This window comes from Microbacterium sp. AG1240 (genome assembly GCF_003635115.1).
Lineage (GTDB): Bacteria > Actinomycetota > Actinomycetes > Actinomycetales > Microbacteriaceae > Microbacterium.
Genome location: NZ_RBXJ01000003.1, coordinates 468,008 through 525,678, shown reverse-complemented (window position 1 = coordinate 525,678; position 57,671 = coordinate 468,008). Strand labels below are relative to the sequence as shown.

Annotated in this window: 43 protein-coding genes (2 of these 43 running past the window's edge); 10 read left to right on the top strand and 33 right to left on the bottom strand. The window is 71.4% G+C overall.

Annotation, left to right across the window (positions count from 1 at the left end; all coding sequences use genetic code 11):
- A protein-coding gene (locus tag DEU34_RS14515; RefSeq protein WP_121151432.1) for a sodium:proton antiporter crosses the window boundary here: on the top strand, positions 1-712 show its final stretch. Its footprint begins 1,058 nt before the window's first position; only the last 712 of its 1,770 coding nucleotides appear in the window; its start codon lies off the left edge, out of view; its stop codon occupies positions 710-712.
- Positions 713-783: 71 nt separating this feature from the next.
- Entirely contained in the window at positions 784-1,257 is a 474-nt protein-coding gene (locus DEU34_RS14510; RefSeq protein WP_121151430.1) for a dehydrogenase, read from the top strand.
- A gap of 8 nt (positions 1,258-1,265) precedes the next feature.
- Here DEU34_RS14510 and DEU34_RS14505 read toward each other — a convergent pair whose 3' ends face one another.
- The 14 genes from DEU34_RS14505 to DEU34_RS14440 form a co-directional block, all read right to left on the bottom strand.
- A complete protein-coding gene (locus DEU34_RS14505; RefSeq protein WP_121151429.1) occupies positions 1,266-2,105 on the bottom strand; it encodes a hypothetical protein in 840 nt (279 codons plus the stop codon).
- Complete coding sequence (locus tag DEU34_RS14500) at positions 2,102-2,779, bottom strand: response regulator transcription factor (RefSeq protein ID WP_121151427.1); 678 nt, start codon at positions 2,777-2,779, stop codon at positions 2,102-2,104. The genes DEU34_RS14505 and DEU34_RS14500 overlap by 4 nt, the downstream gene beginning before the upstream one ends.
- A 49-nt stretch (positions 2,780-2,828) precedes the next feature.
- The gene (locus DEU34_RS14495) at positions 2,829-4,157 is read right to left on the bottom strand and encodes a histidine kinase (protein WP_121151425.1); all 1,329 of its coding nucleotides are present in this window, start codon (positions 4,155-4,157) and stop codon (positions 2,829-2,831) included.
- A 199-nt stretch (positions 4,158-4,356) separates the two neighbouring features.
- Entirely contained in the window at positions 4,357-6,780 is a 2,424-nt protein-coding gene (locus DEU34_RS14490) for an acyltransferase family protein (RefSeq protein WP_121151423.1), read from the bottom strand.
- A gap of 66 nt (positions 6,781-6,846) precedes the next feature.
- On the bottom strand, positions 6,847-8,493 hold the full coding sequence (locus tag DEU34_RS14485; RefSeq protein WP_121151421.1) for a serine/threonine-protein kinase: 1,647 nt from the start codon (positions 8,491-8,493) through the stop codon (positions 6,847-6,849).
- Positions 8,494-8,506: 13 nt separating this feature from the next.
- Positions 8,507-9,844 (bottom strand): FHA domain-containing protein, encoded by a 1,338-nt coding sequence (locus DEU34_RS14480; RefSeq protein ID WP_121151420.1) that lies wholly within the window; start codon positions 9,842-9,844, stop codon positions 8,507-8,509.
- Entirely contained in the window at positions 9,841-10,686 is an 846-nt protein-coding gene (locus DEU34_RS14475; RefSeq protein ID WP_121151418.1) for a PP2C family serine/threonine-protein phosphatase, read from the bottom strand. Before DEU34_RS14475 ends, DEU34_RS14480 begins: the two co-directional genes overlap by 4 nt.
- On the bottom strand, positions 10,683-13,076 hold the full coding sequence (locus DEU34_RS14470) for a transglutaminase family protein (RefSeq protein WP_121151415.1): 2,394 nt from the start codon (positions 13,074-13,076) through the stop codon (positions 10,683-10,685). The genes DEU34_RS14475 and DEU34_RS14470 overlap by 4 nt, the downstream gene beginning before the upstream one ends.
- Positions 13,073-14,332: a DUF58 domain-containing protein gene (locus tag DEU34_RS14465; protein ID WP_121151413.1), complete on the bottom strand. Its 1,260-nt coding sequence runs from the start codon at positions 14,330-14,332 to the stop codon at positions 13,073-13,075. The genes DEU34_RS14470 and DEU34_RS14465 overlap by 4 nt, the downstream gene beginning before the upstream one ends.
- Positions 14,329-15,303 (bottom strand): MoxR family ATPase, encoded by a 975-nt coding sequence (locus DEU34_RS14460; RefSeq protein WP_121151411.1) that lies wholly within the window; start codon positions 15,301-15,303, stop codon positions 14,329-14,331. The genes DEU34_RS14465 and DEU34_RS14460 overlap by 4 nt, the downstream gene beginning before the upstream one ends.
- A 42-nt stretch (positions 15,304-15,345) precedes the next feature.
- A complete protein-coding gene (locus DEU34_RS14455) occupies positions 15,346-21,408 on the bottom strand; it encodes an Ig-like domain-containing protein (protein ID WP_121151409.1) in 6,063 nt (2,020 codons plus the stop codon).
- A 149-nt stretch (positions 21,409-21,557) separates the two neighbouring features.
- The gene (locus DEU34_RS14450; protein WP_121151407.1) at positions 21,558-23,924 is read right to left on the bottom strand and encodes an excinuclease ABC subunit UvrA; all 2,367 of its coding nucleotides are present in this window, start codon (positions 23,922-23,924) and stop codon (positions 21,558-21,560) included.
- A gap of 191 nt (positions 23,925-24,115) precedes the next feature.
- Positions 24,116-25,696, bottom strand: a complete 1,581-nt coding sequence (locus tag DEU34_RS14445; RefSeq protein WP_121151620.1) for a DEAD/DEAH box helicase — start codon at positions 25,694-25,696, stop codon at positions 24,116-24,118.
- 185 nt (positions 25,697-25,881) lie between these two features.
- A complete protein-coding gene (locus DEU34_RS14440) occupies positions 25,882-26,475 on the bottom strand; it encodes a DNA-3-methyladenine glycosylase I (protein WP_121151405.1) in 594 nt (197 codons plus the stop codon).
- Positions 26,476-26,611: 136 nt separating this feature from the next.
- On the opposite strand from DEU34_RS14440, the gene DEU34_RS14435 reads away from it, so the two are divergent.
- The gene (locus tag DEU34_RS14435; protein ID WP_121151403.1) at positions 26,612-26,926 is read left to right on the top strand and encodes a hypothetical protein; all 315 of its coding nucleotides are present in this window, start codon (positions 26,612-26,614) and stop codon (positions 26,924-26,926) included.
- A 48-nt stretch (positions 26,927-26,974) separates the two neighbouring features.
- Here the strand turns inward: DEU34_RS14435 and DEU34_RS14430 are convergent, their stop codons facing one another.
- From DEU34_RS14430 to recQ, 7 genes are all read right to left on the bottom strand, one after another.
- Complete coding sequence (locus DEU34_RS14430) at positions 26,975-29,080, bottom strand: acyl-CoA dehydrogenase (RefSeq protein ID WP_121151402.1); 2,106 nt, start codon at positions 29,078-29,080, stop codon at positions 26,975-26,977.
- 81 nt (positions 29,081-29,161) lie between these two features.
- Positions 29,162-29,860, bottom strand: coding sequence for a hypothetical protein (locus DEU34_RS14425; protein WP_183042501.1), 699 nt, complete (start codon positions 29,858-29,860; stop codon positions 29,162-29,164).
- Entirely contained in the window at positions 29,857-30,312 is a 456-nt protein-coding gene (locus DEU34_RS14420) for a hypothetical protein (RefSeq protein WP_121151400.1), read from the bottom strand. Before DEU34_RS14420 ends, DEU34_RS14425 begins: the two co-directional genes overlap by 4 nt.
- Positions 30,309-30,761, bottom strand: coding sequence for a hypothetical protein (locus DEU34_RS14415; protein WP_121151398.1), 453 nt, complete (start codon positions 30,759-30,761; stop codon positions 30,309-30,311). Before DEU34_RS14415 ends, DEU34_RS14420 begins: the two co-directional genes overlap by 4 nt.
- 4 nt (positions 30,762-30,765) lie before the next feature.
- The gene (locus DEU34_RS14410) at positions 30,766-32,388 is read right to left on the bottom strand and encodes a hypothetical protein (protein WP_121151396.1); all 1,623 of its coding nucleotides are present in this window, start codon (positions 32,386-32,388) and stop codon (positions 30,766-30,768) included.
- Positions 32,385-32,678 carry a hypothetical protein gene (locus DEU34_RS14405; RefSeq protein WP_121151394.1) on the bottom strand — a complete coding sequence of 98 codons (294 nt, stop codon included), beginning with the start codon at positions 32,676-32,678 and terminating at the stop codon, positions 32,385-32,387. Before DEU34_RS14405 ends, DEU34_RS14410 begins: the two co-directional genes overlap by 4 nt.
- Before the next feature lie 80 nt (positions 32,679-32,758).
- Positions 32,759-34,846, bottom strand: a complete 2,088-nt coding sequence (gene recQ, locus DEU34_RS14400; protein ID WP_396652132.1) for a DNA helicase RecQ — start codon at positions 34,844-34,846, stop codon at positions 32,759-32,761.
- 207 nt (positions 34,847-35,053) lie between these two features.
- Between recQ and DEU34_RS14395 the strand changes: the two genes are divergently transcribed.
- The 6 genes from DEU34_RS14395 (at position 35,054) to DEU34_RS14370 (ending at position 41,066) form a co-directional block, all read left to right on the top strand.
- Positions 35,054-35,395 (top strand): GNAT family N-acetyltransferase, encoded by a 342-nt coding sequence (locus tag DEU34_RS14395; protein WP_121151392.1) that lies wholly within the window; start codon positions 35,054-35,056, stop codon positions 35,393-35,395.
- Complete coding sequence (locus tag DEU34_RS14390) at positions 35,392-36,405, top strand: pirin family protein (protein ID WP_121151390.1); 1,014 nt, start codon at positions 35,392-35,394, stop codon at positions 36,403-36,405. Before DEU34_RS14395 ends, DEU34_RS14390 begins: the two co-directional genes overlap by 4 nt.
- Before the next feature lie 158 nt (positions 36,406-36,563).
- Positions 36,564-37,118: an ECF transporter S component gene (locus DEU34_RS14385; protein ID WP_121151388.1), complete on the top strand. Its 555-nt coding sequence runs from the start codon at positions 36,564-36,566 to the stop codon at positions 37,116-37,118.
- Between the two features lie 39 nt (positions 37,119-37,157).
- Positions 37,158-38,933, top strand: coding sequence for an ABC transporter ATP-binding protein (locus DEU34_RS14380; protein WP_121151386.1), 1,776 nt, complete (start codon positions 37,158-37,160; stop codon positions 38,931-38,933).
- Positions 38,930-39,748: an energy-coupling factor transporter transmembrane component T gene (locus DEU34_RS14375; protein ID WP_121151384.1), complete on the top strand. Its 819-nt coding sequence runs from the start codon at positions 38,930-38,932 to the stop codon at positions 39,746-39,748. The genes DEU34_RS14380 and DEU34_RS14375 overlap by 4 nt, the downstream gene beginning before the upstream one ends.
- A gap of 55 nt (positions 39,749-39,803) precedes the next feature.
- Entirely contained in the window at positions 39,804-41,066 is a 1,263-nt protein-coding gene (locus tag DEU34_RS14370) for an LCP family protein (RefSeq protein WP_121151382.1), read from the top strand.
- Between the two features lie 20 nt (positions 41,067-41,086).
- Here DEU34_RS14370 and DEU34_RS14365 read toward each other — a convergent pair whose 3' ends face one another.
- The 11 genes from DEU34_RS14365 to DEU34_RS14315 all read right to left on the bottom strand — a co-directional run bounded on the left by DEU34_RS14365 (position 41,087) and on the right by DEU34_RS14315 (position 54,116).
- Positions 41,087-41,929 (bottom strand): CoA ester lyase, encoded by an 843-nt coding sequence (locus DEU34_RS14365; protein WP_121151380.1) that lies wholly within the window; start codon positions 41,927-41,929, stop codon positions 41,087-41,089.
- A complete protein-coding gene (locus DEU34_RS14360) occupies positions 41,926-43,113 on the bottom strand; it encodes a CaiB/BaiF CoA-transferase family protein (protein ID WP_121151378.1) in 1,188 nt (395 codons plus the stop codon). Before DEU34_RS14360 ends, DEU34_RS14365 begins: the two co-directional genes overlap by 4 nt.
- On the bottom strand, positions 43,110-45,125 hold the full coding sequence (locus tag DEU34_RS14355; RefSeq protein WP_121151376.1) for an SUMF1/EgtB/PvdO family nonheme iron enzyme: 2,016 nt from the start codon (positions 45,123-45,125) through the stop codon (positions 43,110-43,112). Before DEU34_RS14355 ends, DEU34_RS14360 begins: the two co-directional genes overlap by 4 nt.
- Entirely contained in the window at positions 45,122-46,063 is a 942-nt protein-coding gene (locus tag DEU34_RS14350; protein ID WP_121151374.1) for a ribokinase, read from the bottom strand. Before DEU34_RS14350 ends, DEU34_RS14355 begins: the two co-directional genes overlap by 4 nt.
- Entirely contained in the window at positions 46,060-47,430 is a 1,371-nt protein-coding gene (locus DEU34_RS14345) for an ADP-ribosylglycohydrolase family protein (RefSeq protein ID WP_121151372.1), read from the bottom strand. The genes DEU34_RS14350 and DEU34_RS14345 overlap by 4 nt, the downstream gene beginning before the upstream one ends.
- Positions 47,427-48,617, bottom strand: coding sequence for an ADP-ribosylglycohydrolase family protein (locus DEU34_RS14340; RefSeq protein WP_259460179.1), 1,191 nt, complete (start codon positions 48,615-48,617; stop codon positions 47,427-47,429). Before DEU34_RS14340 ends, DEU34_RS14345 begins: the two co-directional genes overlap by 4 nt.
- Positions 48,618-48,682: 65 nt before the next feature.
- Positions 48,683-49,978 carry an ABC transporter substrate-binding protein gene (locus DEU34_RS14335; RefSeq protein WP_259460178.1) on the bottom strand — a complete coding sequence of 432 codons (1,296 nt, stop codon included), beginning with the start codon at positions 49,976-49,978 and terminating at the stop codon, positions 48,683-48,685.
- Positions 49,979-50,007: 29 nt separating this feature from the next.
- On the bottom strand, positions 50,008-50,844 hold the full coding sequence (locus DEU34_RS14330; protein WP_259460177.1) for a carbohydrate ABC transporter permease: 837 nt from the start codon (positions 50,842-50,844) through the stop codon (positions 50,008-50,010).
- Entirely contained in the window at positions 50,841-51,779 is a 939-nt protein-coding gene (locus DEU34_RS14325; protein ID WP_121151368.1) for a carbohydrate ABC transporter permease, read from the bottom strand. The genes DEU34_RS14330 and DEU34_RS14325 overlap by 4 nt, the downstream gene beginning before the upstream one ends.
- Positions 51,776-52,816: a LacI family DNA-binding transcriptional regulator gene (locus DEU34_RS14320; RefSeq protein WP_121151365.1), complete on the bottom strand. Its 1,041-nt coding sequence runs from the start codon at positions 52,814-52,816 to the stop codon at positions 51,776-51,778. Before DEU34_RS14320 ends, DEU34_RS14325 begins: the two co-directional genes overlap by 4 nt.
- Positions 52,817-53,042: 226 nt before the next feature.
- Positions 53,043-54,116, bottom strand: a complete 1,074-nt coding sequence (locus DEU34_RS14315; protein WP_183042499.1) for a M15 family metallopeptidase — start codon at positions 54,114-54,116, stop codon at positions 53,043-53,045.
- A gap of 108 nt (positions 54,117-54,224) precedes the next feature.
- Between DEU34_RS14315 and DEU34_RS16525 the strand changes: the two genes are divergently transcribed.
- On the top strand, positions 54,225-56,324 hold the full coding sequence (locus tag DEU34_RS16525) for an intein-containing Rv2578c family radical SAM protein (RefSeq protein WP_183042498.1): 2,100 nt from the start codon (positions 54,225-54,227) through the stop codon (positions 56,322-56,324).
- Between the two features lie 95 nt (positions 56,325-56,419).
- On the opposite strand, the gene DEU34_RS14305 is transcribed toward DEU34_RS16525, so the two are convergent.
- Positions 56,420-57,671, bottom strand: partial view of a DEAD/DEAH box helicase gene (locus DEU34_RS14305; protein WP_121151362.1) — the 3' portion only. 896 nt of this gene lie beyond the right edge of the window; only the last 1,252 of its 2,148 coding nucleotides appear in the window; its start codon lies off the right edge, out of view; its stop codon occupies positions 56,420-56,422.

Sequence of the window (57,671 nt, the reverse complement as noted above, 5' to 3'; positions counted from 1 at the left end):
CAGGCTCGACGCCGGCCCGACCGACGTCGAGCCCCCGCGCCGCGGCGGCGGTCGACCGACACGTCGGTTCGACATGGCACACGCGCGTCGTCGCATCGAGATGGGGCGCTCGCGCCTGCGGCGGCTCGTCGCCGACCTCGACTACTACCGCGATACGCCGCTCAACTGGCGGCACGGTTCGGTCATCGTCTGGGCCGGAATGCGCGGCGTGGTCACGCTCGCCGCCGCCCAGACCCTCCCCCGCGACACGGTCGAACGACCGCTGCTGATCTTCGTGGCGTTCCTCGTCGCGGTGCTCAGCCTCCTGCTGCAGGGGCTCACGCTGCCGGGGCTCGTGCGCATGCTCGGCCTCACCGACGACAACGCCGAGGGCCCCACGCGCGAGGAGCAGCAGGCACTGAACGCCGAACTGCGCTCGGCCGCCGGCGAGGCGGTGGCCGCCGGCAAGCTGCAACGACGCGACGGCCACCCCTTCCCGGAGAACATCGTGCGGGTCGTCGGTGCGCGCATGACGCAGCCGCCCGACGAAGACGTCGACGCGCGCACGCAGGAGGTGCTCGAGCTGCGTCTCGCCATCATCGAGGTGATGCGCGCACGCCTCGGAGAGCTCTCGCACGACGGCCGACACGCGACGGCGGCGCTCCGGCACGCGCTGGCCGAGCTCGACGCCGACCAGCTCAGCCTCGAGCTGCGCCTCGACGACGCCGAATAGCACCGCTCCCCCCTGCTCGATAGTGCGATCGGGGGTGCCGTCCCGCACAATGGAGGGGGCGGGAGGGTGTCATGACGAAGACGACGGATGCTGCGCAGTCGCACGATCCGGTGACGGACGACGCACTGACGAGCCCCCTCCACCTGCCCCACATCGCAGCCGATTGCCCGAAGTGCTTCACCGAGCTGCAGCGCGATCGCGACTGGTGGCTCGCCCGCCCGGCCGGATCGCGGCTCGTCGGCCTCGTGGTCTCACGCCCCGGCATGCCCTCCGTGGTCGAGCAGCGCGACGACCTGACGCGGTTCGGGGTGCCGATCGAGGGGTTCCGGCACCCGGCGCCCGAGACGCTCGAGGTGTGGCCCGACCGGCTGACCCGCTTCTTCGACACCCTGTCGCGAGGCGACGTGCTGGTCGTCGCCAACGTGCATGCCCTCGGTGCGACGCTCGAGCAGGAGACCCGCGCGGTCGCCGATCTGCACGCCCGCGGTGTCATGGTCAAGGTGCTCGGCCACGGCGGCCGGCATCTGTTCGACACCGGCCGCTGAGACCGTCGTCAGTCGGCTGTCAGCAGCGCATTTCCCGCGTCGACCTGCACGTACACCGTGCGCGTCGAGCCCGGCTGTGTGCGCAGACGATTGTCGACGCCCCCGGCGGAGACACCGGTGGTCACGTCGTAGACCTCGTCGGGGAGGGTCAGTTCGACGGATCCGGCGCTGACCGACGCTGTCACCGCGTCGGGTGCGGTCCCTCCCAGCCGGGTGATCAGTTCGCCCGCCTCCGTCGACAGCGCAGCCGTCGACACGTTCGCCAGGTCGATCTCGCCGCGCCCGGCGTCGATGTCGGCGGTCAGCGTCTCCGCGGTGCCGCGCACAGCGACCCGGCCCGCGGCGAGAGTGAGGCCGAGATCTCCGAAGTCGCCGGACGCATCGACCGATCCTCCCGCGACCGTCACGGCGGTATCGACACCGGCCAGGTCATCGGGCAGGGTGAGCGTCGCGCGCCCGTTGCCGCCACCGAACCACGACAGCATCGAGCTGCGCGGCGTCGCTACGCGCAGCGCGGAGCCGTTGCGCTCGAACGTCCACGATCCGCGGGTGAACTCGCGCACGTCGAGTGATGCCTCCGTCACGTCGTCGAACACGACGGTGAGCATCACCGCGTCGACGTCGATCGTGACGTTCGAGACCCCGCCGACGGCGACGGAGCGTTCCTCGTCGCGCGCTGCTGCCGCGGCGACGGTCGGGACGGCCGCCGCCGCGACCGTGCCCACCACCACGGCGACGCCGAGCGCTGCCGTCAGAAGCGCGATGACGCGCGGTGCCGTGCGATGGCCCTGGCCGCTCGGATCCGTGGACGGGGGCGTCGCCTCCGGCGGGACGAAGTGCGTGGTCATCGTGCTGCTCCTGTCTGCGGCGTGCTGCCGCCGTGCTCGAGGTGGACGAGCGCTGCCTGCACCCGGCGGTTACCCGACTCGTCCTGCTCGAGTCCGAGTTTCTGGAAGATGGCGGTGATGTACTTCTCCACGCTCGCCTCCGAGACGAACAGCGCACCGGCGATCGCCTGATTCGAGCGCCCCTCGGCGATGAGCGCGAGAACCGCGCGTTCGCGATCGGTCAGCCGCTGCATCCGTGCGTCGCGGCTGCGCCGACCGAGCAGCTGGGCGACGACCTCGGGGTCGAGCACCGTCGCCCCCTCGGCGATGCGGCCGAGCGTGTCGAGGAAGTCGGCGACGTCGGCCACGCGGTCTTTCAGCAGATACCCGAACGCCCCTCCGCCGCCGGCGATCAGATCGCTGGCGTAGCGCTCCTCGACGTACTGCGAGAGCACGACGACCGGGAGGGTCGGATGCTGCGCACGTAGGCGTACCGCGGCGCGGATGCCCTCGTCGGTGAAGGAAGGCGGGAGCCGCACGTCGAGGATGCAGAGGTCGGGCACATCCCGGGCGACCGTCTCGTCGAGCCCGTCGGCGTCGGCGAGCGCCGCGATCACCTCGTGACCCGAGTCGTCGAGCAGACGGACGAGGCCCTCACGAAGGAGGACGGAGTCCTCGCAGATCAAAATACGCATCGCACGATCCTTGCGTCGGTCACGTCGGCTTCGGTCGGAGAGGGGTGGTTCAAGACGCGCACGGGACGCTCACCTCCAGGGCGGTCGGGCCGCCGTTCGGACTGTCGAGGCGGAAGGTTCCGCCGGCGGCGGCGATGCGGTTCGCGATACCGTCGAGGCCGCCGCCCGGAAGGATACGGGCGCCGCCGAGTCCGTCGTCCTCGACGCGGGCCCAGAGACTGCCGTCCTCGCGGCTGCGCACGACCACCCGCACACCCGTCGCCCTGGAATGCTTCGCCGCGTTCGTGAGCGACTCCGCGATCGCGAAGTAGGCGGCGGCCTCGGCGGTGCGTCCGCACCGCCCGTCGATGCGGACGTCGAGATGCACCGGCACGTGCGAGCGCGCAGCGAGCGCCGAGAGCGCAGCATCCAGCCCCCGGTCATCGAGCACCGAGGCGTGGATGCCCCGCGCGAGCTGGCGGAGTTCGGTGATGGCGGCCTTCGTCGAGGTGTGCGCCTCTTCGATGAGCGCCTTGGCCGCGGTCGGGTCGTCGTCGATCTTCTGCCGGGCGAGCCCCAGCGTCATTCCCACCGACACGAGCCGTGGCTGCACGCCGTCGTGGAGGTCGCGCTCGATGCGTGTGCGCTCGACCTCGGAGGCGCGGATCGCGCCGGCACGCTGCGCCCCGGCCTCTCGCGCCTCGGCGGCCAGCTGGGTCTCGCGAGAGGGAACCATGATCAGCCGCGACAGCACGCCGTGCAGCAGAGCGAGGCCGATGATCACCGCGATCGAGAACAACGCGATGATGGGTCCGACCAGCGGCGCCCAGGTGACGGGAACGTCGAGCCCGAACATCGAGACCGTGTCTGCGTAGAGGGGCGCGAAGGCGATGGTGACGCCCGTGGCCGCGACCGTCACCAGGGTGACGACCAACGCACCGAGGATCGTCGAGATGGAGAGGTTCGCGATCGCTCGCCAGACCGAAGGGTCGATCGCCTGGCGCCAGAACATACCGAGCACCCCGGCGAAGCCCGGCTGCGTCGGTCTGCGAGCCGAGAGCGGGGGAAGGCCGAAGCCGTAGAGGCCGTCGACCCGGGCGTTCTCGAGCCATGCGACGGCGAACAGCACATACGCCAGCGCGATGAGCACGATGATGCCGACACCCGCGGCGAAGACGAGACCCAGCCCGCTGGCCAGCGCGGCGAAGAGGCCGATGAAGACGAACGGTCCGACGAGTCCGAGGGCGGCGAGCTGCGCCGCGGCTCCCGCGACGCGCAGCGGTCGGGCGGTCGACGGCACGGCGGGGTCGTCGCGCCGGGTCGCCACGGGGGCGGATGCTGCGGGGGGAACCGCGGCGGGGGCCGGGAGCGGCGGCGGCGCGGTCGTCTGCGAACTCATACCCCCACGGTAGGACGCGCGCCTCACCGGGGCCGCCGAGTCACCCGGAGCGGTTCTTCGGGGTATCCCGAAGGCGCTCGGGCTGCGAGCAGTTTCGGAGGAGATGCGCACTGGGGAGGGCGCACGCGACGGAACGGCCCTCCGGAACGCACATCTCCTCCCGAACGCACGGTCGATCGAAGCGACGTGAGCGCCGCGGCTAGAACAGTCCGGTGGCGGCGAGGTCGGCGCGCAGCACCGGCACGATGTGCTCGGCGTACGCGACCGTGAGGTGCGATTCGTCGTAGCGGATCGGCATGCCGCCCGCGAAGGCCGGGCACACCCCATCGACGCAGCTGAAGTCGAGCGACGCGATGGCGTGATCGCCCGTCTCGGCGGCGACGGCCTCGGCGGCGGCCTGCATGGCGTTCCACGTCGGATCGACGGCCGTGGTGCAGTTCGCGGGAGCCGACAACGGCGAGTAGCAGCGCGACAGGTCACCGCCCTTGGGCGGCGGGGCGAGGTAGACGACGCGCCCGGCGGCGCCGTACGTGCCGGCCTCCGCCCGCGACGCGCGGAGGAGGTCGCCGGCCGTGAGGTTTCGCCCGTCGATCGTGTGGGCGAGGGTGTACGCGTTCGAGACGACCACGAGGTCGGCCGGGTCGGCCGCGATCATCCCGCGCACGTCGACCTTGCGCTGGGGGCACGCGGCCATCACGCCCGCGCCGTCGTTCTGCACGAGCACGTCGGTGAAGCGGCATCCGTACAGACCGACCGTCGTGACGCGCCACTGACCGGCGCTCTCCTCGGCCAGCTTCTTGAACGCGGGGGCGTAGGCCATCGCGCTCGAGTCGCCCACGAGGTACATGTGCCGCGGCGCACCGCCGTCGCCCCAGGTGCAGCGCCCGAGCTCGATACCGCTGTCGGGTGAGAAGCAGTCGCGCGCGGGGTTGGCGCTGGACGAGCGCTGCATCACCTCGTCGAGCGACGGCCGCAGTTCCGGCCACTGCGTCGCCGCCACCGCCGCGGCGAGCTCGGCCTGCGCCGTCGCGACAGGATCATCGGCCGGCGCGGCGACGGTGTCGCCCGGCGCAGGAGCGAGGGGTCCGATCGTGGGCGAGCCGAAGGCCACCATCGTCATCAGCACGACCGCGCCCGCGCCGATCGCGAGTCCCGCGGCGCCCAGGCCGAACTGCGGCCGGAAGCGCGCGCGCCACTGAGCCCACGCGGAGGGGGTGGGCGCAGCTTCCGGATCCGCCGCCGCGGATGCTGCGACGACGGCGCGCGCCACCGGCTCGGGCGCGCGCCGGGGCTCGGCGATCGGCGGCCGTTCGAGGTGGGCCTCCGCGGGCGCCCCCGCCTCGATCGCGAGCGGGGCGGCCGGCCGTGGGCGCGAGCCGGGGTAGTACCGCGTTCCCGGGGTCCATCCCTCGGGGCGCGTCGACGGGAGGCGCGCGGCGACGGGAGACGCCTCGGGCTCGACGGCCGCGGTCGCGACCTCGGGCTCGAGCGTGGGCGGCGTGGGCGCAGCATCCGTCGCCGTCCCGCGCAACCACGGCGAGCGGTGCAGGGGCTGTTCGATAAGGACATACCCGCTCACCGAGAGCACGATGATCGCCGCCGCGACGATGAGGGTCGATTCCGTACCGGCGGGCAGCAGCACCGCGGCGAAGACGATCACGGGGAAATGCCACAGGTACAGCGAGTAGGAGATGTCGCCGACGAACACGCTCACCGGGTTCGTCAGGGGGAAGAGGTGACGCTGGCGGGGATCGCCGCCGGCACCGCCCGCGACGACCAGCACGGCAGCGGCCACCGGGAGCACTGCCCAGGGGGCGGGGAAGGGCATCGTGTCGGGGTCGACGACCAGGAACGACCACACGACACCCGCCGCGCCGAGCCACCCCATCACCCAGCGGAGGGCGGCGGGGATGCGCGCCAGCGCGGGCACGGCGACGGCCAGGAGCGCGCCGATCGCCAGCTCCCAGGCTCGGGTCGCCGTCGAGAAGTAGGCGACGGTGGGGTTCTCCGTCGTCTGCACCATCGCCCATCCGCCCGACACGACCACGATCGCGGCCGCGGCGACCCCGACCACGGCACGCGCCGCCCCTGTCCGCCTCGCCGCGACCGGCAGGAGCAGCACGAGAACGACCAGCAGGGCCGGCCAGACGAGGTAGAACTGCTCCTCCACCGACAGCGTCCAGAAGTGCTGGAGCGGAGAGACGGCATCGGCCGCGTGGAAGTAGTCGGTGCCCTCGGCGGCGAACCGCCAGTTGGCCACGAGAGCGAGGGCGGCGAGCGCGTCGAAGAGCGTGCGGTCGGCCTGCGTGCGGTTGAAGACGACGAAGGCGACCGCCACGGTCACCGCCAGCACGACCGCGGCGGCAGGCAGGATGCGGCGGATCCGACGCGCGAAGAAGTCGCGCAGCGAGATCCGCCCCGTCGCCGCGAGCTCGCGGAGCAGGAGACCGGTGATCAGGAACCCCGAGATCACGAAGAAGACGTCGACACCGGCGAACCCGCCGCGCGGCCAACCGATCAGGTGGGCGAGCACCACGGCGACGACCGCGAGCGCCCGAAGACCCTGCAGGTCGCGTCGCACGGGCGTGCGGGGTGAGGAGGAGGTGCTGGTGTGGAAGGTCACTGTGTATCCGGAGAAGCCGAATGCCAGTGTAGTGACGCCGCGCGACCGCGTGGAACCGCTCCCGCGTCAGGTCGTGCAGGCCGTGCTGGGTGCGGAGGCCTGGCCGTTGGCCCGGCGCGTGAGCACCTGGACGCAGGTCGTCCCCGATGGATCGGCGGCAACCGTCACGCTCGTCTCCGCCGTGCGTTCGAGCACGGGATCGGATCCATCGCGCGGAACGACCCCCCAGAGGTACTCGTCGCCGTCCTCGGGGGCGGGGTTGGTCCACGTGAAGGTGACTCCGTCAGAGCCGACGGCACCGGCGAGCCCCTCGGGGGCACCCGGCGCGACGGGCACCACGTCGATCGGCCTGTCGGAGGCCGAGGCCTCGGGCGTGGGCGCGGCGGGACCGCCGAGCACGGCCGGCAGCGCGAGCGCGAGGATCACGCCGACGACGACCACGAACGCGGCAGCCCCGAGTGCGAACCAGAGTCCGCGCTTCGACCGGGCCGCCACGGGAGGCGCGGATGCCGAGGGAGGCGCGGATGCCGCGGCCGTCGCGCTCGTCGGAGGCAACGGCGGCGCCGCGGGCGCCGCGGTCTGCGCCGCGGTCGGCGCCGGCACCGTCTCGAACCGCGACGGACCGGCCGGCAGCGGGTCGATCGCCGCCACGCGCACGACGGTGGCGTCGCCGGAGCTCTGCGGTGCCGCGGTCTCACGACGCGAACGTCGCGTCGCGTCGTCGGGCGCCCACTGCTCGGGCGCGGACGGGGGTGACACAGGCGCGGGGGCGGGGTCGATGCTCACCACGCCGCGCACGCGCGTGAGTCCGTCGTCGGCGTCGTCCACGACACCGGCCGGGGTGCCGTCGTCGAGGATGTCGATCGGGGTCACCGAGTGCGCGAGTTCGATCTGCACCTTCTGCAGCGCCCGAGCGAACTCGAGAGCCGTCGAGTAGCGGTCGGCCGGCGATTTCGACATGGCGCGCTGCAGCACGCGCTGCAGCGACGGGGGCACGTCCGAGCGGCCGATCGGCGCGAGGGGCGCCGACTCGATGCGGGTGATGAGTTCGACACCGGTGTTGCGCTGCCCGGGGAGCTCGAACGGCGAGCGCCCGACGAGCAAACTGTAGAGGGTGGCGCCCAGCGACCAGACGTCGGAGCGCGCGTCGCTCGTGGGCTTCTCGCCGACGACCTCCGGCGGCGACCACGGGATCGACAGCCCTCCCGCGTCGCCCGCCCCGGCTGCCGAGGCGATGCCGAAGTCGGTGAGGGCGGGGCGGTTGTACTCGGTGACGAGGATGTTGGCGGGCTTGATGTCACGGTGGAGCACATCGGCGCGGTGCGCGGTCTCCACCGCCGCGCCGACCTGCACGCCGATGCGGAGCGCCTCGGCCACGGAGAACAGCTCGGCCCGGTACCGCACCTGCAGGTTCGGTTTCGGGCAGTACTCCATGACGAGGTAGGGGCGGCCGTCCTCGGCGACACCGGCCTGGTAGATCGTGACGATCGCCGGATGCGTCGAGAGCATCGCCATGACGTTCGCCTCGGCCGTGAACTCGTCGATCGAACCCGTCGCCATGCGATCGGGCAGCAGCACCTTGACCGCCACCCGGCGACGCGGGAGCTCCTGCTCGTAGAGGAAGACGTCGGCGAAGCCGCCGGAGCCCAGGAGCTCGACGGGGGTGAACCCGGCGAGCTCGGGGGGTGCCTGGGGTGCGCGGCGACCGCTCACGACCGGCCCCTCGTCACGACAGCGCCTCGACGAGCACCGTCACGCCGTCGCCGAGGTCGAGCACGTCGCCCGGAACGAGCATCGTCGCCTCGCCGGGGTGCAGGCGCGTCGGCGCCGACCCCTGCCGGCGCAGGGTCGTGCCGTTGGTCGTCTGCAGGTCGACGGCCAGGATGCTGTCGCCCTCCGCGCGCACCTCGACGTGGTTGCGCGAGATGTCCTGCTGCGGGCTGTCGACCCCGATGAGGTGCGGGAGATCCGCGCCGGAGGCACGCGCAGACTTCGGCCGCCGTCCGATGATGACGGTGCGGTCGAGCGGCACGACCTGCCCGGTCGACAGCCGCAGCCGGCCGATGGGTCCGGTCGGGGGCGGCGGCGGAACCGGAGGAACGGCGGGAGCGGGCGGAGGAACGGGCAGCCCACCGCCGGCTCGCAGTCGGCGGGCTTCTTCGAGCGAGAGCGTCTCACCGTCGTGGTCGCCGGGCGCCGGCGCCCCCGCGTCGGTGGGGAGTGCGGGGGCGGGATCGGCGACGCCGTCGCGATCCCCCCGGCCGATCACGGTCGTCGCCTCGACGTCGTCGAGAGGGGCCGCCGGCACCGCGGGAGCGCTCGCGGTCGGCTTCTTCGCCACTACGGGTGCGGTTCGCACCGGCAGCGCATCGCCGCGGATGAACGGCGGGATCGAGTCGATCAGCATGCCCTCCTCGCCGACCGGCAGCTCCGGCGCCGCGGGCGGGAGTTCGGGCTCCGAGGCCGACGGCTCGGGCTCGACGACCGGCATTTGGGGCTCGGGCGCGTCGTCGGCCGGCTCGTGCGCGACGTCGAGCACCTCGTCGACGCTGTGCGGCTGCACGGGTTCGACGGGCCGGTACGAGTCGACGGGCGCCGGGTGCGCGGGCACGGCGGCGGCCGGGCTCTCGCGGTCGCAGGCGCTCGCCGAGACGACCACGGCCGAGGCCAGCACGACGCCGTCGGTGATCGGAAGGATCGTCGAGCCGGCGTCGCCGATCTCGAGGCGCGAGACATCACGGATGCTGCGCTCCGACCAGGTCGAGGCGGTCGTGCCGTCGACGGTCTCGGTTCCCGATGACGTGGTGACGGAGGCCGAGAGATCGCCGCGCGCGCTCACGCGCCAGACGTCGTCCTCATCGACCACCACGACGAACGCGGGAAGCGCCGACAGCGACCCACCGGCCGCCAACACGTCGACCACGGCGCCGAAGCCCTCGCCCGCGGCGAGCCGGTCGCGGATCGCGAGGGTCGCCGCATCCGTCGTCCCCTCGCCGAGGACGGCGACACCGCGACCGGCGACGACGACGCGAAGCGTGCCTGGCGCGTAACGGACCTCGGTCATGAGCGTTCTCCCTCGTCGCGCGTTCGCACCCGGGGCAGGGTGTCTTCCTCCCCATCCTCGCCGAACTCCGCGACGGGGATGGTCGCCGTTCCGTCACGGCGTTCACGGGCCCGCACATCGAGCGCGTCGACGACGAGAACCGTCACGTTGTCGCGGCCCCCCGCGGCCACGGCCTCGCGCACGAGGCGGTCGGCGGCGGTCTGCGGATGCTGCTCGGAGCGGAGGATCTCGTCGATGCGGGCGTCGTCGAGCTCGGTGGGCAGGCCGTCGGAGCAGATGAGGAGGCGATCGCCCTCCTCTGCGGGCAGCAGCCAGTAGTCGGGCTCGCTGTCGCTGCCGGCCCCCAGCGCACGGGTGATGACGTTGCGTCGCGAATCGACCGCGGCCGCGGCCGCATCGAGCTCCCCGGCGTCGACGAGCTCCTGCACGACCGAGTGGTCGACGCTCACCTGCTCGAGCACCCCCTCGCTCAACCGGTAGGTGCGCGAATCGCCGAGGTTCACCGCCAGCCAGTACCCGTCGCCGTCGATGTCGGCCACGACCACCCCGGCGAGGGTGGTGCCGGCACCGGCGCCGCCGCCCTCCGGCAGCGCGTCGACGCGACGACGCGCCTCCGCGACGCTCGACTGCACGTCGTCGACGGTGAGGCTCGGGCGCCCGACGAGGCGCGCGAACTCCTCGATCACGGTGGCGCTGGCCACTTCGCCCGCCTGGTGCCCGCCCATGCCGTCGGCGACGAGGAAGAGGGGCGGCGCGGCGAGGTGGCTGTCCTCGTTGAGCGATCGACGGAGTCCGACGTCGGTCGCAGCACCCCAGGCCAGGGTCACCGGTCCCGCGGTCACGACCGCGCTCCGTCGGTCGCGGAGCCGTCGGCATCGGCATCGGGTGCATCAGCGTCGACCGGCTCGGGCGCCGCATCCGCGTCGCTCTCGGGCGCACGGCGTCGGCGTCGCTCCGGCAGCGCGAACCGGGTGCCCGCGAGGAGCGAGCGCACGTCGAGCAGCGCGCGGAGCCTGCGCCAGAATCCCGCCCGCTGGCGCATATCGCCGACGATGCCGTCGACCTCCCGCCAGAACTCCTCGACCTCTTCGGGCGACGGGTCGCGGGGGCCGAACACGTCGGCGTCGGCGCGGCGCGCGAGCGTGCCCACCTGCGGCGCGGCGAAGGCGGTGCCCACCACGACGGCGTCCTCCGTGCGGGTGCCGCCCGGGCGCACCGGAGTGCCGTAATCGGACGACCGGTCGAGCAGTTCGTCCCATCCGCCGCTGATGCGGTCGGCCGACCGCTCGGCCGTCAGCCGCTGGCGGCGGCGAGCCCTCTTCAGCCCCCCGATGACGACGAACGGAGCGAGCAGGAGAGCGACGACGAGGAGCACGATCAGGATGATCAGCAGGACGAACCCGATGATGCTCGCGATGTTGTTCTCTTCGTCTTCCGAGCCGCGCTCATCCGGCACCGTCGGCGGCAGGTCGACGGGCTGCTGCTCGGGCGGCGGGGGCTGCAGCACCTGCGGCTTCGGATCGGCGCGCGGCTTGGTCGTCTGGTCGTTGGGCACCTGGTCTTCGGGCGGGGTGGGGTCGAACGGCACCCATCCGAACCCGTCGAAGGCGATCTCGACCCACGCGTGGAGGGTGTCGCCGGTCGCGGTGAAGACCGGACCGGTCTGATCCTCGTCGGGGTAGAAGCCCATGACGACGCGAGCGGGCATGCCCAGCTGGCCGGCGAGGAGTGCCATCGCGACGGCGTACTGTTCGTCATCGCCGATCATCTGCTGCCCGCCCAGGAGCGTGGTGATGCGCTCGGCGCCGTGGCCCGCGCGCGAGAGCACCTGCCCCTCGAGGCCGTGGCTGAAGAATCCGTCCTGCGACAGGCTCTGCTGCAGGGCGCGGGCCTGTTCGATCGGCGTGTTCGCATCGGCGACCATGTCGGAGGCGATCTCGGCGAACTCGGTGGGGACGTCGTCTTGATCGGGCATGCGCACCGGCGCGAAACCGGCGTCGGCGAGCTGCTCGTCGCTCGGTGTCGCCGGCAGCAGCGCGTCGAACGTGTAGGCGACGCCGCGCTGCACCCCGGCCGTGACGACCGCGGTGCCGGTGGCGTCGTTGTAGTAGGCGCTGCGGCGCAGGTCTTCCGCGCGGTCGCCCTCGAAGGCCACCGACGTCATCTGCCCGGCATCGGGAAGCCAGACGGTGTCGAGGGCGTCGACCTCGACGTGGATCGTCACGGGCGTGCCCGTCGCCTCGGGCGACATGTTGCCGCGCACCGGCGAGAAGGCGCTCGACGAACCGGCGCCGCTGTCGTCGGCGACGTTCAGCACGGTGCCGTCGTAGGCGTCCATCGTCGCGAGTCGGATGCGGGCGTCTTCGGGGAGCCCGGTCGCGCTGAAGAGCGGTTCGTCGGGGAAGTCGCGCACGTACGCGCGGAACGACTGGAGCGGGCTCGGGTACTGGCGGATGTCGAACGGCGGGATGACCACGTCGCGCAGCACGTAGCGGGGTTCGTTCGCCGCGGCGAGCGCGCTCGTGGCGACACCGGCCGAGGCGGCCACGGCCAGCACGACGGCGCCCGCGACGAGCCGGCGAGTGGCCACGCCCGACGACGCGGGCTCGCCCTCCTCGCCGATCGAGATCGCGGCGCGCGCGGGCTGCCAGGCCTGACGCACCGCGAGCCAGGCGATCGCAACGATCGCGAAGACGAGTCCCTGCACGAGGGGCGCGGCGGGCTGCGCGGTGCCGAGGGCGATCTGCGCGGCGAGGAACGCGGCCGCGGGGATGAGGGCCCATGCCGGGGGGCGGGCGCGCAGCGCGAGGCTCGCCGTCAGCACACCGGCCACGAGTGACATGAGGTACGGCACGAGCAGGTGCCCGTCGGATGCGGCCACGGGCGCCACCGTCGTCAGCAGGGCCTTCCACGACGTGACGACCCCCGCACCCAGCTGGGCGAGCGTGTCGATCGAGGGGATGACCCCGAGGATCGCGGTATGCGGCAGAGCGAGGGCGGCGCCGAAGACGAAGTACACGCCGATCGTGAGCGCGGCCATCATCAGCACGCCGAAACGACGCCACGCACCGACCGCGGCGACGGCCAGTCCCAGCAGAGCACCGCCGACCGCGGCCAGGAGGTACACCGGGCTGTCGAAGGTCGGGGCGAATCCGATGATCGGCACCGCGAGCAGGGCGGCGGTCGCGGCGAGATCGAGCGCCCAGCGACGGGCGGGCAGCACGGCGCTCATCCGAGCACCTTCCGCAGGGCCACCGGAAGCTGGTCGAGGGCTCCGACCGACACGACGTCGGCCTCGGCGATCCGCCGGAGGGAGGGGGAGGCTCCGGTCTCGGCGACCACAGCGAGAACCCGCGCCCCGAAGGGGAGCCGGCTGCACGCGACGCGCAGGCGCGCCGCATCCACCGTGCTCCCGCACACCAGCACGACGATGCTCGCCAGCGGGAGGGCGGAGGCGATGAGCCCGGCAAGCCCGACGACGTCGCCCTCGCGCGGGCGCGAATAGACCAGGCCCGAGAGGGAGTCGAGGAAGCGCTTGCCGTTCTCGGCCGCGATCGCACCGCCCTGCGAGCGCACATCGACGCGCTGCGAATCGCGGAGGGCGCGCAGGCCGAGCGATCCGGCCGCCGAGACGGCGAGCTCGAACTCCTCGGGGTCGCGGTAATCGGACGGATGCCTCGACAGCCCGATGACGAAGTGCGAGCGGCGCGTCTCCTCGTACTGGCGCACCATGAGGTCGCCGGTGCGGGCGGTCGACTTCCAATGCACGTGACGGCGATCATCGCCCGGCTCGTACTGGCGGAGGGCGTGGAACGACACGTCGTCGCGCGACAGATCGGTCGCGGGCATGCCCTCGAGGTCGCGGAGGAAGCCGAGCGACTGGCCGTCGAAGAGCACGGTCTTCGGGTGCACGAAGAGGTCCACGGGCTCGTCGCGTCGCTGGACACGCTCGAACAGGCCCAGAGGGTCGCCGCGCACCACGCTGACGGGTCCGACCTTCAGCACGGCTCGACGCTGCGTGGGGATCGCGAAGAGCTCCTCCGCCTCGTCGCCGGGGGCGAGGCGCCGTACGGCGAACTCGCCGCGGCCGGCGCCGACGGGGAGCACGATGCGCGAGGGCAGGATCGCTCGCGTTCCGGTGTTCGCGAGCGACAGCGCGCCGACCGCGCGCTCGCCCACGACGACGCGCGTGCGATTCAGATCGAGTCCGACGTCGTAGTCGGTTCGACCGATGAGGAAGAACGTGCACAGGACGAGCACCGTCGCCACGACCACCGCGGCGATGACCAGCTCCTGCCACCCGAGGATGCGGCCGGCCACGAACAGCACGATCGCCGTCGCCAGCAGCACCCACGCGAGAGGCCGGGCGACGCGCAGGATGCCGCGGGCACGGCGCAGGGCGCGCGCGGCGAAGGGAGCTGCGACCTCCCGCAGGGCCGTGCGGGTCGTCCCGGCGGGAACGGTCGACCCGAGCGACTCCGTCGTCATGCGGCGGCAGACCTCGCCTGCGGAGCTGCGACAGCCTCGAGCACGCGCGAGATGACGGTACCGGCGGTCGTGCCGGCGAACTCGGCCTCGGGGTCGAGTACGAGGCGGTGGGTCCAGGCCGGCTCGACGAGCAGCTTCACGTCGTCGGGGATGACGTAGTGACGACCGGATGCGGCGGCCCACACCTTCGCGAGGCGGATCATCGCGATCGCTCCGCGCACCGAGACGCCGACCCGGGTGGCCGGGTCGGTGCGGGTGGCCTCGGCGAGCTGCGCGGTGTAGCGCAGCACCGCGGGCTCGACGTGGACGGAGGCGGCGAGGTCGGCCATGTCGCCCACGGCGTTGGTCGTGATGATCGGCGTCAACGCGGCGGACGGGTTGCGGTCGGCGGCTCCGGCGAGGATGCGCTCGGTGACATCGAGGTCGGGGTAGCCGATGGAGGTCTTGATGAGGAAGCGGTCGAGCTGCGCCTCGGGAAGCTTGTAGGTGCCCGCCTGCTCGATGGGGTTCTGCGTCGCGATGACGAGGAACGGCCGGCCCACCTCGTGGGTGACGCCGTCGACCGTCACGCGCGACTCCTCCATGACCTCGAGAAGAGCCGACTGCGTCTTGGGCGAGGCGCGGTTGATCTCGTCGGCGAGCACGATCGAGGCGAAGATCGGGCCCTTGTGGAACTCGAATTTATGCGTCCCCTGGTCGTAGATCGTGACGCCGGTCACATCGGAGGGCAGCAGGTCGGGGGTGAACTGGATGCGCTGGCTCGTGCCCTGCACGGTCGCCGCCAGCGCCTTGGCGAGGCTCGTCTTTCCCGTACCCGGAGCGTCTTCGAGCAGCACGTGCCCCTCGGCGAGCATCGAGGCAAGCACCAGACCGACGACGTCGCGCTTTCCCATCAGGGCGTGGTCGACGTTGTCGACGAGCCTCGTGAACGTGCTCTCGAACCACGCGGCCTGCTCGGGTGTCATGGTCATCGGTGTCGTGTCCTTCTCGTTGTCTCGCGCCGTCTCGTGGCGCTACCAGGTCTGGCGTTCGGATTCGCCGAATCCGTCGATCTGCACCCACGCCTGCTCGCCCGGGTAGCCGAAGTAGCAGGTGAGCTGCATGCTCGCGTTGGCCTCGATGCGGTAGGACTTGCCGCTGGTGAACCGGCCCTCCCGACTGTTGACGCACGAGACCGTGTACGTGCCGGCGGGGAAGTCCTTCGTGTTCAGCACCAGGTAGGCGCACGACGACGAGGTGCAGTTGGGCTGCCCCTGCGCCGACGACCCCTTCGTCACCCAGGCCCGCGGCTGGGGCTTGGGCTCGGTGGACGCGGACGCCGACTTCTCTGGGCTGATCTTGCCCTCGGAATCGATGGCGCGCACGGTGATCGAGTGCGTCTGGTCGTAGCCGTTGCCGACGTTGCGCGACCCGCCGCCCGGGCCGACGTTCTCCCAGTTGCCGCCGTCGATGCGGATCTCCAACCGGTTGATGGGGCGCCCGTTCTCCGCGGGCGGGCTCCACGACACGCGCACCGACTGGCCGGCACGTTCGGCGTTCGCGCCCGGTTGGTTCACGGGTCCGTACGGAGTCGCGGCGTTGGATGCCGCGGAAGCCGCACCCTCGTATGTCGCACCGTCCTGGGTCGTCACCGCGCGCACCTGCACCGTGTACCTATTGCCGTTGGAGATGCCGCTCGTGATGCGCGAGCCGTCCCAGTCCGCCCGCCATCCGCCGCCGACGTTGTACTGGTACTTCACCGACGAACTGTCGGCGCCGTTCGTCGAGCCCGGCGTGTACGAGACAACGATCGCGCTGTCGTTCGTCGGCGTCGCTGCGGAGACCCCGGTCGGCTGGCCCGGCGCGACGAACGCGCGTCGCGGGGCCGACGGAGAGCTGTCGGCGCCCCATCCGGCCTTGTTCTTCGCCGCGACGGTGAAGGTGTAGTCGGTCTGGTTCGGATCGACCACGACGGCCTGCGACGTCTGACCCGCGGGGACCGCGATCGTGTTGATGACCGAACCGCCGCGGATAACGTTCAGGCGATAGCCGCTGATCGCGTCACCGTTCGACGCGGGAGCGTTCCAGTTGACCTGCATCTGCGCCTGGTTGCCCACCGGCTGCAGGCGCTGGGTCGTCGGCGCCGAGGCGGCCGACGGGGGCCCGGCCGGAACCTCGCCCGCCGAGTAGCCGCTCCAGCTCGAGGGCTCGGGCGCACGGTTGTGGGCGCGCACGCGCACCTGGTAGTTCGTACCGTTCTCGAGACCGTCCCACACCACCGTGTTTCCGGTGAGGCCGGCGCGCTGCGTCAGGCCCGAGGGCGGAGCGGGAGAGATCTCGAGCGTGAACGACTCGACCGGCGAGCCGGGGGTCGAGGGGGTGACCCACGCCACCTCGAGCGACTTGTCACCGAACTTGAGAGTCGGGGGCTGCGGGGTGTCGGGGCGAGCATCGGGGCGTGCCACGGCCGACGGTGCCGACGGGTCGGATTCGCCGACGCGGTTCGTCGCGGTCACCACGAAGTTGTACTCGACGTTGTTGGTGAGGCCGTCGAGGGTGCAGGTCGTCGAGGCGCACTGCTTCGTGTACGCGCCGGAGGTGGACGTCACCGTGTAGCCGGTGATGTCAGCGCCGTTGTTGGCGGGAGGCGTCCACGACAGCACGACCGTGCGGTCCTGCACGCTCGAGACCGTCGGCGTACCGGGGGCGTTGGGCTTGCCCTGAACCGTGAGACGGATGCGGCCCTCCACCTCGCGGTCGGGGTCGCCCGTCGCATCCTGGACCCGGTAGCGCACCACCATGGTCCCGAAGAAGTCGGCCGCCGGGGTGACCGCGACCTGATCGCCGGCGAGATCAGCGGTCCCGCTGCCCGTCTCGGGTACCGCGGAGGTCAGCTTCAGCGCCGTCTCGGGGAACGGGTTGAAGTCGTTCGCCAGCACGGGCACGGTGATCGTCTTGCCCTGGTCGGACTGCGGCACGATGTCGTCGTTCGCCGTCGCCAGCGGACGCGTGGATGCGGTCACCCGCACCGTCACGGTGCCCTCGATCGGATCGGTCTCGCCGTCGTCGATGCGCAGGCGCACATCGACGGTGGTGCCCTTGGGCGTCCGGGAGTCCGTGCCGACGCGGAGGGTCTGGCCGTCGACCGACGCACTGAAGCCCGACGGCGCTCCGCCGACGACGGAGTACTGCATGCCGTCGAGGTCGCCCTCGTCGGGGTCGGTCGTGAGCGCGCGCAGGTCGAGGCCCGTGGGGTCCTCCCCCGGCGCGACATCCATCTGACCGTTCACGAAGGTCGGCTGCTGGTTGTCGGGCGGGAGCACGGTCACCGGCAGGGTCAGCGTGGCCTTGCGTCCCTCGGGGTCGTCGGGTCCGGTGCCGTCGGTGACCTCGAACGTGATGGCGTCCTGACCGAAGTAGCCGGTCGCCGATGTGTAGGTCAAGGTCGTCTGATCCTTGACGAGGTCGGAGCCGTTGGCATGGGATGCGGCGACCTTGGCCGCCTCGGTGATCACGACCGTGCGCCCGCCCGCGGCGCGCACATGGTCGGCGAGGGGAAGATCGATCGTCTCACCGCTTTGCACCTCGATGCCCTCGGTCGAGATGAGCGTCGGCGGCAGATCGCTGAGCGCGGGCACGAAGATGAAGGCCGAGGCCGTCAGGTCGTCCTGGTCGGTCAACGTGTAGGTGAGCAGCTGGGCCTCGTCGAGGATCGGGATGCGCACGATGCCGTCGGCGTTGACCGTCGCCGAGCCGTCGACGGTGATGCGGAGGGCGTCGGTCGTGCCGTCGGGATCTTCGTCGTTCGCGAGTACGTCGAGGTCGACGAATTCGTCCTCCTGCACGTCCTGCGCGCGCACCCGGTCGTCGCGGGCGATGGGCCGCTGCAACGGCACGTCGTCGGCGACCGTCACCTGCAGCACGGCGCGCGCCTCGGCACCGCGGGCGTCGCGGATCGTGTACTGGAGCGAGGTCTCCATCGGCTCGTTCGGCGACGTCACGACCACGCGGTCGCCCACGACTCGCGCCTGGATGCCGTCGACCTCGGGGAGGATCAGACCGTTGCTGATGAGCGAGATCGCATCGCCCTCGGGGTCGGAGTCGTTCGCGAGCACCGGCACGGCGACTTCGCGCCCGGGGCGCATGATGACGGAGTCCTTCACCGCGTATGGCGCCTGGTTCGTCGCCTCGGTGGGAGCGATCCCCACGCGGATCGACGCGGTCGCCTCCGCGCCGCCGCGGTCGCGCACCCGGTAGGTGAAGGCGTCGGCACCGGTCTCGTCGTCGAAGGCCTGGTAGACGAGGAAGTTCGCGCCCGTCTCGGAGATGCGGCCCTTCGTCGGCGCGGAGTCGAGGCCGACCAGCTCGACGGAGTCGCCGTCGGGGTCGAGACCGTCGAGCGGCACGGCGATGCGCACTTCGGAGCCACTGAGCACGCGCGAGGTGATGTCGCGCGGGCGCGGGGCCTGATTCGTCTCGGGGTTCGCCGGGAGCACCTGGATGGTGATGTACCCGGCGTCCTTCTGCCCCGTGGAGTCGACCGCCTCGTAGGTCGCGTAGACCGTGCCCGGCTGATCGCTCGCGCGGAAGCGCACGGTGTCCTGCGAGACGAAGATCTGTCCCTGCTCGGGCGTCGGGAGGGGCTCGACGAGATCGGGAGCCACGTGCATCGTGTCGCTGTTCGGGTGCGTGTCGTTGTCGAGCACGGGGATCGTGACGATGTCGCCGGCGCGGACGACCGCCTGGTCGTCGTTGGCGACGGGCGGCTCGAGCTGCTCGGGCGCAGGCACGGGGATGACGACCACCTCGCCCTCGGCCGTCTGCGACCCGTTCGAGATGCGGTAGCCGATGCGCGTCTGCTCGCCGAGCGCCGCCTGATCGGTGATGCGCAGCGTCTCATGGTTGAGCACGGCGACCGAGATGCCGCTGTTCGGGTCGACGGTCACCGATTGCACGACAAGGATGCCCCCGGACGGATCGATGTCGTTGGCGAGCACGTTCACGAGCACGTCGGCACCGCTCGTGAGGAGCGCGACGTCGCGGACGGCGATCGGGGGGAGGTCGGTGTCGGCGTCGGGCAGCACATCCACGCGAACCAGGCCGGGGACGGCGTTCGCGCCGGACGAGACGAGGTACTGCGCGTAGTAGGTGCCGGGGGCGTTGGAGCGGAACGTGAACGTCTTGTTCGCGAAGTCGGGGACGATCTCGGCGCCGGCGACCTCGTCGACGCGGGTGAGGCGCAACGGCTCGCGGCTGGAACTGGTGTCGTTCGTCAGCGGTGCGACCGTCGCCGTCTGGCCGACGCGCACGACGACATGGTCGGCGTTCGTCACGGGCACGGTCGACCCCGGCGGGCGGATATCGACCCGCAGCACGCCCTCGCCGACATCGGTGCCGTCGGAGACGACGATCGGCACGTCTTTTCGCCCCTGGGCGCCACCGATGGCGCGGTAGGAGATGCGCCCGTCCGAGGTGAAGTCGGCCTCGTCGCCGCCGTCGGGAGTGACGCTGCGGAGGAACACCTCGTCGCCGTCGGGATCGGTCCAGTCGGGTAGCACGTTGTACGACACCGCCGCGCCGGCCTCCACCACGACCGCGGTGACCCGCTTCTGCACGGGAGGCGAATTGATCTCCCAGCCGTGCACGTCGAGGCGCACCGTCGCGGTGTCTGTGCCGCCCCGGCCGTCGTCGATCTGATAGGTGAAGGAATCGCTTCCCGAGGCGTCTTCGGGAACGGTGATCTGGAGGGCGGCGCCGTTGTTGATGGGCTGCACGTTGCCGAGCCCGGGGCTGCCGTTGGGCAGGGTCACGGTGAGCACGTCGCCGTCGGCATCGGTGTCGTTGTCGAGCACGGGAAGCACCGTGGTGCGACCCGGGCGCACCCCGAAGTCGTCGTCCGTGGCGACGGGCGGGGTGTTGATCTCGGTGCGCTCGGGCAGCGTCGTCTCCACCGTCTGCTCGGTGGTCTGCTCGTCTTCCTCCGAGTCGCCCTCGGGGGGAGTGATGTCCTCCCAGTTGTCGACGCGCTGCATGCTGTCGCTGGCCATCCATGCCGCGCCGCCGATGATGTCGTTCAGCACGACGACGTCGCGGTTCTGGCGGAACGTCAGCTGAGCGGTCGGATCGATGTCTTCGATGTCGACCGAGAGGTCGTTGGACTCGTCGGAGCAGTCGCGGACGAACCGGGCCGACCCGCCCCAGGCACCGTAGGTGCAGCCGCCGAGCGAGACGGGAGCCGCAGGCGTGCCGTCGCCGCCCGCATCGGTCTCGACCGGTTCGGATCCGTCGAGCGGCACGCTCACGAGCTGCGTCGCGGTCGCCAGCGTCACCGACGTCGCCGCCGGCGACGGCTGCTGCAGCACGGCCGTGTCTGCGCGGGGCACCTCGGTGCGAGTGCCGCCGGAGGTGTAGACGGTGCCGGTCCTCTCGTCGAGGACGGCTGCGGTCGTGCCGACGGCCGTGACCGTGAGCTCGGCATCGTCTTCGATCCCGTCCAGACCGCGTCGCTGCGGGTCGCCGGGCTCACCGGCGTCATCGAGCGGCAGGGTGATGATCTCGCGCGACTCCGGCGATACGGCGTAGACCGTGCCGTCCTGTCCGACCGTGATGTCGGCGCCCTTGCCGAGCTCGATCGTGGGCTCGGTGCCCTCGACCGTGAAGCCGGACACCCCGGCCGACGGCAGAACCCACGCCGAGCCCGATGTGGGGTCGAGCACCGCGAGGGTCGGTCCGCCCAGCACGGCCTTGGCGCCGGCGGGGATGTCGGCGGAGTCGGTCAGCACGACCATCGCCGGGTCGACCGTTGTCACGCTCTGCTCGTCGGTGACGAGAACGGTCGAGCCGTTCTGGGCGACGTCGTAGTCATCGCTCCCGGCACGGAACCCGCCGTCGAGCACACGCGACTCGTGGTTGAAGTGTCCGACCATGAGGGAGGACTGCTTGGTGATCCACACGCCGCCGTCGTGCAGATCGACCTCGGTCGTCGGGTTGCCCTCGTAGACCACGGCCAGGGTCGCGATCGCGACCGCCGAAACCGTGACGATGCTCGCGGACGCGATCGTGCGGCGTCGACGGCGAAGCCATGCGAACGATCTCATGGCGGCGTCCTCCCCCGGGGGCCTGAAAAAGTCTGCGGCCCGCAGAGGCGCGCGGGCGGTTATGTGCCCCCGACAGCCTAACCTCAGGCGCCGACGCCGGAGAACCGGCGGTGGGTTCTTGTCATGCCTCCGGGCGACGTGGTAATCGGTCAGTCACCGACGTACTGACGGAGGTGTCGGCCCGTGAGCGTGGTGCCCGCGGCGACGAGATCGGCGGGCGTCCCCTCGAACACGACCTCTCCCCCGTCTCGGCCGGCCCCGGGGCCGATGTCGATGATCCAGTCGCCGTGAGCCATCACCGCCTGGTGGTGCTCGATGACGATCACACTGTTGCCGGCGTCGACCAGCCTGTCGAGCAGCGAGAGCAGATTGTCGACATCGGCCAGGTGCAGGCCCGTGGTCGGCTCGTCGAGCACGTACACCGCACCCTTCTTCGCCATGTTGATGGCGAGCTTGAGTCGCTGCCGTTCGCCCCCCGACAGCGAGTTGAGCGCCTGTCCGAGAGTGATGTAGCCGAGACCGACGTCGATGAGGCGCGCGAGCGTCACCTGGGCGGGGCCCTTCGGGAAGAAATCGGCGGCTTCGCCCACCGACATCTCCAGCACCTCCGCGATGTTCTTGCCCTCCAGGGTGTATCCCAGCACCTCATCGGAGAAGCCGCTGCCCTCGCACACCTCGCAGAGCGTCTCGACCGTGGACTGGAACCCCAGATCGGTGATGATGACCCCGAGACCCTTGCACGCGACGCAGGCGCCTTCCGAATTCGCCGAGAACAGGCCCGGCTTCACGCCGTTCGCCTTCGCGAAGGCGGCGCGGATCGTGTCGAGAAGACCGGTGTAGGTCGCCGGGCTGCTTCGCCGAGACCCCTTGATCGCCGATTGGTCGACGACCACCACGTCGTCGAAACGGGGCAGGTGCCCGTGGATGAGCGACGACTTGCCCGAGCCGGCCACTCCGGTCACGACCGTCAGCACCCCGAGCGGAACGTCGACGTCGACGTTCTTCAGGTTGTGCTGTGTGGCGCCGCGGATCTGAAGCGCCCCCTTCGGCGCCCGCGTCGACGGTTTCAGCCTGGCGCGATGGTCGAGGTGCCGCCCGGTCAGGGTGTCCGAGGCGCGCAGACCCGCGAGGTCGCCCGCGTAGCGGACCTCGCCGCCGGCCCGGCCGGCCCCCGGGCCGAGGTCGATCACGTGGTCGGCGATGGCGATGACCTCGGGCTTGTGCTCGACGACCAGAACGGTGTTGCCCTTGTCGCGCAGCTGCTGCAGCAGCGCGTTCATCCGCTCGATGTCGTGCGGGTGCAGCCCCGCGGTCGGCTCGTCGAAGACGTAGGTGACGTCGGTCAGGCTCGAGCCGAGGTGGCGGATCATCTTCGTGCGCTGGGCCTCGCCGCCCGACAGCGTGCCGCTCGGGCGGTCGAGCGAGAGATACCCGAGACCGATGTCGACGAACGAGTCGACCGTCTCGCGCAGACCCTGGATCAGCGGGGCGACCTCGGGCGCATCGACCGTGCGCAGCCAGGCCGCGAGATCGGTGATCTGCATGGCCGCAGCATCCGCGATGTTCACCCCGCCGATCTTCGACGAGCGCGCACCCTCGTTCAGCCGGGTGCCACCGCACTCGGGGCAGGCGCGGAAGGTCACGGCGCGCTCGACGAACGCCCGCACGTGCGGCTGGAGCGCGTCGCGGTCTTTCTGGAGCATGCTCTTCGTGATCTTCGGCACGAGACCCTCGTAGGTCATGTTCGTGTTCTGGATCTTGACCTTCACCGGCTCCTTGTAGAGGAAGTCGTGGAGCTGCTGCTCGGTGTAGTCCTGGATGGGCGTGTCGGCGTCGACGAAGCCCGACTCGCCAAAGACCCGCACCATCCACCCGTCGGCGGTGTAGCCCGGCACCTTGATCGCGCCGCCGCTGAGCGAGAGCGTCTTGTCGTAGAGCTCGTCGAGGTCGATCGCGCTCGCCTCGCCCAGGCCCTCGCAGTGCGGGCACATGCCGCCGGTGATCTCGAACGACCGGCGCTCCTTCTTGCCCTTGTTCGGGCCGGTGCCGATGGTGACCGCTCCCGCGCCTTTGACCGAGGGCACGTTGAACGAGAACGCCTGGGGCGACCCGACGTGCGGCGTGCCCAGTCGGCTGAAGAGCATGCGCAGCATCGCGTGGACGTCGGTCGCCGTGCCGACGGTCGAGCGCGCATTGGCCCCCATGCGCTCCTGGTCGACGCGGATGGTCGCGCTGAGGTTCTCGAGCGCGTCGACATCGGGACGCGACAGCTGCCCCATGAACTGCTGCACGAAAGTCGGGTAGGTCTCGTTGATGAGGCGCTGGGACTCCGCCGCGATCGTGCCGAACACGAGCGACGACTTGCCCGACCCGCTCACGCCCGTGAACACCGTCAGCCGTCGCTTGGGGATCTCGACGTCGATGTTCTTCAGGTTGTTCTCGCGCGCGCCGACCACGCGGATCACCTCGTGCGCGTCGGCGATGTGTGTCTCGGATGCTTCGGATGCGGCGGCCATCGGATCTCCCGGGTTCGACTACCCCACAGTGTGCCCCACCCCGCCGACGCCGTGCTTCTCGGTTTCTGACCGCTTTCGCCGCATCCGCTCCCGGCGTCTTCCCCGCTCAGATGCCACAACACCCGGACGCAGCGTGCTGCGCGTCCGGGTGTTGTGGCATCTCACCGCGTGAGCGGTGCGAGCGAGCGAGGTCAGCCCTGCGCGCGACGGTTCGTGCGGGGGCTGCGCGAGCCGACGACCATGCCGGTCGTGGGCGCGCCGCTGGCCGAGCGTCCGGCTGCCGGGCGCTGCGCGCCGGCGCCCTTCAGGCCCGCGCCGCCGCGACCGGAGCCGCCGGAGCGTCCGCGACCGGCGTTGCCGGCCGACGAGTCGGAGCGGCCGGATGCTGCGCCGCGGGGTGCATCGGAGGAGGTACGAGCGGCGTCGCCGCCCTGACCGCGGCCGCGACGGCTGCGGCCGCCGCCCTGGCCTGCGGGGGCCTCACCGGAGCGGACGGCGCGCTTGCGCTGCGCGTTCGCGCCCTGCGAGCGTCCGCCGCCGCCCTGCTGCTGGGGCTCCTGACGGGGCGCGGGGGTGACGTATTCGGCGACGTCTCCGACGAGCGCGGTCACCTGGGGCGACGTGTGCGTGACGGGCGTGGGGGTCACCTTGATGGCGGCCTTACGCAGGATGTCCTGCGTGTCGCGGCGCTGCTCGGGCAGCATCACCGTGACGACGTCGCCCGCGCTGCCGGCCCGAGCCGTGCGGCCCGAGCGGTGCAGGTACGCCTTGTGCTCGACGGGCGGGTCGACGTGCACCACGAGAGCGATGTCATCGACGTGCACACCGCGTGCGGCGACGTCGGTCGCCACGAGCACGCGAGCGGTTCCGGCGCTGAAGGCGGCGAGGTTGCGGTCGCGCTGCGGCTGGGACAGGTTGCCGTGCAGGTCGACCGACGGGATGCCCGCGTCGGTCAGGGTGCGGGCGAGCTTCTTGGCCTGGTGCTTCGTGCGCGTGAAGAGGATGCGGCGGCTCGAGCCCGAGGCGAGGGTCTTGACCAGGTGCTTCTTGGCCTCGGCGTCTGCGGCCTCGAAGACGTGGTGGGTCATCGCCGCGACGTGCGAGGTGGCCTCGTCGACCGAGTGCAGAACCTCGTTCTGCAGGAACCGGCGCACGAGCTTGTCCACGCCGTTGTCGAGCGTGGCCGAGAACAGCAGTCGCTGCCCGTTCTTCGGCGTCTTGTCGAGGATGCGGGTGACGACGGGGAGGAACCCGAGGTCGGCCATGTGGTCGGCCTCGTCGAGCACCGTGATCTCGACGTCTTCGAGCGAGACGAAGCGCTGGCCCATGAGGTCTTCCAGGCGACCGGGGCAGGCGACGAGGATGTCGACGCCGGCGTTCATCGCGTCGACCTGGCGCTTCTGGGTCACACCGCCGTAGATCGTGGTGGTGTTCATGCCGTAGGCGGCCGCGAGCGGCGCGATGACGGCGTCGATCTGGTTGGCCAGCTCACGGGTGGGTGCGAGAACGAGCGCGCGGGGCCGACGGGCCTTGCGCGCGGTCTTGTTCTCACCGAGGCGCGCGACCAGCGGAAGCGCGAAAGCGAGGGTCTTGCCCGAGCCGGTCTTGCCGCGGCCGAGCACGTCGCGGCCCGCGAGGGTGTCGACGAGCGTGTCGGACTGGATCGGGAACGGTTCGTTCTTGCCCTGCTCGGCGAGCACGCGCACGAGCGGGGCGGGGAGCCCGAGCTCTGCGAACGTCGCGGCGGAAAGGATGGGGGTATCGATGGACATGCGTCTCCATGGCTGCACGCGCGAACGCACGCAGTCCGGGATAGGTTCGCCGCGCACGGGAAGCGCGAGCGAGAGGATGGCGAAGGCGTCGGGTCGACGCATCCGTTCGCCGTAGAAAGTCAAGGGCTCGAGGCCGCTGCGTTCGACGACGCAGGGAGCAGGATTCGCTCCGCAGTGCGTCCAGTCTAGCGGTCGGCGGCGAGTGACGCGGCGCGCCAGCATCCTGCCACGTGGTCATCGACCATTCCGCCCGACTGCATGAGGGCGTACATCGTGGTCGGACCGACGAAACGGAACCCCCGTGCGCGCAGCGCCTTGCTCAGCGCGACCGACTCGGGCGTCGTCGCCGGTACGTCGGCGAAGGTGGCGGGAGGCGTGGACGGATGCTGCGGGGCGAACGGCCATACGAGGGCGTCGAGCTCTCCCGGCGACATGCCTTCGACGAGCCGCGCGTTCGCGATCGTCGCCAGGATCTTGGCGCGGTTGCGGATGATGCCGGCATCGTTCATGAGCCGCTCGACGTCGCCGTCGTCGAACGCGGCCACGGCGCGGGGATCGAACCCGGCGAAGACCTCGCGGAACCGCGGGCGCTTGCGCAAGATGGTGATCCAGCTGAGGCCGGCCTGGAACCCCTCGAGACTCATCTTCTCGAACAGAGCGCGGTCGCCGTGGAGCGGGGTGCCCCACTCCTCGTCGTGGTACCGCTGGTACTCGCCGTCGTCGCCCGCCCACGCGCAGCGCGCGACACCGTCGCTTCCGACCCGCACGTCCCCGTCCACGCCCGCCACCCTAGCCCCGGCCGCCGACACCGCCGAGAGTGCCCGTTCGCGCCAGAAGTGCCCGCATAGTCGCGCACCTTCGGCCCGGACGGGCACTCTCGGCGAGCATCGAGCCGGAGTCGGGCACAGTAGAGCGATGACCGACGCACCCGGCACCCGCGCCGAAGACGTCCTCGAGGCGCGCCTCGATCGCGCGAAGATGCCGACCGCTCTGCGGTGGGGGCGCAACGCCCTCGCCTTCGCCGTGTCGACGGTCAGCGGTGGGGCCGGAGACGACCTGCTGCCGGGCCTCGACCTCGTGGTGAGCAGGCGCGATACCGGCGCCGAGGTACTGCGGGTCAGGGCGGGTCAGTTCGAGGAGGCCGGCCACCTGCTCGAGCACACCTGGCGCGACCTCGCCACGATGACGGTGGAGCAGTTCGTGCGCTCCTGGAGGCTCATCGACGAATGACGGATGCTGCGAGCCCTCCCCGGCTCGCAGCATCCGTCGCCTTCGTGCCTACTTCGCCGTGGCCTTCTTCTCGGGGATCGGGGCCCGGCCCGACGCCTCGAGGTCGGCGTAGTACCGCTCCGCTTCGCGCTGACGCTCCCCCTCGGCGCCCGAGGCGATTGGCGCCCGCACGTGCTCGGGCTCGTATCCGAAGGCGTCGACGAGGTCTTGCGCGTGGGGGCGCAGACGCGTGCACAGCCGGTCGATGTAGCTCGATACGGCCCCTGCCCGCTGCGTCGACAGGCGCCCGTTGATGAGGTACCACGCGAGATGCTTCTCGACGAGGCTGAGCCCGAAGAGATCGCGCACCCAGGTGAGCACCTTCTTCGTGCCCGCGTCGTCGATGTTCTCGATCGCGTCGGTGAAGGCCTCCCACTGCAGCAGCTCGCCGTGCGCGCGTGCCGCCTCGATGAGCTCGGCCTGGTTCTGGTTGAACAGGGCCGCCGCCTCATCGCGGGGGAGCTTGGATGCTGCGCGCAGTCGTCCGGCGACGTCGGAGACCATCTGCTGCACCCGGTCGGTGAGCAGCTCGTGCTGCTGGTCGCCGCGGAGACCCCGCTCGACCGCGCGGGCGGTGGAGCCGAAGTCGGCGACGGCCTGCCCGAGCTGGCGCAGCCCGGCGCCGTGGAAGAGCTTTCCCGCGGTCTGGCCCACCGCGTACGCGGCGAGCGCGCGTGCGTCCTTGCCCTTGAACTGCCGGCCGTAGTCGGCGAGCAGACGCTTTCCGACCAGCTGCAGCAGCACGTTGTTGTCGCCCTCGAACGTGACGTAGATGTCGAGGTCGCTCCGCAGGCCCGTGAGGCGGTTCTCGGCGAGGAAGCCCGATCCGCCGCACGCCTCGCGCGCCTCCTGCAGCGTGTCGAGCGCGTGCCATGTCGAGAGGGGCTTGAGCACCGCGGCGAGGGTCTCGAGGTCTTCGCGGTCGGCGTCGCTGTCGGTGCGACCGCTGAAGACACCGTCGAACTTCTTCAGGAACTCGTCGTGCGCGAAGATCTCGGCGTAGGTGGTGGCCAGGCGCGGCAGCAACCGGCGCTGGTGCTTGCCGTAGTCCAGCAGCACGACCTCGGGCGTTCCGAGGCCGGAGTCGAACTGACGCCGCTGGTTGCCGTACGTCACGGCGATGTTCAGTCCGAGCGCGGATGCCCAGGCGGCGGAGCCGTCGAGCGAGATGCGGCCCTGCACGAGCGTGCCGAGCATCGTGAAGAAACGACGCCCCGGGCTCGAGATCGCGCTCGAGTACGTGCCGTCCGCGGCCACGTCGCCGTAGCGGTTGAGCAGGTTCGTGCGGGGGACGCGCACCTGGTCGAAGTGCAGCCGACCGTTGTCGATCCCGTTGAGGCCGCCCTTCACACCGTCGTCCTCCCCGCCGACACCCGGCAGGAACTGCCCGTTCTCGTCGCGGATGGGCACGTAGAAGCAGTGCACGCCGTGGTTGACGCCGTTGGTGATGAGCTGCGCGAACACGGTCGCGGCGATGCCGTGGAGGGCGGCGTTTCCGAGGTAGTCCTTCCACGCCCCGCGGAACGGGGTGTGGATGACGAATTCCTCGGTCTCGGGGTCGTAGGTCGCGGTGGTGCCGATGGCGGCGACGTCGGAACCGTGGCCGGTCTCCGTCATCGCGAATGCGCCCGGGATCTCGAGGTTCATCGCGCCCGGCAGCCACTTCTCGTGGTGCTCCTCGGTGCCGAGCTGGTAGATGGCCGCGCCGAACAGACCCCACTGCACGCCCGACTTGATCTGCAGGCTCGGGTCGGCGGCGACGAGCTCCTCGAAGCCGGCGATGTTGCCGCCCTGATCGTCGTCACCGCCGAAGCGCGTCGGGAAGGCGCGGTGCACGGCCTTGTTCTCCACGAGGAGGTGCAGCTGTCCGAGCACGCGCTCGCGGTGCTCGGCCACGGTCTGCCCGTCGATGCGCCAGAAGGCGGGGTCTTTGATCATCTCGCGCGCCTGGCGTCGCACATGGCCCCAGGTTCCGAGCAGCAGATCGGTCACTCGCTCGGTGTCGATGCGCGGCTCGGATGCTTCGGCCGCGGTGTGCGCGGCGGTCGGAGCGCCTCCGGCCGGGGTGCGCCTCGCGATGGACGGAGTTTCGGGACGGACTGCGGCGTCGGTCATATACAGCACCTTCTTCGGCGAAACGGGATGATCCCAACGGTAGGACTCCCACAACGCTCCACCAACACCCTTGGCTAGCCCCTACAACACCTCCGGACCCGTGCGAACGGCCCCGTTGTGCGGTCCCGACAGATGCGCCTTCGGCACCGCGTTCGCGAACGAGGCGGCGAGGGCCACCGAATCGAAGAGGTTGCGCATCGCGTGACGGATCTCGCCGAGCGGTGTGGTGAAGCTCGCGAGCACGACCTGCTTCGACCCGGGTACCGCGAACCAGTAGTCCGCCTCGAACCGGGTCGCCGTCGCCGTGACGTCTGCTTCGATGACGGTCTCGTCGTAGGTCCGCTCCAGGCGCAGCATGCTCGCGCGCGGGCCATCGAGCCTCGCCGCCGTCTTGATGCCGTCGACCTCGAGCGTCTCGAAGCTGCGCAGCAGCGCACCGAGTACGGCGTCGGGCGAGGTGCCGACGGCGGGGCTCATCCGCATGCCCGACGGAGCGTGCACCGTGAGCGCGGCCGGGGTGGCCAGGTCGGGAACGATCTCGAGGCACAGGAACAGGGCGTGGGCCTCAGCATCCCTCGCCGCATCCACGGCACGTCCGAGCGCGTCGCGGATGCGTCGACGGGCCAGCACGGCGTCATCGGCGACCCCGACGACCTCACGGGCCACCGCGTCGACCTCGGCCGCGGCCGCCGCGACGTCGCGCGGGTCGAGCGCCAGCCAGCGCCCCGGGAGCTGGAAGGTCAGCGCCGGCGGCCGCCGGGTCTCGGTCGCGCCGCTCATCCCTCCCCCGCCAACCGGGAGAGCCTGTCGGGCGAGAGCACGATGAACTCGTGGCCCGACCGCACGCCGAGCTCCGCGGCGGCCGTGTCGTCGAGACGGATGCGGGCGTCCGACCTCTGCTGATCGCTCGTGAAGTCGGACGGAGCCCCCTGGAGCAGACCGATGGAGACCCGGTGGCGCGAGACCTCGGGATCGGCGGCCAGCACCGATGCCGCCGCGCGCACCACGCCCACCACCGCGGCGTCGGTCACGTCGTCGATGTAGAGGGCGACGGCCACCTCCGTGTGCCCCGCGGCGGGGTGGCTGAGCGTCGCGGTCGCGTCATTGACGTTGCCGATGCCCGAGAGCTCGGCCTCGAGGTCTCCGAGTTCCACATCGGGAGCCGCGCAGGCCGACAGTGCCAGCATCCCGGCGACGAGCACGATGCCGATCAGCGCTCGGATCGACCTCATGAGCCCTCGGCCAGACGGGCGATGTCCTCGGGCGACAGGCGCATCGACTCGCCGAAGTCGAGCCCCAGCTCGTCGTAGACCTTCATGCCCGGTCGCACCTTGCCGCGCAGCTCCTGCCCGCTGTTGGCGTAGTCGCCCGGGACGCCGTCGATGAACATCACCGTCGCGCCGTGACGGGCCGTCGTGGGGTCGTCGGCGAGGGCCGGGATCGCTCCGCGGATGACCGAGGTGAATTCGGCGTCGCTCGGGTCGTCGACGAACAGCCGCACGACGACCTCGGTGTTCCACGGCGCCCCCGGATGCCCCACGTCGGCCGAGACCGCGTTCACCCCGTCGACCTCCTCGAGGTGGGCCGCGAGATCGCCCATGTCAGGCGATGCCGCGCATCCCGCCAGCGACAGGGCACCGAGCGTCAGCACGACGCCCAGGGCGACTCGGATCGATCTCATGCGTCTAGGAACCTCTCGTGTAGGACGCCGAATAGACGTCCTCATAGCTTCCCTCGCCGGGATCGGCGAAGAAGATCTCGTCGCCCCGACGCGGCTCGGGAAGATACCGCTCCGCCTCGGCGCCGTACATCGTCGAGTCGTGGATCGGCCACACGAGCGGGCGGTAGGTCTGCCAATCGTTGTCGAGGCGCACGTAGTCGACGGTCTCGAGGCCGAGGAACTCGAGCGTGTGCACGGGGTCGATGCCGTTGTTGATCTGCGTGACGCGCACGTCGGGCGGCATCGCGGAGTAGTGCTTGTCGATCGCCGAGCCCGCGGTGAACACCGAGTCGACCCGATCCGCGACGCGGGGGTCGGTGGCGAGATCGCCCGCCATCATGCCTCCCAGCGACCACCCCGTGAACATGATGGGCGCGTCGCTCTCGAAAACGCCCGCCTCCGTCATGGCATCCCACACCGCGTGCTCGTACTGGGTCGGCACCCCGGGGAACATCGAGAGCATGACGTCGGCGCGCAGGTCGTTCAGCGAACCGTCGCTGTTGAGGGGATTCCAGCACTGGGTGCTCGGCAGCTGGACCCGCCACGAGATGATCTCGCCATCGGCGTTGCGGACGGCCACGACGCGGATCTCGGTGCTGGTGCCGCCGGCGCTCGCGGAGTCCTGCTCGGCGAGCTGCGCCATGATCCCCTGATAGTCGCGCGCCTCGAGGAGATCGTTCTCGGCGTCGATCTCCGCGTCGTGCGTCGTCTTCCCGCTCTTCCATCCACCGGATGTCTGCTGGGGGCGCCCGACCGTCTCGGACACCACGGCGAGGAGGAGCGCCGCGGCCAACAGGCCTCCGAGGAGGAGGAGTCCGACCAGACCGAACGAGGCGACGACCAGCCCGACCACGAACGCCGCGACCAGCAGCAGGGCGATCACCACGAGCGCCGAGACGAGCGCGCTGAGGGCCTCCATGAGTGCGTCGACGACGACCGAGAGCACCTGCGACGCCCACTCGCCGACCATCTCGAAGAAATCGCCGACCGGTGACCAGAACTGGTTCCAGTTGTCGCCGAAGGAGTCGGCGTCGTCCTCGATCGCCGTCTCGATCGCGCCGATCGCGCGGTCGGCCGCGTCGTAGATCTGCTGACGCGCGTCGTTGAGCACCCGCCGCGCGGCGTCGACCGCACCGTGCGCGGCGGCGAGATCACCGGCCGCCGACAGCATCCGTTCGTCGAGCGCCGTGGTGGACTCGCCCACCGCCTCGGCCTGGACGAGCTCGTTGCGCAGGTCGCCGATCTCGGATTCGAGCCGGTACGAGCGGTCGGTCTCGGCGTCGGCATCGCTGACCGCGCTGCGTGCCGTCGCCTGGATCGTCTCGAGTTCGACGGCGAACGTCGTCAGCGCCGTCGCGGTTCCGTCGTACCGACCGTAGGCGCGTCGTAGACCGGCCGACGCGTCTTCCGCCGAACCCCGGACGGCGTCGATCGACTGGGCGGTCTGCCCGTCGACCAGGTCGAGCAGGGCCTCGGCGGCGCGCGAGATGGCGTCGGCGGTCAGCTGCAGGTTCCGGGCGCGCGTCTCGAGCTCGGCGGGACGCCCCGCGAAGACATCCTCGTAGTCGACGGCGAGTCCCGAACTCACGGGGCACCATCCGTGTCGCTCGCCTCGGCCATGCTCTGGTCGAGCTCGGTCATCGTCTCGTCGATGGCCTGCAGCCAGTCGCGGACGGTCGTGAGCTGGTCCTCGAGCTTGCCGCGGTTGTAGTCCCAGTTGCCGGCGAAGTCACGCACGGTGCGCTCCAGGCGATACTCGCCGGTGAGGGCTCCGAGGTCGTCGCCCACCCGGTCGGCGCTCTGGAACGTCGCCAGCGCACCGACGACCCGGCTCTTGGCCGCACGCAGCTCCGCGAGGTCCAGCTCGAGGTCGCTCACCGGTCCCCCTCAGCGGCTCGTCGGTCGGGTGGCTCGAGCCCGAGTCTAGCGAGCGCGCGGCGCCGCCGCCGAGGCGGTGCTCAGTGCGCCGCGACGACGGCGAGCACGCCCTCGCCGTAGGCCTCGCGCTTCTTCGCGCCGATGCCGGTGACGCCGTCGAGATCGGCGAGCGACCCCGGGCGCGCCGCCGCCAGAGCGCGCAGCGTGGCGTCGCCGAAGACGATGTAGGCGGGGACCCCCTGCTCGCGGGCCTGTTCGGCACGCCACGCCCGGAGCGCCTCGAAGAGGTCGCGGTCGCCCGCGTCGACGGCATCGGCCGACGACGATTTGCGCACCCGCGAACCGCCCGCCGCCGCACTGCGGCCGAGTACGTCACGGCGCAGCGGCACCGGCGCCTCGCCGCGGAGGACACCCCCGCTGGCCTCGCTCAGGGCCAGCGTGCCGTAGTCGCCCTGAGCGACGAGGATCTGACGCGCGAGCAGCTGCCGCACGACGCTGCGCCAGTCCTGGTCGGAGAGGTCGGCGCCGATGCCGTAGGTGGCGAGCTTGTCGTGCCCCTGCTGCGTGATGCGCTCGGTCTTCGCTCCGCGCAGGATGTCGATGAGGTGGCCCGCGCCGAACGCCTGACCCCGCTCGCGCTGCAGGCGCACGATGGTGGAGAGCAGCTTCTGCGCCGCGACCAGGCCGTCCCACGTCTCGGGAGGCTGCAGGCAGGTGTCGCAGTTGCCGCAGGGTTCGGATGCTTCGCCGAAGTAGTCGAGCAGGTTCTGGCGCCGGCAGGCCACCGTCTCGCACAGCGCCAGCATCGCGTCGAGGTGCTGGCCGAGGCGCATCTTGTAGGTGCGGTCGCCCGGCGACTGGTCGATCATGCGACGCTGCTGCACGACGTCGCCGAGGCCGTACGCCATCCACACGACCGACGGCTCGCCGTCTCGGCCGGCTCGACCGGTCTCCTGGTAGTAGCCCTCGACCGATTTCGGCAGATCGATGTGGGCGACGAAGCGCACGTCCGGCTTGTCGATGCCCATCCCGAACGCGATCGTGGCGACCATGACGACCCCGTCGTCACGGAGGAACCGCGACTGGTTCGCCGCGCGCACCTCGGTCGGAAGACCCGCGTGGTAGGGCAGCGCATCGATCCCCTGACCCCGGAGGTAGTCGGCGGTCTGCTCGACGCTCTTGCGGCTGAGGGCGTAGACGATGCCCACCGGTGCCGACGACGCATCCGCCCCCTCGGTCTGCTGCACCGACCGGATGAACGAGACGAGCTGCCGACGCTGGTCGACCTTCGGCTCGATGCGGTACTGGATGTTGGGCCGATCGAAGCTCGCCACGAAGCGACGGGCATTCGGCAACTGCAGCCGCTCGACGATCTCGCGCGCGGTGGCGGGAGTCGCCGTGGCGGTGAGCGCCATGCGCGGAACGCCCGGGAAGCGCTCGGCGAGGTCGCCCAGAGCGAGGTAGTCGGGTCGGAAGTCGTGGCCCCACTGCGAGACGCAGTGCGCCTCGTCGATCGCGATGACGCTGAGCTTCCCGCGCTGCAGCAGCGAGAGCGCCGACGCGGTGTTCAACCGCTCGGGTGCGACGTAGAGCAGGTCGAGCTCGCCGGCGAGGTAGGCCTGCTCGGTCGAGCGACGCTCGTCGGCGCCCTGCGTGGAGTTGAGGAAGGCGGCACGCACGCCGTTGGCGATGAGGGCCTCGACCTGGTCGTGCATGAGCGCGATGAGAGGGCTCACCACGAGCCCCGTGCCCGGGCGCACGAGCGCCGGCACCTGGTACGTGACGCTCTTTCCGCCACCGGTGGGCATGAGCACGACGGCGTCGCCCCCGCCGATGACCTGGGCGACGATGTCGGCCTGGTCGGCGCGGAACAGGTCGTAGCCGTAGACCTCGTGCAGCACCTCGCGCGGGTCGCGCCCCGTGAAGTCGCGACGGGCGGTGGCCCTTCGGGCGACGGATGCCGCGGACTCGGGCGCGTTCGACGCGCGGCGGCCGGCATCGCCGGGCCCGGCCCTGCGGGCGGGGCCACCGCCGAAGCCCTCGGGCTCGGGCGGCGGCGGCGCGTCGAAGTCGTCGGGCGGCGCGAGCTCGTCGGGGTTCCACTCGTAGCCGTCGTACGGGTCGATCGCCACGCCCGCCTGGGGGTCGCGATCGGGTCCGGGAGTCACCCGCCCACGATAACCCGCGCCCCCGACACCGACCTGCGCGCGGTCACGAGCGGAGGAGGTCTCACCGCCGGAGGACGGGCGGGAGCGCCTGCATCCTCCGGCCGTGAGATCCCCTCCCGCCATCACGAATCGCCCGAGCGCGCGAGGATCTGGCGCGATGTCGGATCGCGCGCCTACGGTGGAACCACGCCTGAGGAAGGAATCCGCATGACCCTCGAGACCCGCGTCACCCGCAACGACGAGACGTCGCGGTACGAGATCCACGTCGGAGACGCCGTCGGCGGTTTCGCCGAGTTCCTGACCTCGCGCAGCGGCCGCGTCATCATCACCCACACCGAGCTCGACCCGCAGTTCAAGGGTCAGGGGTTGGGGTCGATCCTCGCCGGCGAGGCGCTCGCCGACCTCGCCCGTCGCGGCGATGTCGTCGTGCCGCGATGCCCGTTCATCGCGCACTACCTCAAGGGCAACGACGTCGCGGGCCTCGTCGTCGACTGGCCCGACGACGACGACGCCGCGGAATCGGCGACCCCGGGCGAACAGTCGTCGTGACCCGGCTCGACACCGACGGCGCCGCCGGCCGGTCGCCCGAGACCGAGGGCCCCGTCGCCTGCGACGGACCCCGCAGTCTGCTGCTCGAGGCACGGGAAGTGCCGCTGGGCGGGGTGCGGGCGATGTCGGTGCATCGCAGCCTGCCGCAGCGCGCACTGCCGATGGTCGGCGCCTGGTGCTTCCTCGACCGCTTCGGTCCGCAGGAGGCGAAGATGCGCGTCGAGCCGCACCCGCACATCGGACTCCAGACGGTCACCTGGCCGTTCGTCGGCGACGTGCGGCACCGCGACGCGGTGGGCAGCGACGTGGTCGTCCGACGCGGCGCGCTGAACCTCATGACGAGCGGGGCGGGCATCTCCCACTCCGAATACTCGGTCGGCGACGACCCCGTGCCCCTCGACGCCCTCCAGCTCTGGGTCGCGCTCCCCGAATCGCGTCGCCACGGCGCCCCCGCGTTCGAGCAGCACGCCGAGCTGCCCGTCGTCGCGCTCGAAGCCGTCGGCGCCGGCGCCGAGGGCGAGGCCACCGTCGTGCTGGGCGAGCTCGCCGGCGTCTCGTCGCCGGCGACCGTCCACACCCCGATCGTCGGAGCAGAGGTGCGCATTCCGGCAGGCTCCACGGTGCGCATCCCGCTGCGCCCCGACTGGGAGCACGCGGTGGTCGGATGCTTCGGAGAGGCGCACGTCGCGTCAGACCCGACCGCACCCGTCGCGCTCGACAGCACGCACCTGCTCTACCTCGGAACGTCGCGCGAGTGGGTCGACGTCTCGAGCGGCGCCGACGCGACGGTCTTCCTCCTGGGAGGCGAGCCGTTCGAGGCCGACATCGTCATGTGGTGGAACTTCGTCGGCCGCACCCACGACGAGATCGTCGACGCCCGCGATGACTGGGAGGCAGCGGCCGCCCGGTTCGGTCACGTCGTCGACCACGCCGACGAGCGCATTCCCGCACCGCCCCTCCCCGGCGTGCGCCTCACCCCGCGCCGTCGCCCTGAGCGGCCTCGCGGCTGACCACGCCGCATCCGTCTCGGCATCGAAGGGCCGCGCACCGACGGTGCCCGATTCCGCCGATCGTGCGCGAAAATCCGGGCACCACCGGCCGATACGGGCACTCTCGAGCGACCCGGCCGCCCGGCCCGCGGCCAGACCGCGAGCGATACGCTGGAGCCGTGGCGGCAGCATCCCGACTCTCCACGCGCGTCCTGCTGGTGTGCGCGGCCATCGGCGTCGCCACGGGCCTGCTGGGTGCCGTCGCCGGCTGGGTCACCCCGGCGGTGATTGCCGGCATCCCGGTGATCTACGGCTTCGTGCTCGGCGTGCACGTGATCCCGGGGATCATCTCGCAGGAGGTGCTGCGGCTTCCTCTCGTCGCCCTCATCACCCACGTGCTGGCCGCTCTCGTCTCCAGCGCCGTCGCCCCGCAGTTCGCGCTGTCGTTCCTCGGCACGGCGCTGCTGTTCGGCGGCATCCAGGAGGGCGTCGCAGCCCTCACCCGCTACCGTGTCTGGCGATCGTGGCGCTTCTTCATCTCGGCGGTCATCATCGGCGCCGTCATCGCCGTCGCCGTCGGATTCATCGCGCACCTGTCGACGATGGCGCCCTGGGCGGGCGTCTCCTACCTCGTCCTGGCCGTGCTCGGACCGGTGGCGTGGACGGCCGCCGCCCTCGCCGTCGGCGCCGCCCTCCGCCGCACCGGAGTCGGCCGGGTCCCCGGCCACCGCTGAGCCCCGGCCCGCCAACTTAGGGTGGGCTAAGTTGGACGGATGACGTCCGTCCCCCTCCTTCGCGTCCGCGGGGTCGGGATCACCCACGACGAGGCATCCACGGCGACCCCCGCCGACGTCACCTTCGACGTCTCGCCGGGCGAGGTGGTGCTCCTGCTCGGACCGAGCGGCTCGGGCAAATCCACCCTCGCCCTGGCTCTGAACGGACTGATCCCCCATGCCGTTCCCGCGACCGTGGTCGGCACGGTGCGGGTCGGAGAGGCGGATGCGGCGACCACCCCGGTGGCGGAGCTCAGCACGCGGGTGGGAATGGTGTTCCAAGACCCCGACGCTCAGCTCGTCACGGGCACCGTGCTCGACGAGGTGGCGTTCGGACCGGAGAACCTGCGACTGCCGGTCGACGACGTGCTCGCGCGCGCCGAGACAGCGCTCCGACGCGTCGGACTCTGGCACCGCCGGGCCGACAACCCCGACCTCCTGTCGGGCGGCGGCCGTCAGCGTCTCGCGATCGCCTGCGCGCTGGCGATGGGGTCGCCCCTGCTCGTGCTCGACGAGCCCACGGCGAACCTCGACCCCCGCGGCATCGAGGAGGTCTACGCGGCGCTCGCGGATCTCGTCGCCGAGGGCGACCGCGCGATCGTGCTCGTCGAGCACAACCTCGACGCCGCCGTCGGGCTCGTCGACCGCGTCGTCGTGATCGACGCCCGCGGCCACCTCGTCATGGACGACACCGTCGACGCCGTGATGCGACGGCGCGCCGACGAGCTGCTCGACCTCGGTGTGTGGCTGCCGACCTCCGCGCTGGCCGCGATGCGCCTGCGCCGCGCGGGGATGACGCTCGATCCGCTCCCCCTCACCCCCGCCGAGCTGCACGCCGCGCTCGAGGCCGAACCGGCCATCGAGATCGGTGCGATCGGCGGGAACAGGCAAGCCGCGGCCGCTCGCGCACCGATCGCGGCCGATTCCACCGGTTCGGGTGGAGCTCGACAGGCTCCGTCGACCGCAGCATCCGCGCCCCTCGTGCGGGTGCGCGGGCTCACGCTGACACGCGGGCGCACCCCCGTGCTGCACGACGTCGACCTCGACATCGCCGCGGGCGAGTTCATCGCGATCGTCGGCGCGAACGGCGCCGGCAAGACGAGCCTCGCGCAGGCGCTCGCGGGGGTCATGCGACCGCCCCGCGGCACGGTCGAGGTCGCCGGGCGCGACGTGCACCGCACCGACGCGCGCACCCTCGCCGCGTCGGTCGGCTTCGTCTTCCAGAACCCCGAGCACCAGTTCGTGGCCAACTCGGTGTTCGACGAGCTCGCCCACGCACTCCGGATGCAGCGGCTGCCCGACGACGAGGTGCACCGTCGTGTCGACGACATGCTCGCGCGCTTCGGGCTCGAGCACCGCGCGCAGGCGCATCCGTTCCTGCTGTCGGGAGGACAGAAGCGGCGGTTGTCGGTCGGTACGGCACTGATCGGCGGCGCGCGCCTGCTGGTGCTCGACGAGCCGACCTTCGGCCAGGACCGCGCCCGCGCCGACGAGCTGCTGTCGCTGTTGGAGGGGCTCCACACCGAGGGCGCCACCGTCGTCGTCGTGACGCACGACATGCAGCTCGTGACCGACTACGCCGAGCGCACGGTGGTCGTCTCCGACGGACGCATCCTCGCGGCCGCGCCGACCACGGCCGTGTTCGCCGACGACGCCCTCATCGAACGCGCGGGCCTGCGCCCGCCGCCGCTGCGGCAGGCGCTCCGGGGGCTGACGCATCATCCGTCGCTGTCGTCCGTCGCGCGCATCGCCGATCTCCCCGGGGCGAGAGGATGACCGCCGTCGTCGACCCGTACGCCGAGGCCGCGCCCTCCCGCGGGCTGCGCTTCCTCCCGGCGCTGAACCCGCTCGCGAAGATCGCCGCGCCCCTGCCCGCGATGATCGCGCTGGTGTTCGCGCGCGATCTCGCGGCGCCGCTGGCGTTCCTCGTGCTCGCGTACGCCGTGCTGCTGGTGGGCGCCCGGCCGAGCGGTCGGATGCGGGGGCTGCTCGCCTTCGCCATCCCCGCCTCGGTGCTCGTGATCGGCCTCGGATTCTCGGTCTGGGCCGACGCCGCGCGCGTCGACCAGTCGGTGACGGTGCTGCAGCTCGGCGGGTGGACGCTGTACGGCGGAGCCCTCGCGACAGGGTTCGCGACGGCGCTGCGCCTCGGGGCGATCGTCGCGCTCGCGCTCGTCGGCGGGCTCACCACGACCGGCCCCGACCTGGTGCGCTCTCTCGTGCAGCAGCTGCGCGTGCCCTACCGGATCGGATACACGGCGCTGGCCGCATTCCGCTTCGTGCCGAGGTTCGGACACGAGCTGGAGATCATCCGTCAGGCGCATCGGGTGCGCGGGGCGCACGGCGGCCGTGGGCCCGTCGCCGCGGCCGCGCGCTGGGGAGGTTACATCGTGCCGCTCCTGGCCGGGGCGATCCGTCATGCCGAGCGGGTCGCGCTCGCCATGGACGCGAGGGCCTTCGGCGCCCACCCGACCCGCACCGAGCGCCATCTCGTGCCGTTCCGCGCGCGGGACGTGGTGTTCGTCGTCGCGTTCTGGGCAGCATCCGCGGCGCTGTTCGCGTGGGCCGGCGCCACGCCCCTCGCCGGCTGAGCGGGTAGGCCTACGGGCCCCTGCATAGACTCGTCCGAGACCGACGAGGGGAACCATGACCCGACGACGCAAGACCGTGGCGCAGCACGCGCGCCTCGGATCGCCGAGCCTGGTGGCCCAGCTGCTCACGCTGGTCGGCGTGATCGTCGCGGTGGTGCTGGTCGCCGGCGCGGGCACGATCGGTTACACCGCGTACAGCCTGGCGGCCTCCATCGAGGAGAACTCCGTCGACCTCGACACCGAGGTGGCTCAGCCTCCCAGCGTCGGGGCGTACGAGGGACCGTTCGACGTGCTCATCGTCGGCACCGACGAGTGCGAGCCCGATCTGATCGCCATGTTCCCGGGCCGGTGCACAGGACCCGACGCAGACGGTCGCCTGAACGACGTGAACATGCTCGTGCACGTGTCAGACGCCCCCCGCCGCGTGACCGTCGTGTCGTTCCCCCGCGATCTGCAGGTCGCGATCCCCGAATGCACCGACGACGACGGAGTCGTGCATGCCTCGGTGAGCAAGCAGTCGCTCAACGCCGCCTACGGAAAGGGCGGTCTGAACTGCGTCGTCAACACGGTGTCGGCACTGAGCGGGCTCAGCATCCCGTTCGCCGCGAAGGCCAGTTTCGGCAACGTCATCGCCATCACCGACGCCATCGGCGGGGTCGAGGTCTGCATCGGTGAGGGCGGACTGCGCGACCCGAAGAACACGGGCATCGACTGGTCGGCCGGTCCCCGCACCGTTCAGGGCGCGGAGGCGCTGCAGTTCCTGCGCGTGCGGTCCGGCGTCGGCGACGGCAGCGACCTCGCCCGTATCGGCAACCAGCAGCAGTACCTGTCGAGCCTTTCCCGCAAGCTCACGGGCGGCGTACTCTCCGATCCTGCCGCGGTGCTGCGCCTGGCGACCGCCGCATCCGAGAACATCACGCCCAGTTCGAGCCTGGCCAACCCGATCCGCATCATGCAGCTCGCGCTCGCGGCGAAGGACGTTCCGACCTCCGACATCACCTTCGTGCAGTTCCCGGTGTTCGACGACCCCAGCAACACCAACCACGTCATCCCCGATCAGCAGGCGGCCGCCGAGCTGTGGGATGCCCTCGCGCAGAACCGACCGCTCGAGCTCACGGGGCAGCTCGGCGCGAACGGGGGCGTCGTCGAGGCAGCCCCGACCGAGACGACACCCCCGTCCGACGCGCCCGAGCCGACACCCCCGTCCAACGCACCCGAGCCGACAGATGCGGTGACCTCGGCGCCGTCCGACGAGTCGGTCGCGCTGCCGGGGAACGTCAGCGGCTCGAAGGCCGACCAGGCCACCTGCACCGCCTGAGCGGCGGGAAAGACGGCGGATCAGCGGCGTGCAGCGGCGAGGGTGCGGTGTGCCGCGCGCACCATCGCGACGTCGAGGAACGTGCCGTCCTCGAGAACGACCGTTCCCGAGCCGTCGCCCGCGGCGGAGCCGACCCTCGCGATGATCTCCTCCGCCCGTCTCACCGCGGCATCGGTGGGCGTGAACACCGAGCGGATCACCGCGAGCTGCCGCGGATGTATCGCCGTGCGCCCGCCGAACCCGAGACGTGCCCCCTCCCGGCAGCTGCGCTCCAGCCCATCGAGGTCGCGGACATCGGCGTAGACGCTGAGGAGAGGGGCGGGCAGACCCGCCGCGGCCGCGGCGTTGACGACGCGGCTGCGCGACCAGCGCAGCCCCGCCTCCCCCTCCTCGCCCTCGGGGACGGCGAGCTCGGCGCGCAGATCCGCCTCGCCCGTGGAGATGGACGCCGCTCCCGACGTGGCGATCTCGAACGCCCGCTCCACGGCGAGCGCCGTCTCGAGGAGGGCGTGCACATCACGGCCCGGGAGCGCCTGCAACACCTGGTCGACGTCGGCGGCGGACTGCGTCTTCGACAGACGCACGCCGATCGAGACCGGGAGGATTCGAAGCGCCGCGAGATCATCGTCGTGCCAGGCGGAGCCGCGGGCGTTGATCCGTACCTGCACCGCCACGACCGATCCCTCGCGCGCCGCGGCGTCGATCTCGCCGGCGAGGGAGGCCAGCACCTCTCGTGCGACGGCCTTGCGCGCCGGCGCGACGGCGTCTTCGAGGTCGACGATGACGCCGTCCGCCCCGGAGCGGAGCGCTTTCACGACCCGCTCGGGACGATCGCCCGGAACGTAGAGCGCCGCGATGGTCATGAGATCGTCCCTTCGTCGCGCAACGCAGCGATCTGCGCGGCGGTGTACCCGAGTTCCTCGAGCACGCGGTCGGTGTCGGCGCCGTGGCCGCGACCGGTGAAGTCCACACGCGACTCGCTCTGCGACATGCGGAACAGCGGCCCCTGCATCGCCATCTCGCCGAGGTCGGGATCGTGGATGCGGCGGATCGTGCCGATGGCTTCGAACTGGGGGTCGTCGACGATGTCGCTCGCGTCGTAGATGGGCGCGACGGCTGCCTCGGCCGCGTCGAAGGCGGCGATCACCTCCGCGCGGTCGTGACGGGCGATCCACCCGCCCACCGCCTCGTCGAGCACGTCGGCGTGCGCGGCGCGCTCGGCGCCCGACGCGAACCAGGGCTCGTCGACGAGTTCCGGTCTGCCCACGAGGGCCATGACGCGCTCGGCGATCGACTGCGCACTGGTCGACACGGCCACCCACGAGCCGTCGGCGGTGCGGTAGGCGTTGCGCGGCGCGTTGTTGCCGGAGCGATTGCCCGTCCGCGGCTGCACGGTGCCCAGCTGATCCCACCGGGTGATCTGCGGACCGAGCATGGCCAGGATGGGCTCGATGATCGCCACGTCCACCTCCTGCCCGCGCCCCGAGGCATCGCGGGCGTGCAGCGCCACCATCACCGCGTACGCGGTGGCCAGCGATGCGACCCCGTCGGCGAGGCCGAAGGGAGGCAGGGTGGGCGGCCCGTCGGGCTCGCCCGTGGCGGCGGCGAATCCGCTCATGGCCTCGGCGAGGGTGCCGAACCCGGGCCGCGAGCGGTACGGACCGATCTGGCCGAACCCGGTCACCCGGGCCAGCACGAGACCCGGGTTGTCCGCGGAGAGCTCCGTGTAGCCGAGGCCCCAGCGCTCCAGCGTTCCGGGTCGGAAGTTCTCGATCACGACGTCGGCGGTGGCCGCGAGACGCAGGAACGCCTCCCGGCCGCCCTCGGTGTGCAGGTCGATCGTGACGGTGCGCTTGTTGCGCCCGAGCGTCTTCCACCAGAGGTTGTGGCCGTCCTTGCTGGGGCCGTGGCCACGGGAGGGGTCGGGACGCGTCGGATGCTCCACCTTGATCACCTCTGCGCCCATGTCGCCGAGGTGCATGGCGGCCATGGGCCCGGCGAACAGCGTCGAGACATCGATGACGCGGAGGCCGTGCAGGGGGGTCATCGCTCGCCGTCCCAGCACACGCGGAAGCCGATCGAGGGGGATGCGTCGATCCCCAGCCCGGGGAGGAGGTATTTCGCCGCGAACTGCGGATGCTGCGGCCCCCCGTCGAAGTACCAGTCCGACCCCTCCGAGCGGTGGTCGCTTCCGCCCTTCAGCATCACGAACCGCGTGCGTCCGTCGCTGTGCTCCGACTCGGTCCAATTCCACACCAGAGGACGCCGGCGCGTGAAACCCGTCTGCTCGGCGGCGAGCTGCCACTCGTCCTCGCTGGGCAGTCGTCCCCCGACCCAGGCCGCGTAATCGCGGGCACGGGCGAACGTCACCCGCGAGACGGGACGTTCGGAGCGGGGGTGCTCGGACGCGTCGGCCGCACCGATCGCGTCGAGGTACCGCGCGAACTCGGCCTCGGTCACCTCCTTAGCGGCCACGCGCACGGGAGCGTCGAGGACGGCGACCCGCTCGAGCGTGCGCAGGTCGTGCAGACGCGGCGGGAGCGGCTTCCACTCGTCCACGTAGGGAGCACCCTCGTACATGCCGGTCTCCCTCATGCGGTACCGCACGGTCAGAACGTGCTCGCCCTGCGGGACGACGAGAGCCCCCGCCGAGGCGCGCGCGATCTCGGCGGCACCCGCTGAAGCCCCCTCACGCGGGACGGGCGCGAGCCGATGTGCCCGCCGGTGGGGGAACGTCGCATCGGCGACGTGGGGCCTCCCGGCGAGCGCCACGGCCACATCGCGAAGCTCCGGCGGTGGCGAGGCGTCGCCCTCGACCCGCGCCACGGCGGCGACGCCCCGCGCCGGCACCGTCACCGCGGGCGGCTGCGTCATCAGGACGGCGTCCGGCTCGTGAAGCGCGATCCACCGGATCGGGGCCCGCCCGCCCGGCATCGGCTCGTCCGCCACCCGCGACGCGTCGGGCGACAGTCGGTGGACCACGTCGGCATCGCCCGCGTTGGCCAGCACCGTCACGGTGACACCCTCCAGGGCGAAGTCCGACCCGGTCACCGGTCCGTCGACGACCGTCAGCGGCGTCCACTCCCCCTCGACGAACCACCGGTGAAGCAGTCGCTGCACCGGCAGCATCCGTCTCAGCGTGCCCGCGTCGCGACGGTTCCACCCGACCCACGCGCCGAAGACGACCTCCCAGACCATGACCCCGACTCCGTTCAGCCACGCCGAGCGCAGCTCGTCGGCGTGGTCGCGATGCCAGCGCCGGATGTGGTGCTGCATGTGTCGTCGCTCGAACCACCTCGCCCGCAGGACGCCGGGGGCAGCGGAGTCGGCGAACCACTGCGCCCACGAGAGGGTGTGGTCGGCGATGCGCGCCGTGGCGAGCTTGGACTCCCCCTCGAGACCGATGCCGGGCCGCGCCTCGTCGAGCGCGGCCACGAGATCGGGTTCGGCCTTCTTCAACGTGTCGAGGAACACCCCGTCCGCGCCGAGACGAACGACCACGTCCGCGAGCTCGGCGGCGTCCTCGCCGCCCCGACGCGTGCCGGTGTCCCACGGGTTGTAGTCGACGAAGACCGCGACCCCCGCATCCCGCAGAGACGCCGCGGCCGCCTCGAGCCCCGGCACACGGTAGTAGTCCCACTGGTTGCGGTCGTCGATGCCGATGACCGGGTACGCGTGCCAGAGCACCACCCCGTCGAGCCCTCCGAAGCGCTCGCGGGCGTCGTGGAGGAAGCGCTCCGGGGTGAAGCGCTGCGCAGCGAAATCGAAGAACAGCTCGTCCCACAGCCACACCTGCGCGACGGTGAAGCACCGACTCGCCCAGGCCGAGGCCGGATCGTCGTAGCGGGCGGTCTGCGCGTACCGGCGACGCGCACCGTCGCGCCAGGCCGTCAGCTGCGCGCGCCAGCGAGACAGATCGGCCGGATCGTCGGGAGCGGCGAAGATCTTGGCGTCGTCGAGGCGCTCGGCCATTTCGCCTTCGGAGAGGTCGCCGTCCAGCGGCACGGCGGTGGGAAGGTCGATCTCCCGCGGGTGCAGCGGGTCGAATCCAGCGCTCATCGGCTCTCCCCCGAACGTGCGATCAGATCGGCGACCTCGGCGGCCGTGGGCACGGCGTCCTGGGCGCCGGGGCGTTCCACCGCGAGCGCAGCGGCGGCGCCGGCGACCCGCGCCGCCTCCGCGAAGACCTCGAGGACGGCGCCGTCGCCGGGCAGGGCGCCGGAACGGGCGAGGGATGCGGCGAAGACGCCGCAGAAGGTGTCCCCCGCACCCGTCGTGTCGACCGCTCTGACCGGGTGGGCGGGAAGCATCCGTCGGTCACCGGAGACCACGACGAGGCATCCCCGCGAACCCAGGGTGACCACGAGCGCCGGCAGTCGCGCGGCCAGGGCGCCCACGGCATCGTCGAAGCCCTCGACGTCGGCGATGTCGCGCAGCTCGTGCTCGTTGACCACCAGCACGTCGACGTCGGCGAGGAGTGTCGCTCCGTCGCCCGTCAGCGGGGAGGACGGGGCGGCGTTGAGGACGTGCCACGCCCGGTCCGCGCGGGCGGCAGCCGCCGCTCGGACGAGGGGCACAGGAACCTCCAGCTGCGTCACGAGCACTCGCGCGCCGGCGACGATCGCGCTCTGGCTCTCGCTCAGCTGCGTGGGTGCTCCGTTCGCCCCGGCGACCACGACGATGGCGTTCTCGCCGTCGTCGTCGACGGAGATGAGCGCCGTACCGGTCGGCGCATCGGCCGTCTCGAGCCCGGCGACATCGATACCGTCGGCGCGCATGCCCTCCCGCAGCTCGGCGCCGCCGGCGTCATCGCCGACCGCGCCGACGAAAGCGACCTCGGCGCCTCCCGCGCGGGCGGCAGCCACCGCCTGATTCGCGCCCTTCCCCCCGCCACTGCGGCGGAGACCGGAGGCCAACACCGTCTCGCCGGGTGCGGGGATGCGGGCGACGCGCGCGACGACGTCGAGGTTGGCGCTTCCCACGACGACGACGCTCATGCGCTCATCCTCTCCGGCAGCGCCGCCGTCCGTTCGGCGAGCGCGCGGATGGAGCGTTCCGATCCACCCGGGAGCGAGGTGGAGATGCTGTCGCGCAGCGGTGAGGTCCATCGCTCATCGATCCCCTCGGATCCGAGGAGTCCGCCCAGCACGGACCCGACCGTGGCCCCGGCGGAGTCGGTGTCCCATCCGCCGGCCACCGCGAGCGCCACACCGGTGCCGAAGCGGCCGTCGGCGCCCTCGATCGCGCACGCGATGAGCGCGGCGTTGTTGAGGGTGTGCACCCAGTGCATGCCGCGGAACTCCTCGTGCAGCACGTCGAGCGCCCCGTGCGTCGTGCGACGGCCCGCGACGATGTCGGCGCCCAGCTCACGGCCCAGCCGCACGGCGCCCGCGAGGCGCGACCGCGGCGGCACCACCCCGCTCGCCGCATCGAGCGCTTGGCCGGCGGAGCCCGCGACGATCGACTCCGCGCAAAGGGCCGCAGCCCACATCGCGCCGTACAGGCCGTTGCGCGTGTGACTGAGTCGCGCGTCGGTCCACGCCGAAGAGGCCGCCGCGAGCGGATCCCCCGGGTTCGCCCATCCGTGCACGTCGGCGCGGATCAACGCCCCGATCCACTCGCGGAAGGGGTTGCGGTACGTGGCGGTCTCGGGGACGGGTCGGGCGTCGAGCAGGTTGCGGTACGCCGCGCGTTCCGCCGTGAAGACGCGACCGGCCGGCAGCGACGCCAGCCAGGCCTGCGCGACGTCGTCGGTCGTCAGCGCGGGCCCGTGCTGCTCGAGCAGATCGAGTGCGAGCAGCGGGAAGTTCAGGTCGTCGTCCTCCGGCATGCCGTCGATGTTCTCCACGAGCGACGTCGGAGCAGAGCGGCGGTTCCAGGGCCACCGCTCGGCGACGTCCTGCGGCAGCCCCACGGCGGTGAAGTAGCCCCTGATGGGCCAGTTCCCGGTGCTCCGCGCGATCTCCTCCACCCCGGCACGAGGAATCTTCTCGACCGGCTTCCCCAGCAGACAGCCCGCCGCGCGCCCCAACCACGCGCCGTGCACCCGGTCGAACGAGGCCCGCCGCACAGCATCCGGTCGTCGCGCGGTGATGATCTCTGCGATCGCGGCCCAGTCGTCGGGCTCGTCTGCGCTGGGCGCCCGGTGACCATCGAGCTCGTCGAGGATGCGCCGCGCGAGCGAACGCACCTCCGGCGCCGCCGGAACGGCGCTCGCCCCGCTGGGTGCCAGCACCGTGGACCCGCCGGCGCCCTCCCACCGCCGCGCGACATCGGCCAGGGCGTCGGCCGGTACGCCCTGCTCGCGCAGAGCCACCAGTTCCGCAGCCACGAGGTCTTCGGGCTGAGCCCAGGTCAGCCTCATACGGGAACACCATCCCACTGCCCGGCCAGCAACGCCTCGAGGGCCCCGCCGCGGGCGCGGGCTCGCTCCGCGTCGGCAGCGGCGACGTCTCGGACGACGGAGGTCATCGTCTGAATCACACCGTCGAGATCGAGGCGGCTCGCCTCGGTCACGCCCGACACCCATTCGTCGGGCACTGCGGCGCGACCGCCCAGACCGCCGCAGATCGCGCCGGCCATGACGGCGATCGAGTCGGAGTCGCGGCCGTAGTTGACCGCATCGAGAACGGATGCGGCGAGGTCGCCGCCGTGCGCGACGACGAAGGCGAGCGCCACCGGCAGTTCCTCGATCGACTTCGTGCGCGAGGGCAGGCGGGCATCCATCGCGGGCGCGCGGTAGGCGTCTCCGACGGTGTCGAAGGGCGACACCGCAGCGCGCACCACCCGGCCGAGTTCGCGCGGATCGTCCGACCCGCCCCCCGCGAGGAACCGGTCCACGGCCTCGAGCACCGCGCGGAGGGCCGCTGCCGTGCCGTCGTGCGCGACGGAGAGCGCCGCCTCTCGGACCGAGGCCACGGTCGCGGCGGGCGCTGCCGCGGCGGCGACCGCGGCAGCGAAGACGCCCGCGGCCTCGCGGCCGTACGAGGCCTGGTGCGCGCCGGTGATGTCGATCGCCTCCGCGTACGCCGCCTGGGGGTCGCCGATGTTCACGAGCCCGACCGGCGCCATGTACATCGTGGCGCCGCAGTTGATGATGTTGCCCACACCCGCCTCCCGGGGGTCGGCGTGACCGTAGTGGAGCTTGGCGACGATCCATTTCTCGGCGAGGAACACGCGCTGCAGGATCAGCACGTCATCCTCCAGCTCGGGCACCCAGCGGCGCTCACCGATCATCAGCGGCACCAGGTCGCTGGCCACGTTGTAGGCGTCGAGGTGCGCGCGCCGGGCGTCGTACACCTGCACCAGGGCATGGGTCATGAGGGTGTCGTCGGTGACGTGCCCGTCGCCCTTGTGGTACGGCGCGATGGGTCGCGCGGTGCGCCAGTCGGCCAGGAACGGACCGACGATCCCGGTGACCCGTCCCTCGTACCGCTCCTCGATCTGCTCCGGCGTCCACCCCTCGGTCGCACCGCCGAGGGCATCTCCCACCGCCGCGCCCGCGAGCACGCCCGCGACCCGATCCTGCAACGCATCCATTGAATCCCTCATCCGTTCGTCTCCTGCCGGCTTGCTCGGGAGACGGGCCGTGCGCCCGTCCCCCGTATCGTGCGCGTCTATCCCCTGATCTCCGACCAGCCCTCGCTCAGCTGGGTGCCGAGTTGATCCGAAGAGATCTGGTCGGCGAGGTACTGCTGGAACGCGGGGGTGGCGATGGTGTCCTTCCACTCCGTGTAGCCGTCGACCTTGAGGAAGGGCGGACCGACCAGGCCGTCTCCCGAGGCGAGGATCTGCTCCCAGCCCACGGCGTCGCCGGCGAGCGCTGCCACCCGGTCGCGGGCACCCTGCGAGGAGGGGATGAGTGCGTCGGCGTACGCAATCTCAGCGAGGTTGTCGGCACCCATGAAGAAGTTCAGGAACTGGGCGGACTCCTCGACGTGCTCCGAGTCCACGTTCACCGAGTAGGTCTGCGGGTTGGCGGCCTGGAGTGCGCCGGCGCTCCCCTCCAGCGGCGGCAGGACCGTCCACTCGAAGCCCTCGGGCGCGTCGCTGGCGATGTTCGTCGCCTGGAAGGAGCCCTGCACCGTGAGGGCCACCTTGCCGCCGTAGAAGGACGCGAGCACCTCCGAGCCCGACTGCGTGAGCGAGGTCGGGTCGAGCGAGCGATCGTCGTAGGCCATCTCGTGGATACGCTCGGGCACGGCGAGTTCGTCGGCCCCGACGTCGATCGAGGCGTCGGCGCCCTGCCCGTCGAAGTAGCCTCCGTCGAAGCCCAGCGACAGGCTCATCATGGTCGCGGTGGGTGAGGCGAGCCCCCACCCGAGGCCGAACTGGCCGTCGGTCGTGGTCGCCCGCGCGATCTCCTGCAGCTGCTCCCATGTCATCGAGTCGCCCGTGGGGATCTCGACGCCGGCCTGCTCGAGCAGCGCGGTGTTCGCGAACACCATGTACGACTGCAGGGTGGAGGGGTAGGCGATGATCTGGTCGTCGACCGTCACCGAGTCCCAAATGCCCTCGGAGATGTCGTCGCGCAGCTCGGGGTCGATCAGATCGGTCAGGTCGGCGAGATACCCGTCGAGCGCGAACGACGTGATCGACGACGCCTCGTAGTGGATGATGTCGGGCGCCGTGCCGCCGGTGAACTGCGTGATGAGCTTGTCGTAGGTGCCGTCCCAGCCTGCCTGCACGATCTGCACCTGGATGTCGGGATTCTCGCCGTTCCACGTGTCGACGATGTCGGCGATGGCCGCCTGCGTGGCCGGCTGATCCGAGAGCGACTGGAACTGGAGGGTGACGACGCCGTCCTCGCTGGTGGATCCGCCGCTCGCGCTGCCCTGCTGGCACGCGCTGAGGGCGAGGGCGGCGATGCCCGCGAGCGCCAAGGCGCCGATGCCTCGGGTGGTTCTCAACATGATGACCTTTCTTTCTCCCAATGGGGGGACTAGCCCTTGACGGCACCGGCGAGCATTCCGCCGGTGAGTTTCTTCTGAAGGATGCTGAAGATGATCAGCGACGGGATCGTGGCGAGGATCGCCCCGGCCGCGAGCGGGCCGAGCTGCGTCTGGCCCTCCGCGCCCAGGAACGAGCGCAGCGCGATCGGCAGGGTGTACAGCTCGGGACTCTGGATGAGCACGAGAGCGAGGAAGAACTCGTTCCACGCCGACACGAAGGTGAACATCGCCGTCGCGACCAGGCCGGGAGCCAGCAGCGGCAGGACCACGCGGCGCAGGATGGTCAACCGACCGGCGCCGTCCATCTCGGCCGCCTCCTCCAGCTCGCGCGGGATCGCCGCGACGTACCCCTGCAGCATCCACAGGGTGAACGGCATCGTGAAGGTGACGTAGACGAGGATCAGCCCGAGCAGGGTGTCGTTGAGCTGGATCGTCCGCAGCACGAGGAACAGCGGAATGATGATGAGGATCGACGGGAACACCTGGCTGGTGAGGATCCACACCGTGCCCGCCGCTCGCAGCTTGCCCTTGAGCCGGGCGAGCGCGTAGGCCATCGGCATCGACAGCAGCACCGTGATGACCATCGTGCTGACCGAGACCAGCACCGAGTTGCCCGCGGCCGTGATGAGGCTCTGCCGCTCGAGGGCGGTGACGTAGTTGCCGAATTCCCACACCGCGGGCAGCAGGTTGACCGCCAGCGAGTTCAGCTCGGACGACGTCTTGAACGACGCCGAGAGCAGCCAGAGGAGCGGGAACCCCAGGAAGATCAGGTACCCGGCCAGGGCGGCGTACATCAGACCGGTGGTGTACCAGGGACGCCGGGTCACGATCGACCGCCCTTCGCCTGACGGAACTGATGCACGAGGTAGATCGACAGGAAGAGCATGATCGCGATGACCAGCACATCTCCCATCGCCGAGGCGTAGCCGATCTCGCGATTGCGGAACGCCTCGAGGTAGGTGAACAGCGGCGGGATCATCGTGCGCCCGCCCGGCCCGCCCTCGGTGAGCACGTAGATGAGCCCGAAGGAGTTGAACTGCCAGATGAAGTCGAGGATCGTCACCGCGATGATGATGGGGCGCAACGCCGGCAGGGTCACGTGCCAGAAGCGGCGCAGCGCCCCGGCCCCGTCGACGGCCGCTGCCTCGTGCAGTTCGGGGGCGATGGACTGCATGCCCGCCAGGAGCAGCACGGTGGTCTGCGGGATGCCCGACCACACGCCGACGACGATGACCGCGGGCAGCGCCGTGGAGAAGTCGCCCAGCCAGTTCACCCCCGGCAGACCGAACCACCCGAGCGTCGCGTTGAGAGGACCGGAGTTCGGGTTGTAGATCATGCGCCACACGATCGCGATGACGACCGGCGGCATCGCCCACGGGATGAGCGCGAGCACGCGGGTGAGGGTCTTGAGGCGGAGGTTGCTGTTGAGCAGCAGTGCGAGGCCCATCGCCGAGACGAGGGTGAGCAGCGCGACCGATCCCGCCCAGACGAGCCCGATGCCGAAGGAACCCCAGAAGCGCTGATCGCCGGCGAGCTCGATGAAGTTGCCGAGCCCGATGAAGTCGATCTCCGCATCGCGGCGCAGCGTGGCGTTGGTGAACCCGAGCGCGACCCCGCTGACGAGCGGGACGACCGAGAAGATGATGATCGGGAGGAGAGCCGGTACGACGAGGGCGATGGCCTCCCGACGCTCGGCACGCGCCCGTGGGCCGATCCTGCGCACCGTGGCCTTCGCCGGGCGCTCCCGGGTGAGCGTGCTCATACCGCGTCCTCCCGTGCGACCGCCCGCAGCGAGGGCTGCGCCCGCCGGCTCGACCCGCGTACGACCAGCGAGGGCGCGACCGTGACGGTGTGCGCGGCACGCCCGGGGTCGGCGATGCGGGCCAGGAGCAGGTCGGCGGCCACTCGGCCGCGCTCCTCGGCGCCGAGGTCGACGCTGGTCAGCCCGAGACGGGCGACGCGGGACAGCTCGGTGTTGTCCATTCCGGTGACGGCGAGGTCGTCCGGCACCGTCCTCCCCAGATCGTCCGCGGCATGCAGCACACCGATGCCGATGAGGTCGTTGGCGGCGACGACGGCGTCGGGACGGAACCCCTCGGCGGTCTCCAGAACCTCCAGGGCCGCGCGGTGGCCCGCGGCGATGGTGAAGTCGGCGGCGATCACCGTACGGCTGTCGATCCCGGGGTGGTCACGCATCGCCTCTTCGAATCCCTGGAGCCGCAGGCGCCCGGGCGTCGTGTCCACGGGGCCGTTGATGAACGCGATGCTGCGCCGGCCCTCTGCGACGAGGTGGTCGACGGCGAGACGCATGCCGGTCACCGAGTCCGCCTGCACGGTGTCGAGACCCGAGCCCTGCGAGGCCACACCGAGCATGACCACGGGCACCGGGACGTCGACGAGCGCCTGGAGAAGCTCGGTGGTGACGCGCAACGGCGACAGGATCATGCCGTCGACGTAGCCGCGGCCGAGGTCTCGGACGACGTCGAGCGACGAGGACGCGGTGCCGGTGGAGGAGATGACCAGGCGATACCCCGAGTCGGAGACGACCCGCTCGACCGCGCTCATCATCTCGACGTAGACCGGGTTGCCGATGTCGGCCACGGCATACGCCAGCTGCTGGGTGCGACCGAGTTTGAGCGAACGCGCGGCGGCGTCGGCCACGTACCCCAGCTCCTCGGCTGCACGCCTGACCTTCTCCACGGTTTCAGCGCTGGCGATCTGTCCGTTCAGCGCGCGGGACGCGGAGGCGATGGAGACGCCGGCCAGCGCGGCGACCTGCGTGATGGTGGCTCGAGGCACATTCTCTCCCTTGAGATGCGCGGATGGAAACGTTTACACCCGCGGCGTAAACGTTTCCACTAACCGGTGCGTATGTCAACCCGAAGGTCGATCGCACCGCCTGCTTCGCGAGCCCGCGTGCTTTCGCCGAGCCCGCACGACGTCAACGCCGGCAGCGTGCGGGCTCGGCGAGTGGATGTGGTCTCGGCGGCGGTGGGACGGATGCTGCCGGGTGCGCGGGCGGGGGTCAGCTCGCGTAGCCGGGGGCGGCGGGGAGGCCGAAGAACTCCTCGAGCGTCGTCCAGCCGCCGTCGTGGTACGCCCGGGCGAGCTCGGGGCCGACGTACCGGAGGTGCCACGGCTCGGGGAGGTAGCCCGTGACGTCGGTGCGCCCGTCGAGGTAACGGACGATCCAGCCGTGCTCCCAGGCGTGCTCCGCGACCCACGCGCCCTGCGGGGTCGCGGCGAGGTCGTCGAGCGAGCCGCATCCCGACGCGCCGCACGCGACGACGTCGGCGCCGAGGCCCGACTGGTGCTCGCTGAAACCGGGCCGCGCGCTGACGAGATCGGCGCCGGCGACACCGCGGTCGCCGACGTGACCGCGGTAGGTGGACTGCTGCGTGGAGTACGAGCGGTACCCGCTCTCCATCGCCAGATCGCCCGCGCCCGCCTCACGAGCGGCGCCGATCATCGCCGACAGGGCGGCCGCCGCATCCGCCCGCAACTCTCCGCCCGAGAGGCTCTTCACTCCCCCGGGAAGCGCCAGGGGCGACGGACCGAAGTCGATCGGCGAGAACGGTCGCTGCTTGTTCACGACGACCCAGGTGCGGTTCGGGTCGCCGAGGGAGATGCACGGCGCCGCACCCGCGGCCACCGCCGAGCGGAAGGCCTCGGCGCCGCCCGCGGCGGCGATGGTCGCGCCGTCGTCTCCGGAGGCGAGCACCTGGGTGAACGTCGGGTCGTCGCAAAGAGCGCGTCCGGCGGTGGTGGCGTCCATCGTCGGCGACGGGAGCCCTTCGACGGGCATCGCCTGGATCATCGCGTCGATGCTCGGCGACGGTTCGCTGGAGGTGGCCACGCGGTCGGGCGCGGAAACGGGCGTGCCCTCGGTGAGCACCCCTCCCGCGACCGCGGCCGTGACCGCCCCCGCACCGCCGAACAGCAGCGCGGCGGAGGCCGCCACGGCGAAGATCGCGCGCAGTCGAGCGGCCCGGCGGCCCCGCGCGTGACGAGCAAGAGTCCGCGGCGCCATCGACGCGCGCTCGGCCGCCACCCGCGCCTCGCGGCGCGTGCGGGGGGAGAACGGGCCGGGTTCCGTCACGTCCCCATTGTCGCCGATCGGTCGGGACGAAACGAGGGAGCGGCGCGCCCTTCGAGACTGCATCGCCGCGAGGTTGCTTAACATTCGTATTTCTGTTCCCATGGAGTCATGAGATGGCAGGGACAGCAACTGGGCGTGACGGATGCTGCGGCCCTGCCCGGCCTCGAGCGCATGGACGGCCTGGTGCGATCGGTCACCACCCCGGAGTTCGCCGGCATGACCTTCCACGAGGTGCTCGCGAAGACGGCGCTCAACCGCGTTCCGGGTGCGTCGGCCATGCCGTTCGACTGGACGGTGAACCCGTATCGGGGCTGCAGCCACGCGTGCACGTACTGCCTTTCCCCTGACACCCTGATCCTCATGGCCGACGGACGGCAACGCCCGATGTCCGGCCTGCGTCCGGGCGACGAGATCATCGGAACCGAGCGATCGGGCTCGTACCGTCGGTATGTCCGCACGACCGTGCGGGCGACCTGGACGACGCGCAAGCGCGCCCATCGGGTGACGCTGGCAGACGGCACCGAGATCGTCGCGAGCGGCGACCACCGCTTCCTCAGCGAGAGGGGCTGGAAGTATGTCACCGGCACGATGGCAGGAGCCGCCCGGCGCCCCTACCTGACACCGCAGAACCGGCTGCAGGGATTCGGCATCGGCGGGCCCCCGATGATCGATCCGCATCTCGGAGAAGACTTCCGCCGTGGATACCTGGCGGGGATGATCCGCGGCGACGGGATGATCTTCCACCGCACCTACGACGACGGACGCCGCGTGCGGACGGTGCATCGCTTCCGCCTCGCTCTCGCCGATACCGAAGCACTCGACCGCACCCGCACGTTGCTCGCCGCCGAGGGGATCGCGACGAATACCCGCCCGTTCAGCCAGGCGTCCTCGGCTCGACAAGAGATGACCGCCATTCACACGGCGAAAGGCGCCGACGTGCGGCGGGTGGAAGAGCTCACCGCCGAGCCCGCCGTACGTTCGCGTGACTGGCACGCGGGATACCTGAGCGGCATCTTCGACGCAGAAGGGTCGTGCTCCCGCGGCATCGTGCGCATCTCCAACGGGGACCCCGACATCCTGCGGATGGTGCGCGAGGCCCTGACCTCACTCGACCTCCCCTACGTGCAGGAGCCTCCGCGGGCGAACGGAGTATCGACGGTTCGCCTGCTCGGAGGGCTCCCCGTGCGCCAGCGTTTCTTCTCGCTGACCACTCCCTCGATCACCCGCAAGCTCGACATCGTCGGAACGGCGGTGAAGACGTTCGCCGATCTCCGCGTGACCGGCGTGGACGACCTCGGAACTGAGATCGAGATGATCGACATCACGACGGGAACGGGCGACTTCATCGCCAACGGCGTCATCAGCCACAATTGCTTCGCCCGCGGCACCCACGAGTACCTCGATCTCGACGCGGGCAACGACTTCGACAACCAGATCATCGTGAAGGTGAACGTCGCCGAGGTGCTGCGCACAGAGCTGCGCCGCGGCTCGTGGGCCCGGGAGCCCGTGATGCTCGGCACCAACACCGACCCTTATCAGCGCGCCGAGGGCCGTTATCGGCTGATGCCGCAGATCGCGTCGGCGCTCACCGAGACGGGAACACCGTTCTCCATCCTCACGAAGGGATCGCTCCTGCGGCGCGACCTTCCGCTGCTGGCGGATGCCGCAGCATCCGTGCGCGTCTCGCTGGCGATGTCGATCGGCGTGTTCGACGACGCGCTGCAGCACTCGATCGAGCCGGGCACCCCGAGCGCGCAGGCGCGACTGGACACCGTGCGGGCCGCGACCGAGCTGGGGTTCCGGGTGACGGTGTTCCTCATGCCGGTGATCCCGCACCTGACCGACTCGATCGCGGCGCTCGACGACGCGCTGCGGCGCATCCGCGAGGCCGGAGCCGTGCGGGTCGTCTACGGTGCTCTTCACCTGCGCCCGGGCGTGAAGCCGTGGTTCTTCGAGTGGCTCGAACGGGAGCACCCCGAGCTCGTCTCGTCGTACCGCGGGCTGTACCCGGGCGTCTCGACGTCGGCACCGAAGGCCTATCGCACGTGGTTGTCGAAGCGGGTGCGGCCGCTGCTCAAGATGCACCGCCTCGACGGGCACGACGAAGACGACCACCCGCGCGGCCGACCGCAGCCCGGGCTCGCCGCCCGTACGCCGTTGGCGACACCGACCGTGCGGCCCGCCGTCGCTCCGGCGACCCTGTTCTGAGCCGCTCACCGGCCGGTTCGGGGCGCAAAAATCGGGTCGGGGCGCAGAATTCCACGCCCCAACCCGAAGATCGCGCCCCGAACCGGGGCAGGGGGTCAGCCGGTGACGTTCGCGATCTGGCGGCCGGCGATCTCCTCGAGGAGGTCGTCGCCGGGGCGGGCGTCTTCGAACGGCGCGTCGATCTCGGCGCGCTCGAGCATCTCGACCATGCGGCGGCGGCGCTGACGCGGGATGAGCGTCACGACCCGACCCGTCCGGCCCGCGCGACCGGTGCGGCCCGAGCGGTGCAGATAGGTCTTGTACTCGTCGGGTGCGTCGGCCTGGACGACCAGGTCGATGTCGTCGACGTGGATGCCGCGCGCCGCGACGTCGGTCGCGACGAGAACCGCCACGCGACCCGACGTCATCTTCTCGAGGTTTCTCGTGCGCTTGGCCTGGTTCAGATCGCCGTGGAGCGCGACGGCCGAGATCCCGGCGTCGTCGAACTGCTCGGCGAGCATCTCGGCGTACGCGCGGGTGCGGGCGAAGACGAGCGTCTTCCCGGCGCGGTCGACCAGCGAGACGAGGATCTCGGCCTTGTCGCGGTGATCGATCACGAGCACGCGGTGCTCGATCGTGCCCGATTCCTGGTCTTCGCCGGCGACCTCGTAGACGGCCGGTTCGACGAGGAACTCGTCGACGAGCGCGGCGACCTCGCGGTCGAGGGTGGCCGAGAAGAGCAGCTTCTGGCTGCCGGCCGCGGTGTGTCGCAGAATCCGCTGCACGGGCTCGAGGAACCCGAGCTCGCACATGTGGTCGGCCTCGTCGAGAACGAGGATCTTGACCTCGGAGAGGTCGAGCTTGCCCTGCTCGACGAGGTCTTCGATGCGCCCGGGGGTGCCGATGACGATGTCGACGCCCTTACGGAGCGCACCGACCTGGCGCCCCTGGGGGACACCGCCGTAGATCTGCGTGGTGAAGAGGCCGACGCTGCGCGCGATCGGCTGCACCGTGCTGTCGATCTGCAACGCGAGCTCACGGGTCGGCGCGAGGATCAGCGCACGAGGCGAACGGGCGAAGGCCCGCTTCGTTCCCGCGCCGGCACGCAGCACGCTCTCCACGAGCGGGGCGCCGAAGGCGATCGTCTTGCCCGAACCGGTGCGCCCGCGGGCCAGGACGTCGCGGCCCTGGAGGATCGGAGCCACGGTCGCGGCCTGGATCGGGAAGGGGCTCGAGGCGCCGAGATCGGCGAGCACCCGCACGATGTTCTCGCCCAGGCCGAGCTCGGCGAAGCCCAGTTCGGTGACGCTCGCCGCGTCGACGGCGTCGGCCTGGAGCCGCTCGTGCACGACGTCGACGTGCTGCTCC

Bases quoted from the DNA above. Each gene is read 5' to 3' on its own strand.
- DEU34_RS14455 (WP_121151409.1), bottom strand. From the start codon at position 21,408: ATGAGATCGTTCGCATGGCTTCGCCGTCGACGCCGCACGATCGCGTCC.
- DEU34_RS14425 (WP_183042501.1), bottom strand. From the start codon at position 29,860: ATGAGCGGCGCGACCGAGACCCGGCGGCCGCCGGCGCTGACCTTCCAG.
- DEU34_RS14480 (WP_121151420.1), bottom strand. From the start codon at position 9,844: ATGACCGAGGTCCGTTACGCGCCAGGCACGCTTCGCGTCGTCGTCGCC.
- DEU34_RS14365 (WP_121151380.1), bottom strand. From the start codon at position 41,929: ATGACCATCGCGGCGCTCTACGTTCCGGGCGATCGTCCCGAGCGGGTC.
- DEU34_RS14340 (WP_259460179.1), bottom strand. From the start codon at position 48,617: ATGAGGGATTCAATGGATGCGTTGCAGGATCGGGTCGCGGGCGTGCTC.
- DEU34_RS14500 (WP_121151427.1), bottom strand. From the start codon at position 2,779: ATGCGTATTTTGATCTGCGAGGACTCCGTCCTCCTTCGTGAGGGCCTC.
- DEU34_RS14415 (WP_121151398.1), bottom strand. From the start codon at position 30,761: ATGAGATCGATCCGAGTCGCCCTGGGCGTCGTGCTGACGCTCGGTGCC.
- DEU34_RS14395 (WP_121151392.1), top strand. From the start codon at position 35,054: ATGACCCTCGAGACCCGCGTCACCCGCAACGACGAGACGTCGCGGTAC.
- DEU34_RS14495 (WP_121151425.1), bottom strand. From the start codon at position 4,157: ATGAGTTCGCAGACGACCGCGCCGCCGCCGCTCCCGGCCCCCGCCGCG.
- DEU34_RS14445 (WP_121151620.1), bottom strand. From the start codon at position 25,696: ATGTCCATCGATACCCCCATCCTTTCCGCCGCGACGTTCGCAGAGCTC.
- DEU34_RS14420 (WP_121151400.1), bottom strand. From the start codon at position 30,312: ATGAGGTCGATCCGAGCGCTGATCGGCATCGTGCTCGTCGCCGGGATG.
- DEU34_RS14345 (WP_121151372.1), bottom strand. From the start codon at position 47,430: ATGAGGCTGACCTGGGCTCAGCCCGAAGACCTCGTGGCTGCGGAACTG.
- DEU34_RS14360 (WP_121151378.1), bottom strand. From the start codon at position 43,113: ATGACCCCCCTGCACGGCCTCCGCGTCATCGATGTCTCGACGCTGTTC.
- DEU34_RS14335 (WP_259460178.1), bottom strand. From the start codon at position 49,978: ATGTTGAGAACCACCCGAGGCATCGGCGCCTTGGCGCTCGCGGGCATC.
- DEU34_RS14460 (WP_121151411.1), bottom strand. From the start codon at position 15,303: ATGACCATGACACCCGAGCAGGCCGCGTGGTTCGAGAGCACGTTCACG.
- DEU34_RS14355 (WP_121151376.1), bottom strand. From the start codon at position 45,125: ATGAGCGCTGGATTCGACCCGCTGCACCCGCGGGAGATCGACCTTCCC.
- DEU34_RS14375 (WP_121151384.1), top strand. From the start codon at position 38,930: ATGACCGCCGTCGTCGACCCGTACGCCGAGGCCGCGCCCTCCCGCGGG.
- DEU34_RS14470 (WP_121151415.1), bottom strand. From the start codon at position 13,076: ATGAGCGCCGTGCTGCCCGCCCGTCGCTGGGCGCTCGATCTCGCCGCG.
- DEU34_RS14370 (WP_121151382.1), top strand. From the start codon at position 39,804: ATGACCCGACGACGCAAGACCGTGGCGCAGCACGCGCGCCTCGGATCG.
- DEU34_RS14465 (WP_121151413.1), bottom strand. From the start codon at position 14,332: ATGACGACGGAGTCGCTCGGGTCGACCGTTCCCGCCGGGACGACCCGC.
- DEU34_RS16525 (WP_183042498.1), top strand. From the start codon at position 54,225: ATGAGATGGCAGGGACAGCAACTGGGCGTGACGGATGCTGCGGCCCTG.
- DEU34_RS14325 (WP_121151368.1), bottom strand. From the start codon at position 51,779: ATGAGCACGCTCACCCGGGAGCGCCCGGCGAAGGCCACGGTGCGCAGG.
- DEU34_RS14510 (WP_121151430.1), top strand. From the start codon at position 784: ATGACGAAGACGACGGATGCTGCGCAGTCGCACGATCCGGTGACGGAC.
- DEU34_RS14450 (WP_121151407.1), bottom strand. From the start codon at position 23,924: ATGGCCGCCGCATCCGAAGCATCCGAGACACACATCGCCGACGCGCAC.
- DEU34_RS14350 (WP_121151374.1), bottom strand. From the start codon at position 46,063: ATGAGCGTCGTCGTCGTGGGAAGCGCCAACCTCGACGTCGTCGCGCGC.
- DEU34_RS14505 (WP_121151429.1), bottom strand. From the start codon at position 2,105: ATGACCACGCACTTCGTCCCGCCGGAGGCGACGCCCCCGTCCACGGAT.
- DEU34_RS14435 (WP_121151403.1), top strand. From the start codon at position 26,612: ATGACCGACGCACCCGGCACCCGCGCCGAAGACGTCCTCGAGGCGCGC.
- DEU34_RS14430 (WP_121151402.1), bottom strand. From the start codon at position 29,080: ATGACCGACGCCGCAGTCCGTCCCGAAACTCCGTCCATCGCGAGGCGC.
- DEU34_RS14380 (WP_121151386.1), top strand. From the start codon at position 37,158: ATGACGTCCGTCCCCCTCCTTCGCGTCCGCGGGGTCGGGATCACCCAC.